This is a genomic window from Bradyrhizobium lablabi (assembly GCF_001440475.1).
GTDB lineage: Bacteria > Pseudomonadota > Alphaproteobacteria > Rhizobiales > Xanthobacteraceae > Bradyrhizobium > Bradyrhizobium lablabi.
The window spans coordinates 1-54,545 of record NZ_LLYB01000065.1 but is presented as its reverse complement, the minus strand read 5'-3'; the positions used below and the strand labels follow the sequence as shown (position 1 = coordinate 54,545).

General features: G+C 64.1%; 61 protein-coding genes (1 of these 61 running past the window's edge). 23 read left to right on the top strand and 38 right to left on the bottom strand.

The window, feature by feature from the left end; genetic code table 11:
- The 4 genes from CQ14_RS15215 to CQ14_RS15200 form a co-directional block, all read right to left on the bottom strand.
- Positions 1-622, bottom strand: partial view of a DsbA family protein gene (locus CQ14_RS15215; RefSeq protein ID WP_057858684.1) — the 5' portion only. The gene continues 47 nt to the left of window position 1, outside the view; the window shows 622 of its 669 coding nt (coding positions 1-622); it begins with the start codon at positions 620-622; its stop codon lies beyond the left edge, outside the window.
- A gap of 31 nt (positions 623-653) precedes the next feature.
- Positions 654-1,439 (bottom strand): sulfite exporter TauE/SafE family protein, encoded by a 786-nt coding sequence (locus tag CQ14_RS15210; protein ID WP_057858794.1) that lies wholly within the window; start codon positions 1,437-1,439, stop codon positions 654-656.
- Positions 1,440-1,529: 90 nt separating this feature from the next.
- Positions 1,530-2,006, bottom strand: a complete 477-nt coding sequence (locus CQ14_RS15205; RefSeq protein ID WP_057858683.1) for a PaaI family thioesterase — start codon at positions 2,004-2,006, stop codon at positions 1,530-1,532.
- Between the two features lie 3 nt (positions 2,007-2,009).
- Positions 2,010-2,435 carry an acyl-CoA thioesterase gene (locus CQ14_RS15200; RefSeq protein ID WP_057858682.1) on the bottom strand — a complete coding sequence of 142 codons (426 nt, stop codon included), beginning with the start codon at positions 2,433-2,435 and terminating at the stop codon, positions 2,010-2,012.
- Positions 2,436-2,534: 99 nt separating this feature from the next.
- Between CQ14_RS15200 and CQ14_RS15195 the strand changes: the two genes are divergently transcribed.
- Positions 2,535-3,116, top strand: coding sequence for a TetR/AcrR family transcriptional regulator (locus CQ14_RS15195; protein ID WP_057858681.1), 582 nt, complete (start codon positions 2,535-2,537; stop codon positions 3,114-3,116).
- A 36-nt stretch (positions 3,117-3,152) separates the two neighbouring features.
- Here the strand turns inward: CQ14_RS15195 and CQ14_RS15190 are convergent, their stop codons facing one another.
- Positions 3,153-3,641, bottom strand: coding sequence for a hypothetical protein (locus tag CQ14_RS15190; RefSeq protein ID WP_057858680.1), 489 nt, complete (start codon positions 3,639-3,641; stop codon positions 3,153-3,155).
- A gap of 178 nt (positions 3,642-3,819) precedes the next feature.
- Between CQ14_RS15190 and CQ14_RS15185 the strand changes: the two genes are divergently transcribed.
- Both CQ14_RS15185 and CQ14_RS15180 read left to right on the top strand, forming a co-directional pair.
- Positions 3,820-4,086 carry a PsiF family protein gene (locus CQ14_RS15185; protein ID WP_057858679.1) on the top strand — a complete coding sequence of 89 codons (267 nt, stop codon included), beginning with the start codon at positions 3,820-3,822 and terminating at the stop codon, positions 4,084-4,086.
- A 101-nt stretch (positions 4,087-4,187) separates the two neighbouring features.
- Entirely contained in the window at positions 4,188-5,276 is a 1,089-nt protein-coding gene (locus CQ14_RS15180) for an AbrB family transcriptional regulator (protein ID WP_430650179.1), read from the top strand.
- A gap of 39 nt (positions 5,277-5,315) precedes the next feature.
- Here CQ14_RS15180 and CQ14_RS15175 read toward each other — a convergent pair whose 3' ends face one another.
- Genes CQ14_RS15175 through CQ14_RS15165 form a run of 3 tightly spaced genes read right to left on the bottom strand, consistent with a single transcriptional unit; the run spans position 5,316 to position 8,166 of the window.
- On the bottom strand, positions 5,316-6,131 hold the full coding sequence (locus CQ14_RS15175; RefSeq protein ID WP_057858677.1) for an ABC transporter permease: 816 nt from the start codon (positions 6,129-6,131) through the stop codon (positions 5,316-5,318).
- The gene (locus CQ14_RS15170; protein ID WP_057858676.1) at positions 6,131-7,045 is read right to left on the bottom strand and encodes an ABC transporter permease; all 915 of its coding nucleotides are present in this window, start codon (positions 7,043-7,045) and stop codon (positions 6,131-6,133) included. Before CQ14_RS15170 ends, CQ14_RS15175 begins: the two co-directional genes overlap by 1 nt.
- On the bottom strand, positions 7,042-8,166 hold the full coding sequence (locus CQ14_RS15165; RefSeq protein WP_057858793.1) for an ABC transporter ATP-binding protein: 1,125 nt from the start codon (positions 8,164-8,166) through the stop codon (positions 7,042-7,044). Before CQ14_RS15165 ends, CQ14_RS15170 begins: the two co-directional genes overlap by 4 nt.
- Positions 8,167-8,394: 228 nt before the next feature.
- Here CQ14_RS15165 and CQ14_RS15160 point away from each other — a divergent pair, with 228 nt between their 5' ends.
- Both CQ14_RS15160 and CQ14_RS15155 read left to right on the top strand, forming a co-directional pair.
- The gene (locus CQ14_RS15160) at positions 8,395-8,895 is read left to right on the top strand and encodes a GlcG/HbpS family heme-binding protein (protein ID WP_057858675.1); all 501 of its coding nucleotides are present in this window, start codon (positions 8,395-8,397) and stop codon (positions 8,893-8,895) included.
- 38 nt (positions 8,896-8,933) lie between these two features.
- Positions 8,934-10,244, top strand: a complete 1,311-nt coding sequence (locus CQ14_RS15155) for a tetratricopeptide repeat protein (protein ID WP_063800359.1) — start codon at positions 8,934-8,936, stop codon at positions 10,242-10,244.
- Between the two features lie 14 nt (positions 10,245-10,258).
- On the opposite strand, the gene CQ14_RS15150 is transcribed toward CQ14_RS15155, so the two are convergent.
- The 4 genes from CQ14_RS15150 to CQ14_RS15135 all read right to left on the bottom strand — a co-directional run bounded on the left by CQ14_RS15150 (position 10,259) and on the right by CQ14_RS15135 (position 17,589).
- Complete coding sequence (locus CQ14_RS15150) at positions 10,259-11,275, bottom strand: adenylate/guanylate cyclase domain-containing protein (RefSeq protein WP_057858674.1); 1,017 nt, start codon at positions 11,273-11,275, stop codon at positions 10,259-10,261.
- Entirely contained in the window at positions 11,260-12,744 is a 1,485-nt protein-coding gene (locus CQ14_RS15145; protein WP_057858673.1) for a glycerol-3-phosphate dehydrogenase, read from the bottom strand. The genes CQ14_RS15150 and CQ14_RS15145 overlap by 16 nt, the downstream gene beginning before the upstream one ends.
- A 211-nt stretch (positions 12,745-12,955) precedes the next feature.
- On the bottom strand, positions 12,956-14,482 hold the full coding sequence (locus CQ14_RS15140; protein ID WP_057858672.1) for an ABC-F family ATP-binding cassette domain-containing protein: 1,527 nt from the start codon (positions 14,480-14,482) through the stop codon (positions 12,956-12,958).
- A 401-nt stretch (positions 14,483-14,883) separates the two neighbouring features.
- Positions 14,884-17,589, bottom strand: coding sequence for a sensor domain-containing protein (locus tag CQ14_RS15135; protein WP_057858671.1), 2,706 nt, complete (start codon positions 17,587-17,589; stop codon positions 14,884-14,886).
- A 257-nt stretch (positions 17,590-17,846) separates the two neighbouring features.
- Between CQ14_RS15135 and CQ14_RS15130 the strand changes: the two genes are divergently transcribed.
- Positions 17,847-18,950, top strand: a complete 1,104-nt coding sequence (locus tag CQ14_RS15130; RefSeq protein ID WP_057858670.1) for an NAD(P)/FAD-dependent oxidoreductase — start codon at positions 17,847-17,849, stop codon at positions 18,948-18,950.
- Between the two features lie 85 nt (positions 18,951-19,035).
- Here the strand turns inward: CQ14_RS15130 and CQ14_RS15125 are convergent, their stop codons facing one another.
- Positions 19,036-19,221, bottom strand: a complete 186-nt coding sequence (locus CQ14_RS15125) for a YdcH family protein (protein WP_057858669.1) — start codon at positions 19,219-19,221, stop codon at positions 19,036-19,038.
- Between the two features lie 239 nt (positions 19,222-19,460).
- Between CQ14_RS15125 and CQ14_RS15120 the strand changes: the two genes are divergently transcribed.
- The 3 genes from CQ14_RS15120 to CQ14_RS15110 all read left to right on the top strand — a co-directional run bounded on the left by CQ14_RS15120 (position 19,461) and on the right by CQ14_RS15110 (position 20,367).
- Positions 19,461-19,667, top strand: a complete 207-nt coding sequence (locus tag CQ14_RS15120) for a YdcH family protein (protein ID WP_027538800.1) — start codon at positions 19,461-19,463, stop codon at positions 19,665-19,667.
- A 212-nt stretch (positions 19,668-19,879) separates the two neighbouring features.
- Positions 19,880-20,092 carry a hypothetical protein gene (locus CQ14_RS15115; RefSeq protein WP_057838466.1) on the top strand — a complete coding sequence of 71 codons (213 nt, stop codon included), beginning with the start codon at positions 19,880-19,882 and terminating at the stop codon, positions 20,090-20,092.
- A 23-nt stretch (positions 20,093-20,115) separates the two neighbouring features.
- Positions 20,116-20,367, top strand: coding sequence for a hypothetical protein (locus CQ14_RS15110; protein WP_057858668.1), 252 nt, complete (start codon positions 20,116-20,118; stop codon positions 20,365-20,367).
- Between the two features lie 30 nt (positions 20,368-20,397).
- Here the strand turns inward: CQ14_RS15110 and CQ14_RS15105 are convergent, their stop codons facing one another.
- Positions 20,398-20,823, bottom strand: coding sequence for a GNAT family N-acetyltransferase (locus CQ14_RS15105; RefSeq protein ID WP_199805534.1), 426 nt, complete (start codon positions 20,821-20,823; stop codon positions 20,398-20,400).
- Between the two features lie 63 nt (positions 20,824-20,886).
- Positions 20,887-21,567: a GGDEF domain-containing protein gene (locus tag CQ14_RS15100; protein WP_057858666.1), complete on the bottom strand. Its 681-nt coding sequence runs from the start codon at positions 21,565-21,567 to the stop codon at positions 20,887-20,889.
- A 151-nt stretch (positions 21,568-21,718) separates the two neighbouring features.
- On the opposite strand from CQ14_RS15100, the gene purE reads away from it, so the two are divergent.
- Positions 21,719-22,207, top strand: a complete 489-nt coding sequence (gene purE / locus CQ14_RS15095; protein ID WP_057858665.1) for a 5-(carboxyamino)imidazole ribonucleotide mutase — start codon at positions 21,719-21,721, stop codon at positions 22,205-22,207.
- Positions 22,204-23,307 carry a 5-(carboxyamino)imidazole ribonucleotide synthase gene (locus CQ14_RS15090; protein WP_057858664.1) on the top strand — a complete coding sequence of 368 codons (1,104 nt, stop codon included), beginning with the start codon at positions 22,204-22,206 and terminating at the stop codon, positions 23,305-23,307. The genes purE and CQ14_RS15090 overlap by 4 nt, the downstream gene beginning before the upstream one ends.
- 30 nt (positions 23,308-23,337) lie before the next feature.
- On the opposite strand, the gene aqpZ is transcribed toward CQ14_RS15090, so the two are convergent.
- The gene (gene aqpZ / locus CQ14_RS15085; protein ID WP_057858663.1) at positions 23,338-24,060 is read right to left on the bottom strand and encodes an aquaporin Z; all 723 of its coding nucleotides are present in this window, start codon (positions 24,058-24,060) and stop codon (positions 23,338-23,340) included.
- A gap of 255 nt (positions 24,061-24,315) precedes the next feature.
- Between aqpZ and rpsU the strand changes: the two genes are divergently transcribed.
- Both rpsU and CQ14_RS15075 read left to right on the top strand, forming a co-directional pair.
- A complete protein-coding gene (gene rpsU, locus CQ14_RS15080) occupies positions 24,316-24,621 on the top strand; it encodes a 30S ribosomal protein S21 (RefSeq protein ID WP_057838472.1) in 306 nt (101 codons plus the stop codon).
- A gap of 251 nt (positions 24,622-24,872) precedes the next feature.
- Positions 24,873-25,517: a tetratricopeptide repeat protein gene (locus CQ14_RS15075; protein ID WP_082649883.1), complete on the top strand. Its 645-nt coding sequence runs from the start codon at positions 24,873-24,875 to the stop codon at positions 25,515-25,517.
- 113 nt (positions 25,518-25,630) lie between these two features.
- Here CQ14_RS15075 and CQ14_RS15070 read toward each other — a convergent pair whose 3' ends face one another.
- The 14 genes from CQ14_RS15070 to CQ14_RS15005 all read right to left on the bottom strand — a co-directional run bounded on the left by CQ14_RS15070 (position 25,631) and on the right by CQ14_RS15005 (position 36,554).
- Positions 25,631-26,659, bottom strand: a complete 1,029-nt coding sequence (locus tag CQ14_RS15070) for a hypothetical protein (protein WP_057858662.1) — start codon at positions 26,657-26,659, stop codon at positions 25,631-25,633.
- A 197-nt stretch (positions 26,660-26,856) separates the two neighbouring features.
- Positions 26,857-27,141, bottom strand: a complete 285-nt coding sequence (locus CQ14_RS15065; RefSeq protein WP_057858661.1) for a cupin domain-containing protein — start codon at positions 27,139-27,141, stop codon at positions 26,857-26,859.
- Positions 27,142-27,155: 14 nt separating this feature from the next.
- Positions 27,156-28,256, bottom strand: a complete 1,101-nt coding sequence (locus CQ14_RS15060) for a calcium:cation antiporter (protein ID WP_057858660.1) — start codon at positions 28,254-28,256, stop codon at positions 27,156-27,158.
- Between the two features lie 4 nt (positions 28,257-28,260).
- On the bottom strand, positions 28,261-29,115 hold the full coding sequence (locus CQ14_RS15055; protein ID WP_057858659.1) for an alpha/beta hydrolase: 855 nt from the start codon (positions 29,113-29,115) through the stop codon (positions 28,261-28,263).
- Between the two features lie 18 nt (positions 29,116-29,133).
- Positions 29,134-30,531, bottom strand: a complete 1,398-nt coding sequence (locus tag CQ14_RS15050; RefSeq protein WP_057858658.1) for an NAD(P)(+) transhydrogenase (Re/Si-specific) subunit beta — start codon at positions 30,529-30,531, stop codon at positions 29,134-29,136.
- Positions 30,532-30,596: 65 nt separating this feature from the next.
- A complete protein-coding gene (locus tag CQ14_RS15045; RefSeq protein ID WP_057858657.1) occupies positions 30,597-30,914 on the bottom strand; it encodes a proton-translocating transhydrogenase family protein in 318 nt (105 codons plus the stop codon).
- Between the two features lie 11 nt (positions 30,915-30,925).
- The gene (locus CQ14_RS15040) at positions 30,926-32,053 is read right to left on the bottom strand and encodes a Re/Si-specific NAD(P)(+) transhydrogenase subunit alpha (RefSeq protein WP_057858791.1); all 1,128 of its coding nucleotides are present in this window, start codon (positions 32,051-32,053) and stop codon (positions 30,926-30,928) included.
- Between the two features lie 135 nt (positions 32,054-32,188).
- Positions 32,189-32,341, bottom strand: a complete 153-nt coding sequence (locus CQ14_RS15035) for an aa3-type cytochrome c oxidase subunit IV (protein ID WP_057858656.1) — start codon at positions 32,339-32,341, stop codon at positions 32,189-32,191.
- Positions 32,342-32,424: 83 nt separating this feature from the next.
- Entirely contained in the window at positions 32,425-32,811 is a 387-nt protein-coding gene (locus CQ14_RS15030) for a type II toxin-antitoxin system death-on-curing family toxin (RefSeq protein ID WP_057858655.1), read from the bottom strand.
- Positions 32,808-33,068, bottom strand: coding sequence for an AbrB/MazE/SpoVT family DNA-binding domain-containing protein (locus CQ14_RS15025; protein WP_057858654.1), 261 nt, complete (start codon positions 33,066-33,068; stop codon positions 32,808-32,810). Before CQ14_RS15025 ends, CQ14_RS15030 begins: the two co-directional genes overlap by 4 nt.
- 119 nt (positions 33,069-33,187) lie before the next feature.
- Positions 33,188-33,775 carry a dioxygenase family protein gene (locus CQ14_RS15020; protein ID WP_057858653.1) on the bottom strand — a complete coding sequence of 196 codons (588 nt, stop codon included), beginning with the start codon at positions 33,773-33,775 and terminating at the stop codon, positions 33,188-33,190.
- A gap of 100 nt (positions 33,776-33,875) precedes the next feature.
- The gene (locus CQ14_RS15015) at positions 33,876-35,738 is read right to left on the bottom strand and encodes a M3 family oligoendopeptidase (protein WP_057858652.1); all 1,863 of its coding nucleotides are present in this window, start codon (positions 35,736-35,738) and stop codon (positions 33,876-33,878) included.
- A 43-nt stretch (positions 35,739-35,781) separates the two neighbouring features.
- Positions 35,782-36,225 (bottom strand): hypothetical protein, encoded by a 444-nt coding sequence (locus tag CQ14_RS15010; protein WP_057858651.1) that lies wholly within the window; start codon positions 36,223-36,225, stop codon positions 35,782-35,784.
- Positions 36,222-36,554 carry a helix-turn-helix domain-containing protein gene (locus CQ14_RS15005; protein WP_063800358.1) on the bottom strand — a complete coding sequence of 111 codons (333 nt, stop codon included), beginning with the start codon at positions 36,552-36,554 and terminating at the stop codon, positions 36,222-36,224. The genes CQ14_RS15010 and CQ14_RS15005 overlap by 4 nt, the downstream gene beginning before the upstream one ends.
- Positions 36,555-36,632: 78 nt before the next feature.
- Here CQ14_RS15005 and CQ14_RS15000 point away from each other — a divergent pair, with 78 nt between their 5' ends.
- From CQ14_RS15000 to mepK, 6 genes are all read left to right on the top strand, one after another.
- A complete protein-coding gene (locus CQ14_RS15000) occupies positions 36,633-36,974 on the top strand; it encodes a hypothetical protein (protein WP_057858650.1) in 342 nt (113 codons plus the stop codon).
- A gap of 120 nt (positions 36,975-37,094) precedes the next feature.
- Positions 37,095-37,739, top strand: a complete 645-nt coding sequence (locus tag CQ14_RS14995; RefSeq protein ID WP_057858649.1) for a TerC family protein — start codon at positions 37,095-37,097, stop codon at positions 37,737-37,739.
- A 102-nt stretch (positions 37,740-37,841) separates the two neighbouring features.
- Entirely contained in the window at positions 37,842-39,341 is a 1,500-nt protein-coding gene (locus tag CQ14_RS14990; protein WP_057858648.1) for a sigma-54-dependent transcriptional regulator, read from the top strand.
- 230 nt (positions 39,342-39,571) lie between these two features.
- Positions 39,572-39,703, top strand: a complete 132-nt coding sequence (locus CQ14_RS47615; protein WP_283807229.1) for a hypothetical protein — start codon at positions 39,572-39,574, stop codon at positions 39,701-39,703.
- 2 nt (positions 39,704-39,705) lie between these two features.
- Positions 39,706-41,814 (top strand): L,D-transpeptidase family protein, encoded by a 2,109-nt coding sequence (locus tag CQ14_RS14985; RefSeq protein ID WP_057858789.1) that lies wholly within the window; start codon positions 39,706-39,708, stop codon positions 41,812-41,814.
- Positions 41,815-42,082: 268 nt separating this feature from the next.
- Positions 42,083-43,717, top strand: a complete 1,635-nt coding sequence (mepK, locus tag CQ14_RS14980; RefSeq protein ID WP_245320359.1) for a peptidoglycan L,D-endopeptidase MepK — start codon at positions 42,083-42,085, stop codon at positions 43,715-43,717.
- A gap of 169 nt (positions 43,718-43,886) precedes the next feature.
- Here mepK and CQ14_RS14975 read toward each other — a convergent pair whose 3' ends face one another.
- Together CQ14_RS14975 and CQ14_RS14970 are read right to left on the bottom strand one after the other, a co-directional pair.
- Positions 43,887-44,159 carry a DUF2312 domain-containing protein gene (locus CQ14_RS14975; protein ID WP_057847308.1) on the bottom strand — a complete coding sequence of 91 codons (273 nt, stop codon included), beginning with the start codon at positions 44,157-44,159 and terminating at the stop codon, positions 43,887-43,889.
- A gap of 254 nt (positions 44,160-44,413) precedes the next feature.
- Positions 44,414-44,716, bottom strand: coding sequence for a DUF1244 domain-containing protein (locus tag CQ14_RS14970; protein WP_057858646.1), 303 nt, complete (start codon positions 44,714-44,716; stop codon positions 44,414-44,416).
- A gap of 205 nt (positions 44,717-44,921) precedes the next feature.
- Here CQ14_RS14970 and CQ14_RS14965 point away from each other — a divergent pair, with 205 nt between their 5' ends.
- Positions 44,922-45,503 carry a DUF1036 domain-containing protein gene (locus CQ14_RS14965; protein WP_057858645.1) on the top strand — a complete coding sequence of 194 codons (582 nt, stop codon included), beginning with the start codon at positions 44,922-44,924 and terminating at the stop codon, positions 45,501-45,503.
- Positions 45,500-46,936, top strand: coding sequence for a pyruvate kinase (gene pyk, locus CQ14_RS14960; protein ID WP_057858644.1), 1,437 nt, complete (start codon positions 45,500-45,502; stop codon positions 46,934-46,936). The genes CQ14_RS14965 and pyk overlap by 4 nt, the downstream gene beginning before the upstream one ends.
- 50 nt (positions 46,937-46,986) lie before the next feature.
- Here the strand turns inward: pyk and CQ14_RS14955 are convergent, their stop codons facing one another.
- Entirely contained in the window at positions 46,987-47,412 is a 426-nt protein-coding gene (locus CQ14_RS14955) for an OsmC family protein (protein ID WP_057858643.1), read from the bottom strand.
- Between the two features lie 88 nt (positions 47,413-47,500).
- Entirely contained in the window at positions 47,501-48,175 is a 675-nt protein-coding gene (locus CQ14_RS14950) for a TetR/AcrR family transcriptional regulator (protein WP_057858642.1), read from the bottom strand.
- A gap of 342 nt (positions 48,176-48,517) precedes the next feature.
- Between CQ14_RS14950 and CQ14_RS14945 the strand changes: the two genes are divergently transcribed.
- Complete coding sequence (locus CQ14_RS14945) at positions 48,518-49,327, top strand: sialate O-acetylesterase (protein WP_057858641.1); 810 nt, start codon at positions 48,518-48,520, stop codon at positions 49,325-49,327.
- A gap of 24 nt (positions 49,328-49,351) precedes the next feature.
- On the opposite strand, the gene CQ14_RS14940 is transcribed toward CQ14_RS14945, so the two are convergent.
- The gene (locus tag CQ14_RS14940) at positions 49,352-50,575 is read right to left on the bottom strand and encodes a glycosyltransferase family 87 protein (RefSeq protein WP_057858640.1); all 1,224 of its coding nucleotides are present in this window, start codon (positions 50,573-50,575) and stop codon (positions 49,352-49,354) included.
- Between the two features lie 313 nt (positions 50,576-50,888).
- On the opposite strand from CQ14_RS14940, the gene CQ14_RS14935 reads away from it, so the two are divergent.
- Positions 50,889-51,086, top strand: a complete 198-nt coding sequence (locus tag CQ14_RS14935; RefSeq protein WP_057858639.1) for a hypothetical protein — start codon at positions 50,889-50,891, stop codon at positions 51,084-51,086.
- 83 nt (positions 51,087-51,169) lie between these two features.
- Here the strand turns inward: CQ14_RS14935 and CQ14_RS14930 are convergent, their stop codons facing one another.
- The 3 genes from CQ14_RS14930 to tilS all read right to left on the bottom strand — a co-directional run.
- Entirely contained in the window at positions 51,170-51,589 is a 420-nt protein-coding gene (locus CQ14_RS14930) for a DUF3052 family protein (protein ID WP_057858638.1), read from the bottom strand.
- Between the two features lie 11 nt (positions 51,590-51,600).
- On the bottom strand, positions 51,601-53,523 hold the full coding sequence (ftsH, locus tag CQ14_RS14925; RefSeq protein ID WP_057858637.1) for an ATP-dependent zinc metalloprotease FtsH: 1,923 nt from the start codon (positions 53,521-53,523) through the stop codon (positions 51,601-51,603).
- Positions 53,524-53,788: 265 nt separating this feature from the next.
- Positions 53,789-54,545, bottom strand: a 757-nt coding sequence (gene tilS, locus CQ14_RS14920; RefSeq protein ID WP_057858636.1) for a tRNA lysidine(34) synthetase TilS, incomplete at its 5' end; no start/stop codon positions are given.

Sequence of the window (54,545 nt, the reverse complement as noted above, 5' to 3'; positions counted from 1 at the left end):
ATTCCGCCATGGTCAGGATGCCCGGCACGCGGAACTTGCCGACGATGAAGGACGGCGTCCCCTTGAATCCGAACGCCAAGGCCTGATCGTGGTTGCGGGTGAGAACGGTGTCGATCGCCTTGGCGTTGGCCGTGGCGTCGCGGTTGAGGCGGTCCATGTCGATGCCGGCACCCGCCAGCAATTCGCGGATGCGCGGTTCGGTCAATTTCGAGCTGACGCCGATCATCGCCTCATGCGCAGCCATGTACTTGCCCTGATACTTCGCGGCCAGCGCCATGCGCGCCCCGAACTTCGAGACCTCGCCGAGGATCGGCCAGTCCTTCAGCACCAGGCGCACCTTGCCGTCGTCCTGCACCACCTGCTGGATCTCGGGCGCGATCTTGCGGCAATACGGACAGTTGTAATCGAACCATTCGACGATATTGATGTCGCCGTCGGGATTGCCGGTCGCGGGCACCTCGGGGTCGCGCAGCACCAGCGCTTCGTTCAACACATCGTCCACGCGCTGCGCAGAGGCCGGTCGCGACGTGGCGCCCAGCAACGCGGCACCGCCGAGCAAGCCGAGAGCTTCGCGCCGCGTAGGCTGCAGGATGATCCCGGCCGGATTGTTCGATCGCTTCATCTTTGGTCTCGCGAAGGGCTGCATTTCCTGTCTACGGCTGAAACAGGGACATGTTACGCGCCAGCATATAGAGCGCCACGGCAATAATGACCACGGCGAACACGATATTGAGCGCGCCGCGCCGCTCGGCGAGATGCCGCGCCGAACGCGTGCCGGCCAAGCCGCCGGCGATGCCACCTGCCACGAACAGGCCGGCCAGCGCCCATGACACCAGCCCGGACCAGGCATAGCTGGCCGCCGTGGTCAGGCCGAACGCGGTGACCGCGACCAGCGAGGAGGACACCGCGTTCAGGATCGGCATGCCGGTCGCCAGCATCAGGGCCGGCACGATCAGGAAGCCGCCGCCGATGCCGAAGAAGCCCGACACCGTCCCGGTCGTGAGGCCCAGGCTGACGATGGCGGGGATGTTCGACATCGAGATCTTGACATCAGGCAGGCCGGTGCGTGAGCGCGTCTTCAGCATCAGAAGCGCGATGACGATCATGACCAGCGCGAACAGCGCCAATAGCCGTTGACCATCCACCATCTTGCCGAGGATCGATCCGCCGAAGGCGCCGACCATGCCGGCGGCGGCAAAGATCAGCGCGCAGGACCAGATCACGGTGCCGCCGCGCGCATGGTTGGAGAGGTTGACCGCGGCGTTGGCGGCGACCGCGATTGCGCTGGTGCCGATCGCGACATGGGGCTCCGCCACGCCGACCAGATAGACCATCAGCGGCACTGCCAGGATCGAGCCGCCGCCGCCGACCAGGCCAAGCGAAAACCCGACCAGCATCCCCGACGCCAGTCCCAGCACGCCCTGCGCGGTGGAGATGATCAAGTTGAAAGACTCTGTTGCACGCCGCGACCATAGAAGGATTTTTCACATCCTGCTATGCCGTTAGCATAAGTATGCACTGCAGCAGGGTCAGGCCGGTGCGAGCGCCTTGTCCGCGGCGGCCCCCTCGCGCGGCAGCAGCGCCATCAGCGTGCCGCTCATGGTCGCAATCAGCGTCTCGACCCCGTCATGCGCGGCATAGGCGCGGGCTTCGCACACGGTCAGCGTACGGCCGGGCTTGACGACGGTGGCGCGGAAGATGAACCGCTCGCCGCGCGCGGGCGCCAGGAGGTTGGTCTTGAATTCCACGGTGAGAATCCCCGCGCCCGCCGGCATCAGCGTGAACGCGGCAATGCCGCAGGCATTGTCGAGCGCCGCCGTGATGATGCCGGCATGAATGAAGCCATGCTGCTGGGTTAGTTCGTCCCGATAGCTCATCGCGAGATCGACCTCGCCGGGCTCCAGCCGGGCGATCGAAATGCCGAGCGTCTTCATCGCGCGCTGCTGGTTGAACGTATCGGTCGCAATCTCGCGAAATTGCGGATTTTTCGGCAGGAAGCGCGTCACGGGTCAGGCCATCGCCGGTTCGAGATGCCTGGTCGCGGCGTCGCGGATCGCGGGCGCGAAGGCGGTCGACTTGCGCGCCTGCCGGTCCATGTGGACGCCGACGAATTCGCAGCTCGCGGCGATCTCACCGGTTTCGGCGTTGCGCATCTCGTGGACGAAGCGGATCGACTTGTCGCGGATTTCCACGAGCCGGCTTTTGACCTCGACGATGTCGCCGGCCAGGAGTTCACGCTTGTAGGTGACGGTCTGCTGCACGGCGGCCATGCCGCGGCCGGACGTGCGCAGATAGGACGGGGTCAGGCCGAGCCTGGCGAATAGGTTCCAGTTCGCCTCGTCGAACTTGCCGACATACCACATGATGTTCATGTGCCCGACATGATCGCATTGCCAGGGATAGACCGTGCCGCGATAGGTCGCGTCCGTCTCCATCGTTTGCTCCGCCTTTTTGCTGATGTTGATACGGTAGCGTATCAGGCCGCCTCTGGGTTAGCAATACGGCACCGTATCAACAATCGGTGAGAGCGGACCATGAGCGACGCCAAGGCAGACACCCGGACCGGCGAGGTAAGGAGCGAGCGCTGGATCGAGGCCGGCCTTGAGGAAATCGCCCGGGCCGGTGTCGAAGGGGTGCGGGTCGAGGTGCTGGCCAAGAACCTCGGCGTAACCAAGGGCGGCTTCTATCGCCGCTTCCGCGACCGCGCGGCGCTGCTGGAAGCCATGTTGCAGCACTGGAGCGCGGGCCGTATCGCCGCGATCGAAAAACACACCAGCCTCGACGGCACGAGCGCGCGCGAGCGGCTGAAGGCGCTGACCGCGCGCTATTCCGAGCACATCAATACCGAAGGCATGGCGGTCGAACTGGCGATCCGGCAATGGGCGCGGTCCGACGAACTTGCGGCCAACGTGGCTGCCCACGTCGATGCCGCGCGGCTGAAGAATGTCGGGCAGCTCTTTCGCGCGACGGGCTTACCGCCCGAGGAAGCCGACGCGCGGGCGTTCATGTTCTACTGCTTCATATTCGGCCAGGGCCTGCTGTTTCTCGAACGCGGCCAGCGCAAACGCGCGCAACTGGTGGCGAAGTCCGCCGAAACATTGCTCCGCGACCTGTAGGCGCGGCCGAAACATCCGGCCGCGCCCGGTGGAGCGTCAGGCCGCGCCCTTCAGCTTCTTGGAGCATTCGCTGTAATAACCGCCGCCCTTCTGGATCCACTTCAGCCCGCCATTGGCATTGGTCGCCTTGTTGGCGTTGTACTGATCCACGCAAGTGTGCATGCGGGCCTTGCCAGCAGTCTCCTTGGAGTATTTCGGATCGACCGCGCTCGGATAGACCGCGGGGCCCGACGGAGTGGCAGGCGCCGCGGCCTCCTTGGCGGCTTCCTTCTTGGATTCTTTCTTGGCGGTTTCCTTTGGCGCGGCAGCGGGCGCCGCTGCCGCCGGAGCGGCCGCAGCATCGGCGCCGCATTGCGCCTTGCGGAAGTCATTCCACTTCTGGTCGCCGAGCGTGCCGGCGGCTTTCGCTGCCTGGTATTTGGCGCTGCATTCCTGCGCCGTTAGGGCGTTCGCCTGCGTCGTCATCACCAACGCGGCCATACCCGATACTGCAATCGCACCTAGTATTCTTGCTTGAATAGTCATCCCTGGTCTCCTTGGGGATAGTCATCTGCGGCTACCATCCTACCGCAACCAAAGCTTGCGACAACGCGAACAGGCCGCGCCTGAGCAAAATTTCGTGACGAGCGATTCCGCTTCGTTCACCCGCGGTTCAGCATCAGAGCACGACGCTTGCGCCCTTGTTTTCAAGCCGAGGTGCCTCATGACGAAGATGTCCTCCCTTGCCACCGCGGTCGCCGTGGCTTCCCTTCTGTTGATGGGCGCCGCGACCGCGCAAACCACGGCTCCCGCCAAGACCGATGCCACCAAGGCCGAAACCAAGGCACCGGCTGAGAAGAAGGCGGAGAAACCGCGGACCGCTGCCTCGCTCGAATGTTCGAAGGAAGCCGACGCCAAGGGACTTCACGGCAAGGAACGCAGGAAATTCCGCTCGGAATGCAAGCGAGCCGCGGCTGGAAAGGCGAAGTGATCGCCTTTCCTGTCGAAGAGGTCGTCCACCAACATTGCCCGCGCATTGCTGCAATCGCGTGACGCATTTGTACGACGGTGACGGATTTGCCATAAGGCGGCGTGACCATGATCCCCGCCTCGATTTCCGCCGCCATTGCTGATCGCGCCAAGATTCTGGGCACCCTGGAGGCACTCGTCCTCGGTGCTGCCGGTGGCGCGCTGTTTCTGTGGTTCAACCTGCCGGGCGGACTGATCTCCGGCGCGATGTTTGCCGTCGGCATCGCCGCTCTCGCAGGCCGGCCGGTGACCATGCCGCCGATCCTGACCCAGACCGTGCTCGTGCTGCTCGGTATCACGCTGGGCTCGCTGGTGTCGCGGCAATTGATCCAGCACATGAGCGCCTATCCCCTGACCATCGGCCTGCTGGCGCTGGCGACGTTCTGCTCGACCTTCGGCTCCAGCTTCTATCTGCAGCGCATCCACGGCTGGGACCAGACTTCGGCGCTGCTGGCGGGGAGCCCCGGCGCGCTGTCGCAGATCACCATGCTGGCCGCCGAGAAAGGCGCCGATGTCGCCGCGATCGCCGTGGTGCAGACCATCCGCGTGATCATCCTGACCGCGGCGCTGCCGCTGCTGCTGGCAATGACCGGCGTGGCGCCGAGCGCGCCCATGGAGCTGATCAGTACCGGCGTCGCCTCGCCGCTCGAACTCGCGGTGCTGGCGACGGCTGCCGTCGCCGTCGCGCTGCTGCTTCGGCTCGCCAAATTCCCGGCAAGCTGGATGTTCGGCGCAATGATTGCCTCGGCCATGCTGCACGGCACCGGCCTGATCGAGGGCGGCCTGCCGACCTGGATGCGCGGCGTGGCGCTGGTCGGCATCGGCGCCGTGATCGGCACGCGCTTTGCGCGGATCAGCAAGAAGACGCTCGTCAGCCACATCAATGCCGGGCTGGGCTCGTTCGCGGTTGCCATCGTCATTTCAGCCGTTTTCATCACGGTGATCGTGCTGACCACCCATGTGCGCTTCGCCGACGTCGTGGTGGCGTTTGCGCCGGGCGCGATGGACGCCATGCTGGCGCTAGCGCTCACGCTGCATATCGACCCGATCTTCGTCGGCGCCCATCATCTGTCGCGCTTCGTGTTCGTCTCGATCACGACGCCGGGCATCGTGCATCTGTTCGGACGGCCGCAGGAGGATGTGGACGATTGAGCAGACAGGTCCGGTGGTCTCGTCCCCGTAAGGACGAGATCAAAGCGGCGCCGCGCTCTCGCCCTGCGTGCTCGACAGCTTCGAGGCGAGCGAAGCGATCACGATCAGCACGGCGATCAGCGCGATCACCATGGTGCAGATCGCATTGATCTCGGGCTTCACGCCGAGCCGCACCTCGGAATAGATCCGGATCGGCAGCGTCGCCGAGCCGGGACCGGTCGTAAAACTCGCGATCACGACGTCGTCGAGCGACAGCGTGAAGGCCAGCATCCAGCCCGCCGCAATCGCGGGAACGATGAGCGGCAGCGTCACGCGAATGAATGCCTGCACCGGATTGCAGCCGAGATCCATCGCGGCCTCTTCCAGGCTGCGGTCGAGCGAGGCAAGGCGCGACTGCACCACCACGGTGACGAAGCACATCGTCAGCGTGGTGTGGGCGATCGTCACCGTCCAGAATCCGCGCTCGGCATTCAGCGCCACGAATAATAGCAGCAGGGACAACCCCGAAATCACCTCGGGCATCACCAGCGGCGCATAGAGCATGCCGGAAAACAGCGCCCGGCCCCTGAAGCGCTCGCCGCGCGCCAGGCCGACGGCTGCCAGCGTGCCGAGCAGGGTCGCTATCGTGGCCGATACAGCAGCAACGCGCAGGCTCATCCAGGCGGCATCCAGCATGGCGCGGTCGTTGAAGAACTCAAAGTACCAGCGCAGCGACCAGCCACCCCACACCGTCACCAGCCGCGAGGCGTTGAACGAATAGATGACGAGAATGACGATCGGCAGGTACAGGAACGCCAGCCCCAGCGCCAGCGAGGTGACGTTGAATGCCGACATCCGGTTGACCTGCCGGGCCATCACTTCGCACTCTCCAGCGTCCGGCGCTGCAGCCGGTCGTACAGCACCAATGGCGGCACCAGCAGAACCAGCAATGCGACCGCGGCGGCGGCGGCGACCGGCCAATCCTTGTTGGTGAAGAATTCCAGCCACAGCGTCTGGCCGATCATCATCGAGCCGGAGCCGGCCAAAAGGTCCGGAATCACGAACTCGCCGAGGATCGGGATGAAGCAGAGCAGCGCGCCGGCGCCGACGCCGGGCAACGACAGCGGAAATGTCACCAGCCAGAACGCCCGCCGTGGCGAGGCGCCAAGATCGGCGGCCGCTTCCAGCAGCGAGGCGTCCAGCTTGGAGAGCGTCGCATAGAGCGGCAGGATCATGAACGGCAGATAGGAATAGACGATGCCGATATACATTGCGGTGTCGGTCGACAGCCATACCACCGGCGTGGAGACGACGTGCAATGCGAGCAGCACTTTATTGAGCAGGCCGTCATGCTGCAGGATGTTGATCCAGGCATAGATGCGGATCAGGAACGAGGTCCAGAACGGCACGATCACCAGCATCATCGCGATCGGCTGCCAGCGCTGCGGCAGCCGCGCCATGCCGTAGGCGACGGGGTAGCCGATCAAGAGCAGCATCAATGTCGAGATCACGGCGACCACGACGCTTCGCAGATAAGAGCTGATGTAGAGACTGTCCGAAGCCAGCAGCCCGAAATTATCCAGCGACAACTGCGAGAAGGCCGCAGTGATCGCGGCCCATCCTTCGGCAAAATCGAACACCGGCAGGTAAGGCGGTTGCGCGATCGCCGTCTGCGACAGGCTGATCTTCAGCACGAAGCCGAACGGCACCAGGAAGAACAGCACCATCCAGAGATAAGGCGCGATGGCGGCATACCGCGCCGGCTGTGCAAAGATGCGGCGTGTGCTCATCGTTCCAGCACCACGCAATCGTCGGGCGTGAACCACGCCACCACGCGCTGGCCGGCGTCGTAGGTATCGGTATCGAACCGGGCGGTATTGGCCACCGACGAGCGCACCACCGCGCCGGAATCGAGCTTGACCTTGTAGACCGTCGAGCCGCCGAGATAGCTGACGTCGGCGACGACGCCTTCGAGCCGGTTGATCGCCTGCGAACCGGCTGCATCCGGCGCCGGACCACGGCGCGACATCTTCACCTTCTCGGGGCGGATAGCGACCGAGACGACGGTCCTGGTGACGGGCTCACGCGGCTCGGAAACCACAATGGCTCCGCCGTCGCGGGTCGCGATCGTCAGGCGACGATGGTCGCGCGATGTTACGTCGCCGTTGAACAGGTTGACGTCGCCGACGAACTCGGCGACCCAGCGCGAGGCTGGCGCCTCGTAGAGGTCGCGCGGGGTTGCGACCTGTTGCAGCCGGCCGGCATCCATCACGCCGATCCGGTTTGCCATCGTCATCGCCTCTTCCTGATCGTGGGTGACGACGATGAAGGTCATGCCGAGCCGGCGCTGCAGCTCCATCAATTCCAGTTGTGTGCTCTCGCGCAGCTTCTTGTCGAGCGCCGCCAGGGGTTCATCGAGCAGGAGAACCTTGGGCCGCCGCGCCAGCGAACGCGCCAGCGCCACGCGCTGCTTCTGGCCGCCGGAGAGCTGATCGGGTTTTCGCTTCTCCATGCCGTCGAGCTTGACCAGCGCGACCATCTCGGCAACGCGGGTATCGATGGCGGCGCGGGCCATCCCGGCGCGCTTCAGGCCGAACGCGATATTGTCCCGCACCGAAAGATGCGGAAACAACGCGTAGTTCTGGAACATCATGTTGACGGGCCGCTCATGCGGCAGCACCGGCGCGATGTCGCGGCCGCCGAGCAGGATGCGGCCCTCGTCAGGCGTCTCGAAGCCGGCGAGCATCCGAAGCAGCGTGGTCTTGCCGCAGCCGCTCGGGCCCAACAGCGCAAAGAACTCGCCGGTCCTGATGTCGAGCGAGAGCCCGTCCACCGCGGGGAAAGTGCCGAACTTCTTGGAGACCCCCTCGATACGGAGCAGCGGCATATCGTCGGCCGACCGCGCGGGCATGGCCTGCGCTACGGCCGAATCGATTTTCGCCGTGTCGATCTCGGGCGATTCCCCGGTCTTGCCATTTGCCTGCGCCGTCATGGCCGCACGCTAGCGACGGATCGCTATCCGCTCAACCGGCCTGGAACAGGCAGCCACAATATTCTGGCTGCGGGTCCCGTCTCTGGTAAGGTCGTAGCTCGCGGAAAGCCGGCCGCCGCGCGTGTATGAAGGATCGGGAGCGACTTGATGACCGTTCGGAATCTTCTGGCTGCGACGGCAATTTCTTCCCTGCTCGCCAGCGCAGCCGCCGCACAGGAAGCCATCGTGACCTACAAGTCTCTGAGCCCCGAACTGGCGCTCGACCTGGCGCGCGCGACGCTGGCGGATTGCAGAAAGCGCGGCTTTCAGGTGACGGTCGCCGTCGTCGACCGCTTCGGCGTCACGCAGGTCTTGCTGCGCGACCGTTTCGCGGGCCCACACACCGTATCGACCGCTTCGGGCAAGGCATGGACCGCGGCCAGTTTTCGGACCAGCACGACCGAACTCAATGCCATCAGCCAGCCCGGGATGATGCAGGCCGGAATCCGTAACCTGCCGGGTGCCGTCATCGTCGGCGGCGGTGTGACGGTGGAAGCGGCAGGCTCGCTGCTGGGTGCTGTTGGCGTTTCCGGAGCTCCCGGTGGCGACGCGGACGAGGCCTGCGCCAAGGCAGGTATCGACGCCGTCCGCGACAAGCTCGATTTCTAAGCCTGACGATGCCATCGCGTGCCCCAAGGACAAAAACAATGAACCGCGACAGATATGACCTCCCGCTGACGACCAACTCCGAACGCGCCGCGGCGCATTACCGCGACGGCGTCGACTGCATGCTGTCGGCCTGGCACGGCGCCGAGGACGCCTTCGACAAGGCCATCGCGGAAGATCCGACCTTTGCGCTCGCGCATATCGGAAGGGCGCGACTGCATCAGCTCAACATGGAGGGCGGCAAGGCGCGCGCTGTCGCCGCGCAGGCCCGTGAACTGGCCGCAGCCGCCAGCCCACGCGAAAAAAGCCATGTCGAGATCATGGCCGCCGTGATCGAGAGCAAGCCGAAACTGGCCGTGACCGGCGCCGAGGCGCATCTCGATGAATATCCGCGCGACGCGCAGGTGCTGTCGATCCTGCTCGGCGCGTTCGGTCTCTACGCGTTCTCGGGCCGTCCCGACCACGATGCGGCAAAACTCGCGATCTGCGAACGTCACGCGCGGCATTATGGCGAAGACTGGTGGTTCGTCTCCTATCTCGGCTGGTCGCATACCGAGGCAGGAAATCTCTCCACCGGGCGGGAGCTATCCGAACGCGCGATGGGGTTGCGCGCGGCCAATGCCAATGCCGCGCATGGCCTGTCGCACGCCATGTTCGAGCAGGGCGACATGGCAACGGGCCGCCAGTTTCTGTCGCAGTGGATGCCCGCGCATGATCGCCGGAGTTTTCTGCACGGGCATCTGGCCTGGCATGTCGCACTGACCCTGCTCGACGCCGGCGATCTCGACGGCGCGCTTGATATCTACGAGCAGCATATCAAGCCGGCGGGCCGCCCCTACCCGCCGCTGAACATCTTCACCGATGGCGCCTCGCTGCTGTGGCGGCTTGCGCTGGCCGGCCAGACCGGGCTGGAGCCGCATTGGCGCGATGTCGCCGCCTACGGCGAAAAATACTTTCCGCAGGCGGGCGCGCATTTTGCCGATGTGCATTTTGCGCTGGCCACCGCGATGACCGGCGGCGATGCGCTGGAAACGCGACTGGCGCAACTCGAAGCGCGCGCCGCCGACGGCAAGCTGCTGCCGGGCCGCGCCGCCATCGAGCTCTGCCGCGGTATCCGGGCATTTGCGGGTGGCGATCATGCGGAGGCGATCCGCCTGCTCGAGCCGGCAATTGCCGAGCTTGCGCGGATCGGCGGCAGCCACGCCCAGCGCGAATTGTGGGAGGACACGCTGATCGTCGCGTATATCCGCGCAGGTCACGGCGACAAGGCCGCCGGAATCATCTCGAGCCGGCTCGACCGCAGGCCTTCGCCACGCGACGAGGCCTGGGCGCGCGCGGCGCAGCGAAACTAGGCTCGCCGCTGCAATCAGACACGGCGCTCCACGGCGAAAACCTCAATAGCTGCCGTCCGGCCCCGCAAGCGAACCTCTCCGAGCGCTTCGACGGCGAAGGCTGGCTTGAGCTTCATGTGATGCAGCAAATCGGCCGAGACCAGCAAATTCCGGCCGGCCTCCTTGCAGTGCTCCTGCAGCCGCGCCGTCACGTTCACGGTATCGCCGAAATAGGCGAGCTGACGGCGCGAGCTGCCGCACTCGCTGATCGCCACCTGACCGGCATGCAGGCCGGCGCGGAAGCTCGGCACCATGCCGAATTCCTGCCGGTAAGACTCCGCCTTCTCCGCGATGCAGTCGGCAATGGCGAAGAAGCAGTCGATGCAGCGCCCGGCCGACATCCTGCCGTCGAGCGGCCAGGTCACGATGACCTCATCGCCGACATAGGCATGGACCTCGCCGCCATGCGCGACGATCGCATCGTCGATGTCGAAGAAGAAGCGGGTAAGCAGGCCTTGTACGCGCAACTCTCCCATCTCCTCGGCGAGCGAGGTCGAGCCGGCAAGGTCGAGGAACATCAGCACGCGTGCTTCCCGTACCGGGGTCCGGTAGCGCCCGAGCGCCACGTTGAACAGCACGCGGCTGCCGACCAGCCGTGTCAGTTCGTAGACGGCGTGGCCGCACAACGAGGCGAGAAACCCCAGCGCAACGATCCGGGGGAAAGCGTCAAACAACCAGTGGGCCTCGATCCGATGCCAATAAAGAAGCGACTCCAAGATCAGAACGGTTGATGCAACGACGACGGCCATGGTTGCGGACCGCACCGCCAGATCCGCCAGCAGCGGCCACCTGGATACCCATTCGCTCCGGCGCGAGGTGAAGTAGAGATGAACGCCCCAGGCCGCGAGCGCCATACCCATGCCGTGAAGACCGCTGCGAAGATAATTCAAGGGCGAGGCTTCGATCGCGAGATCCACGAAATGGCGATAGCCCATTCCCAAAAGCAGGCCGCCCAAGGCAATCACGATCGTCGGATTTATCGCGCGCCGCATGTGAGTTCCGGTGCTGCAGTCGCCATGAACGCTGCGAGGGCGTCGCGATCCTCAGGCTCCATGGCGAGGCCAAGCTTCGTGCGCCGCCACAGGATATCGTCCGGAAAACGCGCCCATTCCTTATTCATGAGATAGTGCACTTCAGCGCCCGTCAACTCCGGTCCGAAGGCCGGGCCGAGTTCGCTGCGCGCTTTGGCCTCGCCGAGGATCTCCCTGGCGTTGGTTCCATAGGCAGCAACCAGCCGCCTCGCCTGCTCCTCGCCGAGAAACCGCCAGCGGTCGCGGACGTCCTCGACCTCGTTGTCGAAGCGGTCCCAGGCAAAATCGCCGCCGGGCAGCGGCGCCTTGGCGGTCCAGCGCGCCGACATCGGATAGAACGGCGTGAGTTCCGAGACCGCCCGCTCGGCGCGCAGCCGCGAGGTGGTGACGTCGCCGCCGAACACCGTGAGCAGCGGCGCCTTGCCCCGCCCGTGGTCGAGCGTGATCGCCCCGTCGCGCCCGCTCGCGGCTGGCAGCACCATGTTGGCGCCGGAAAGCGTGCGCACCACGTCGACCGTCTCGATCCGCTCGCGGAAATAGCGGTTCGCCGCGTCGCAGAGATGGGCGACGTCATTAGCCGCCATCGCGACGATGGCGGGATCACCCTTGAAGGCATGGCTGACGGTGCCGATCAGGGTGAAATCGCGCTCATAGGGACTGGCGAAAATCAGCCGCCCATCGCTGTTCTGGAACACATAGATGTTGTCGCTGTCGAACAGGCGGCGGACGATGATCTGGTCCATCTGCACGGCGGCGAGCTTCGGCGGCGGCACGCGCAACACCGTCTCGGCAACGGACGGCGTCCAGGCGCCGGTGGCGTTCGCGACCGCCCTTGCCGTGACCACCTGGCGAAACCCACGATCGATCGTCACCAGCCGCCATTCCCTGCCGCGTTCGGCCCGGCTGCAGCGCGCGCCGGTGCGAATCACCGCGCCGCGTGCCGCGGCATCGACGGCGGTGAGAACCACCAGGCGCGAATCGTCCACGATGCAGTCGGAATATTCAAAGGCGGTGCCGAACGGCCGCTTCAGCGCGTTGCCGACCGGATGATGCGTGACGTCGATGGTCGCCGAGGCCGGCAGGCCGCTGCGCGAGGCCAGCCGGTCATACAGCAGCAGCCATGAGCGCAACTGCCAGTCCGGACGCTCGTCGGAATGGGCGGGGATGGCAAAGCGCATCGGGCGCACCAGATGCGGCGCGATCCTGAGCCAGGTGTCGCGCTCGCCGAGCGCGGAACGGACGCGCAGGAAATGCCGGCGCTCCAGCCCCGCCAGATCGCCATGGATCAGCCGCGGCGAGGCCGACGAGGCGCCCGCGCCGAGATCGCCCTGCTCCAGCAGAATGACGCGCAAGCCACGGCCGACGGCGTCGCGCGCGATGCTGACGCCGTTCAACCCGCCGCCAATGATCGCGAGATCGTAGTCCGCCATACGCAAGCGCTACTGGAGAGAATCTGATTTCACTACACTAGGGCATGATGGCCAAAAGTGGATGTCACTCCTGGAAATCATGTCGGGGGATGAAACATGCGGCCGCCGCAGTCGAGCCTTTTCCGTTCCGATGGAATCGGAACGGGGCTCTAATTTTTGTTTTGACGCGTTTTCTTGACGCGAACCGGTCTCCACTTCGCTGGAAAACGCTTTACCCGGTTGCGCCGATCGATGCGAAGAAGCGCTCCGGTCCTTCCAGTTCCACCAGCTTCCTTTTTTCGATCAGCCAGAACCGGTTTCCCACCGCTCGCACGAAGGTGCGATCGTGTGACACCAAGAGGCAGCTTGCCTGGTGCTCCAGCAATTCGTCTTCCAGCGCCTCCTGCCCCTCGATATCGAGGTGATTGGTCGGCTCATCGAGCAGATAGAAGTTTGGCTGGGCAAGCAGCAGCATCAGCATGCCGAGGCGCGCCTTCTGTCCGCCGGAAAGGCGGCCGATCGGACGGCCCTGCATCGCAACCGAAAGGCCTGCACCGGCGAGCCATGCACGCGCACGCTGATCGCCTACCTCGAACCGGTTGACGATCGCGTCCATCGGCGTGTCGGTATCGGCAAGACCGGCAAGATCCTGTTCGCAACAGCCGAGAGCAAGCGACTGCGTGACCTTGATGCCGGCCTGCGTGGCTGCCGGATTTTCGATCGCCCGCCGCAGCATCGCCACGAGCCGGGTCTTGCCTGCCCCGTTCGGCCCCAGCAGCACGATCCGGTCCCCCTTGCAGATGAACTGCTTGCCGGTCCTGAACAGCAGGCTGCCGTCCGGGGCAGCGACGGCGGCATCATCAAGCGCAATCAGAACCTTGGCATGCGTTCCGCGGTTGGCCAGCTTGATCGTTCCTGCGGATCGCTCCAGATGCGCAGGTCTTGCCGCATCTTCCAGCTTCTCGGCCCGCTGCTTCAGTTGCCTGGTCTTTTGCAGCAGAAGGTCGCTGCCGGAATTGATCCCGATATTGTTCAGCTTTGCCGCGTTCTGGCGAAGCTGCTGGGCCGCCTTCAGGTCGCGCCGGTAGCGCCGTTCATCGGATGCATCCACCTCGCTGAGCGCGGCGCGCGCCGGCGTATAGGGCAACGAAAATATCTGTGACTGCTCGGGCCGCAAGAATACCGTGCGGTTCGTGGTTGCGTCGAGAAAGGCCCGGTCATGGCTCGATATCACGACCGGCATATCGCGCGGCAGCGCGTTCAACCAACCTTCAAGCTGACCAATCCGGGCGAGGTCCAGGTGGTTGGTCGGCTCGTCGAGCAGCAGCACGTCAGCCTCGGTCACCACGACGCGGGCAAGCATGGCAACCCGCTGCCAGCCGCCACTCAGTTGCTTCAGCGGTCGCTGCCGCAGCGCCTCGGGCACATCAAGCGATTCCAGCGCGACGTCGACTTTCCAGCCGTCGCTTGCCCGTCGTTCGGCGGGTAGCGCCTCGAGCACCGCCGCATCAAGCGGCGTATCCATCAGCGCCATTGGCACGTCCTGCTCGACATAGCCGATGGTCAGCCCGCGTGATCGGGTGATCTCGCCGTCGCCCGGCGCCATCAGGCCGGCAATGCAGCGCAGCAGCGTGGATTTGCCGCGTCCGTTGGCGGCGACGAGCCCGATACGGTCACCGGCATTGACGACGAGGTTCAGTCGGGAAAACAGCGGAGCGTTCAGCGTCACGCCGAGATTGCGGATAGTGATAAGGGTCATGATCGTTCCCTGGTCTTGCCGGCGACCACGACGTCCGGGGCATGCAGCCATCATCGGACGTGGTGTCGGAGCGCGGCGAGCTACGGAAAATGCAGGCGCGAACGATCAGACGTTCGACGCCGCATTGCCACGAGGGGCAGACCAGGAAGAGATTTACGAAAAAGCCTCTGGTCAGCCCTGCAAACGCATTTGCAGGGCGTTGACGGGGCCACGCTGGCGATAGTGGTGGAAAAATGTCGTCACCGCGCAGCCCTCCTTTCTCGATCAGGTAGGCCGCTAAACTAACCGGGGCTGCCATGGAAGGCAAGAAGGCCTGGTCGAGCTCACATTCGAACAGCCCGCGAGGTCACGCGGCCGTTGGCATCATGGTGGTGAGCACAGGGTGACAGAGATTAGAGAAATCAGGCGCTGGCGAGCTTGCGCTCGGTCTCGACGTCGTTGGCGGCGCTGCGGCCGACCAGCGCGGCGTAGTGCCCGATCGGTTGGGGCTTGCCGAGCAAAAAGCCCTGCACGGCGTCGCAGCCTTCGTCGGCGAGGAAGCTGAGCTGCTCCTGGGTCTCCACGCCTTCGGCGACGATCGACATTTCGAGGCCGTGGCCGAGGTCGATGACGGCGCGAACGATCGCGGCCGATTGCGGATTGCGCCCGAGATTCATGACAAAGGCGCGGTCGATCTTGATCTTGTCGAACGGGAACGCCTGCAGATAGCTCAGCGAGGAATAGCCGGAGCCGAAATCGTCCATCGAGATCCGCACACCGAGCGACTTCAGCCGCCTCAACAGGGCGAGACCGCGGTCGAAATCCTCGATCAGCACGCCTTCGGTGATTTCGAGTTCGAGCCGGTCGGGCGCCAGACCCGTCTCGAGCAGGATCGAATGCACCAGGCTGACGACGTCGCCATGCATGAACTGCGCCGGCGACAGGTTGACGGCGATCTGCATCGGCACCGGCCAGGAGGCCGCCTCGCGGCAGGCTTCGCGCAGGATCCAGACGCCCATCTCGACGATCAGGCCGCTTTCTTCGGCGAGCGGAATGAATTCGCCGGGCGACACAAAACCGCGCACCGGATGGATCCAACGCGCCAGCGCCTCGAAACCGATGACCTTGCTGGCGCCGATTGTGGGGCCCGCCGCGGCCTGCGGCTGGTAATACAGCGACAATTCGCCGTTCCGGATCGCCATCGAGAGGTCCTGGTGCAGCACGCGACGGTCGCGGATCTGCTGGTCCATCTCCGGCTCGAAGACGCTGATCGAGCCGCGCGACTTCTGCTTGGCGCGGAACAGCGCCGCGCCGGAATTGGCCAGCAGCGAAGCTGCGTCAGAACCGTTATGCGGAAATACCGAGATGCCGGTCGTGACACCGGTTCGCACCGACTTGCCGTCGATCACGAACTCGTCCGACAGCGTTTGCGCGAGTTTTTCGGCGAGCGCCTTGCCCGCTTCCGGCTGCTTGCCGTCAATGATCAGGCCGAACTCGTCGCCGGACAGCCGGGCGACCACGCCGCCGCGGGCGCAGGCCTGGATGCGGCCGGCGACCTCGATCAGGAGCTTGTCGCCCATGGCGTGGCCGAACACGTCGTTGATTTCCTTCAATCCGTCGAGGTCGACGCACAAGACCGCGAATTCCTCGTCGGTGCCGGCGCAAGCCTCGATCATCTGCGCCAGCGCCTGCAGGAAGGCGGCGCGGTTCGGCAGGTCCGTCAGGCCGTCATGATAGGCCATGTGCGCCATCCGCGACTCGGTCTGGCGGCGGTCGGTGACGTCCTCATGGGTCTTGATCAGATATTGCGGCTCGCCGGCCTCGTCGAGCACGGTCATGCGGCGGGTCAGGAACAGCCGCAAGCCATCCTTGGTGGAGATCGGGTGCTCTTCGGTGAGCAGGCCGCGCTTCTTAATCGCGGCCTCGTCACGCGCAATGATCAGCTTGGCCTCGCGCGGATTGAAGATATCGGCGGCGGTAAGGCCGGTAGCGTCCTCGCGGCGGCGATTGAGAATGGTCTCGGCGCTGCGGTTGGCGAGCAGATAACGCCCGTCGCTGACGCGCTCGACGATCAGCGACACCGGGATGTTGTCGACCACCAGCTCGAGGAATTTCTTGGTGTTTTCGAGTTCGCGCGACAGCGACCGCCGGTCGGTGACGTCGTCGAACAGCGTGATCAGGAATTCCGGCTTGTTGTTCTCGTTGCGTGCGACCACGCGGTTGGAAGAGAGAACGCGTTCGTCGTCGCCGCGTTCGACGACGTATTCGCTGCGATGGTAACCTTCCGGCGCTGTCAACGCCGCCTGGTCTGCCGCCTCAATGCTCTTCGCGGTTTCGGGCCGGAAGATCTCATCGGCGCGCTTGCCGACGACGTGATCGCGGGAGAAGCGCGAAAAGCGCTCGAACGCGCGGTTGGCGAAGATATAGCGGCCGTCCTCGATGTTCTTGGCGGCGACACAGACCGGAACGTTGTCGAGCACCGATTCCAGGAACTTGGTGGTCGATGCCAGTTTGCGCGAGAGCTGGCGCTGCTCGGTGCAATCTTCATGCGTTCCGATCGTCCCGCCGTTGGGCAGGCGGAAGATCTTCGACAGCACCGATCGCCCGTCCGGCAGTTCGGTGACGACGCCTTCGGGGCGGCGGGCAAGCTTGCTGAATTCCTCGACGGTGAGACTGAGCAGCCCCCGCGCACGGCGCACTTCGAGCAGTTCGCGGCCGGTCATGCGGCTCGAAATCTCGGCGCGGCTGAGCCCGTACATTTCGAGAAAGCGGTCGTTAACGAAGACCACGCGGTTTTGCGCGTTGGTCATCATCACGCCCTGGTTGAGATTGTTGAGCGCCGAGCTGATGAAGGCGCTGCGCTGCATTTGCGCGCTCTTGGCACCGCGCAACGCCGCCAAAATCCAGATGCCGATCGCAGCCAGGAAGGACACGACGACGATTCCGCCGATCAGGAACTCCCACACCCGGTTGGGATCGAATTCGCCGATATAGCTCGCCGGCGCAAAGCCCGCGGACGGCCCGGCGCCCCACGCCATTCCGCACGGCATGGCGGTGGCGAGCAGACAGACGAGGGCCTGCGCCGGAATCGAATTCTTCCGTCCTGCCTGCCAGTTCCTGTCAGCCATTACCGCCCCGAGGTTTGCGGGCGGAGTGTCTGGCTTGACGGGTTTGGATCGGGTAAACGCCTACCCACTCAATTCTAAAATGTGACCCAAATTACGGCAATTGGCCTGACATGATTAATGCTTTACTAACGGGACTGCGTTGGCGGCGTATGTCGAGACAAACCAACGGGTTGTTCGACGGCTTCGGCGAACGAAGCTGTCATCACCGGGCGTGGCAAGCGCCGATTCCTGCGCCAGTTTTCCGGGCCTGAAGCAGCATGGACAAGGTCGATTGCGTCGTCATCGGAGCGGGGGTCGTCGGGCTCGCGATCGCGCGACGCCTGGCCCAGGCGGGCCGTGAAGTGATCGTGCTCGAAGCCGCCGAGGGTATCGGTACCATCACCTCCTCGCGCAACAGCGAGGTGATCCATGCCGGCATCTATTATCGCGCCGGCAGCCTGATGGCGCAGATGTGCGTCAGCGGCAAGCACGCGCTGTACCGGTATTGCCAGGACCACGGCATCCCGCACCGCAATTGCGGCAAGCTGATCGTGGCGACGACGCCGAAGGAAACCGAAAAGCTGCAATCGATCCGCTCGCATGCGCAAGCCAATGGCGTCGACGACATGCAGTTGCTGACGGGCGCAGCGGCGCGCGAACTGGAGCCGGCGCTGAATTGCGATGCGGCCCTGCTCTCGCCCTCTACCGGCATCATCGACAGCCACGCCTACATGCTGGCGCTGCGGGGCGATGCGGAAGCAGCCGGCGCGGCCTATGCGTTTCACACCCCGCTGCTGCACGCCCGGGCCAATGCCGGCCGCATCGAAATCGAAGCCGGTGGCGATGCACCGATGACGCTGGCGTGCAACCTGCTGATCAATTCGGCGGGCTTGAGCGCGCCCGCTGTCGCGCGCAGCATCGAGGGCATGCCGATCGAAATGATTCCCTGCGCCTATCTGGCCAAGGGCAATTATTTCAGCTGCAGCGCGCGGGCCCCGTTTTCACGGCTGATCTATCCGGTGCCGGAGCCCGGCGGATTAGGCGTGCACCTCACCCTCGACATGGCCGGACAGGCCCGGTTCGGCCCCGACGTCGAATGGGTCGAGAGCATCGACTATGCGGTGGACCCTGCCCGCGCCGAGCGATTCTATCCCGCGATCCGGCGCTACTGGCCGACGCTGCCGGACGGCGCGCTGATGCCGAGCTATTCCGGAATCCGGCCGAAGATCGTGCCGCCGGCCGTCGCCACGCAGGATTTTCTGATCCAGGGCCCCGCCGATCATGGCGTGGCCGGATTGATCAACCTGTTCGGTATCGAATCGCCCGGACTGACGTCGTCGCTCGCGATCGCCGATCATGTCGGCACGCTGGCCGAACGCTGAACGGGACCGCGCAAGCCAACATCAATCCGATGAGCGCTTTTGCGCCCATCGGCTGCGTGGCGTTTCGATTACTCTGTGGGACTGGTTAGTGGAGGGTTTCGTCGGCGGTTTGCTTCAACCGCTCGATCTGGTCCTTGACCATTAGCTTGCGGCGCTTCAACTCGACAATTTGCAGGTCGTCTGTGGAAAGGTGCACGAGCGCTTCGTGCAATTCGTTCTCGAGGATCTTGTGTTTACGTTCAAGTTCAACAAGATGCGCCTGTAGAGCCATACGAAATCTCCTCGGTGGGTGAAACCTCAGATTCGATCCGGACGGCGAAGTGTACACCAGCCTTGGAATCTGTCGATGGGTATCCAGAATCGGGCCTCCTCATATTTTCGGATTTATCTGTAACCAATCGTGACTATGGAACCGGGCAGCTTGCGGAGAGGCCGCGCAGCGACGATATTCACCGCCAGCCTTCGAAGAATCCGTTCGCAACCTGATCGCGCTTTCAGCTAACGTACACCATGACCGACGAAGATGAGCGCGAGCTCGAAAACGAGCTCGCCCGCCTGCAGCAGGAGCATCGCGATCTCGATGCAGCGATCGACGCGCTGCATCAGTCGCCGGCACCGGACTTGTTACGGCTGCAGCGGCTGAAGAAGCGCAAACTGCAATTGCGCGACCGCATCGCCTTCATCGAAGACCAGATCACGCCTGACATCATCGCCTGATCGTTGTGCTTGCCTGGTTCGGCAAGCTCGGCGCGTGAAGCCATCGGCGTTTCGGCAGGCCCTTTTCCCCGACATCCACACACGCCGCGGTGTTGCGACGAGCCTGCGGTGCCCGACCGGAAAAAACAGACCTCCCGGTCGGTGGATGAGACTTGACTCGATGAGAACAAAAAGAGAACATGCCTTCCTGCCGCCAGCCTCGGGAGCCTGCCATGTCCGCCCCATCGCCCCTTTCCGACAATAGCCGTTATGAGCAGGCCTGCGACCAGGCCATCGCGATGTGCGACGGCAATCTGCGCTCGACCATCAAGGCCCTGATCATGGCGAACGAGTATCTGGAAATCGAGCTGGAGGAATTGCAGGCGGCCATCGCCGCCGGCTGCGTGCCGGCGAGAGCCTCCCGTGTGGAGAGCGACGCCGCCTGATCATTCAAACCCGGAGCAAGACCATGGCCGATGTCACCTATTACGTCGCAATGCCATTCCTGCATGACGATAGCGGCTCGCCGGTGGCGGGCGCCGCGGAAGAATGCCAGAGCCCGACCACCGCGTTGCGGCGCGCCGAGATGATGTCGCGGATGGCCGGCAGCATCGGTGCCGTCGCCTTCAGCCGCAGCGGCGACCCAATGCTCGGCGAATTCGGCGACGCGAAACTGCTGCACAAGTTCGGCAACGTGCCGGACGATCTCAGCGAGCTGTAACTGATCGTATTTGGCCTGGTTTGCGCATCTCTATCCCGGAGCGGGAGCCGAGGCGTAGTGCATGCCCATGCCGAACGGGCCATTCGGGCAGCGCACGAAACCAAAGCGCTCGTAGAACGTCTCGCGACCGTTCAAGGCAACGAGGGTGATGGACGCACCAGGCTTGGCGCTTCGATCGAAATATTCAGTGACAAGCCGCATCAGCGTGTCGCCGTGCCCGCCACCACGATACTTGGGATCGACGATCAGGTCCGCGAGGAAAAAGTACAGGACGCCATCACCCATCACGCGGGCTAGTCCGATCAAACGATCGTCGTCACGCAAGCAGGTCGTGAATGACGCCGCCTGCATTGTCTTGATCGCGGTTTCCTCGTCAATTGCGCCCCAGCCCATTCGCGCGCGCAGATCGATGTATTCCGCGGATGTCGGCAAACGCTCGGAAACTGCAATCACCATCATCGCGCTCCGTTGCTGCGCAACGCATGTTCGCGCAATCCAACGCCTGAGCGCGGCGCGATTTCAGCGCTCGTGCCGCCGCAGCGCCTTGCGCACATACATGGCGCTGTCGGCCGCTTCCAGGGCGCGGCTCACTTCGGAATGGGTATCGAGAACGGAGACGCCTGCGGAAGCGCCCGCGGTGATGGTGCGGCCATCGAACACGAAGGTGAGGCGATCGATCGCTTCCTCCAGCGCGGCCGCCTTGGCCTTCGCGTCGGTCTCGCTGAGATTCCAGAGCAGCAGTGCAAACTCGTCGCCGCCGAGCCGGCCAACCACGTCGGAAGCGCGCACCTGCGCCAGCAACGCCGCGACAATGGCCTTGAGCACCTGGTCGCCGGCGGCATGTCCGAAGGCGTCGTTGATCGGCTTCAAGCGATCGACGTCGAGCACGACAAGGGCGCCGGAGGCGCGATAGCGTTTGATGTAGGCGATCGCGCGATTGAGCTCGCGCTCGAAACCGCGCCGGTTCGGAATTCCCAGCAGGAAGTCGGTATCGGCAGAGGCCTGAAGTTGCTCGATCTGCGCCTGCGTCTGGGCCAGCTCGGCCTTGAGCCGGCGAATCGTTGCCTTGGTGCCGTTGGATACCGCCGGCGGCCGGGACCCCTGTCCGGACGCCCGCCGGGGCGCGATTTTCCGCCCGGAAGCCGCGCTTTTGGGGCGTTTTCGAGCCCTCGAGGCGGTCGACCTGGTTTTCTTCTTCATGGCCTTCCCTGTGCAGGCACGCTTATGAAGGCTTGCCGGGATTCACCAAGACAGGATAGTCCATTCCTGATCCCTTGCCACGCCTTGGATGAGCCCCTGGCCGACCCTATAATCGGCCTATGTTTCTGGATTCCCGAACAGAATTGACGAGATGACCGCACCGATCGCCATCATTATGGGCAGCCAGTCCGACTGGGAGACCATGCGCCACGCCGCCGAGACCTTGGCTGCACTCGGAGTCGACTGCGAAAAACGCATCGTTTCGGCCCACCGGACCCCCGACCGGCTGTTTGCCTTCGCCAAGGGCGCCAAGGCCGCCGGCTTCAAGGTCATCATTGCCGGCGCCGGCGGCGCCGCGCATCTGCCCGGCATGGCGGCGGCGCTGACCGAACTGCCCGTCTTCGGCGTTCCCGTCGAATCCAAGGCCCTGTCCGGGGTCGATTCGCTCTACTCGATCGTGCAGATGCCGGCCGGCGTTCCCGTCGGCACGCTGGCGATCGGCAAGGCCGGCGCCATCAACGCCGCCCTGCTTGCGGCCGCTGTGCTCGCACTCAATGACGCACCGCTCGCAGGCCGGCTCGCAGCCTGGCGCCAGCAGCAGACCGATGCGGTCAAGGAGCGTCCGGAGGGATCGGCGTGACCGCTTCAGGCAAGGGGAAGCTGAAGCCGGGCGATACCATCGGAATTCTCGGCGGCGGACAATTGGGCCGGATGCTGGCTATGGCGGCGGCGCGCCTTGGCCTCAAATGCCAGGTGTTTTCGCCGGACCCGGACTCGCCCGCCTTCGACGTGGTGCTGAACGCAACCTGCGCCGAATATGCCGACGTCGAGGCGCTCGAGCTGTTCGCCAACGATGTCGACGTCATCACCTATGAATTCGAGAACGTGCCGGCCGCCACCGCCATGGTGCTGGATGCGCGGCGTCCGGTATTGCCGGCGCAGAAGATCCTCGAGACCACGCAGGACCGGCTGATCGAAAAGGATTTCGTCAAGCGGCTCGGCATCGGCACCGCTGACTATGCCGACGTGTCGTCGGTGGAGACCCTGCAGAGCGCCATTGGGCGCATCGGCCTTCCCGCCGTGATCAAGACCCGCCGCTTCGGTTACGACGGCAAGGGCCAGGCGATCATTCGCGAGGGCGATGATCCGGCTCAGGTCTGGGAAGACCTCGGCACCAAATCCGCGATCCTCGAAGCCTTCGTTCCCTACGAGCGCGAGGTCTCGGTGATCGCCGCGCGCGGGGCCGACGGCACGGTCGAATGTTACGACGTCACCGAAAACGAGCACCGCGACCACATCCTGAAATTCTCGCGCGTTCCGGCGGCGATTTCGGATGAGCTGGGGGCACAGGCGCGCGCGGTCGCCGAGAAGATCGCCCATGCGCTCGACTATGTCGGCGTGCTCGCGGTCGAGCTGTTCGTCGTTGCCGGAAACGGCGGACCGCACGTGCTGGTCAACGAGATCGCGCCACGGGTGCATAATTCCGGGCACTGGACGCTGGATGGCGCCTCGGTCTCCCAGTTCGAGCAGCACATCCGCGCCATCGCCGGCTGGCCGCTCGCCAAGCCGGTCCGTCACGGCGCGGTCGTCATGACCAACCTGATCGGCGACGATATCCTCGACTACGAGCAGTGGCTGACGGTTCCCGGCGCCACCGTGCACCTCTACGGCAAGGGCCCGCCGCGGCCGGGCCGCAAGATGGGCCATGTCACCGAAGTGGTCCCGGCGAGCAACAAATAGCGCGGTGAGCTCGCCGGGCTCGGTCGCAGATCAGGCCGTCCTTACGCCTTCGACGATGCCGACAGGCTCCTCGCTGAGCCAGCGATAGAGCACGCCGCCGAGCGCACCGCCGATCAGCGGCGCTACCCAGAACATCCAGAGCTGCGCCAGCGCCCAGCCGCCGACGAACAGCGCGGGGCCTGTGCTGCGCGCCGGATTCACCGACGTATTGGTGACGGGAATGCTGACGAGATGGATCATCACCAGCGCGAGGCCAATCGCCAGCGGCGCAAAGCCGGCGGGCGCCTTGCCGTGGGTGGCACCCATGATGATGAACAGGAACATCATGGTCATCACCACCTCGGTGATGAAGCAAGCCACCATGCCGTACTGGCCGGGCGAATGCGCGTCATAGCCGTTGGAGGCAAAGCCCTTGGCCAGATCGAAGCCGGGCGCACCGCTTGCGATCACATAGAGCACGCCTGCGGCAACGATCGCGCCAATCACCTGCGCGATCACATAAGGCAGGATCTGACCGGTCGGAAAGCGGCCGCCAGCAGCGAGGCCGATCGTCACGGCGGGATTGAGATGGCAGCCGGAAACGTGGCCGATCGCATAGGCCATGGTCACCACGCTCAGCCCGAACGCCAAGGATACGCCGACCAGGCCGATACCGACCTCCGGAAAGCCGGCCGCAATGACCGCACTGCCGCATCCCGCAAAAGTGAGCCAAAACGTGCCGATCGCTTCAGCGGTATATTTTTTTGTATTCATAACTCGCCTCCCGCGTGTTTTGCGTTCCCGGATGCTAGGGAGGGCCCGTGAGGGGCTCGTTATCTGCGGAAACCGGGACCGTATTGGCCGAATCCCGCCGATTTTCGTGGCATTCCCGGGCCCAAAACCGCCTTCTCCGGTGGACATTGGCGGTTTTGTCTGCTACATGCCCGCGCTCAGGGTTGAGGACCAGGCCTTTCGCCGGCCCTTCACTTTACCAGAATTCCTATCCGATCAATTGAAAGAGGATGCCGCGTGCAGGTTCTCGTTCGCGATAACAATGTCGATCAAGCCCTCAAGGCGCTGAAGAAGAAGATGCAGCGTGAGGGTATTTTCCGCGAGATGAAGCTCCGCGGACACTACGAAAAGCCCTCCGAGAAGAAGGCCCGCGAAAAGGCCGAAGCCGTGCGCCGCGCGCGCAAGCTGGCCCGCAAGAAGCTGCAGCGCGAAGGCCTGCTGCCGATGAAGCCGAAGCCGGTGTTCGGCGCCGGTCCCGGCGGCGACCGTGGTGGCGCTGGCGGCCGCGGTGGCCCGGGCGCAGGTCCACGCGGACCGCGCTGAGCGCGTCTCTAAGAGATCTAAATTGAAGACGCGGACCTCGGGTCCGCGTTTTTGTTTTTGAGCGCAGGCGATCCGACCGGAATACGTCGTGCGCGACCACTCCCCGATCTCGTGCATCACTTGCACGGTGCCGCGATCCGGAAAAACGTTGGACGGCAATCGCCCGGCCGCGTTGCGGCTATTTTGGTCGATGCATTTTGCGTTCCGGCGGGTTACGAATTACTGCATCGAATCCGAAAGTCTTCCACTGCATGGCCGTTACGGATTGCAATGCCTGTTCCCGCGCCTCGCGCCTGACGGCCGCATCTGTCGCGCTGCTCGCAACCGTTGTTGCGCTTCCCCTCTGCGGCTGTTCGTTCGACCTGGGATCATGGGGACCGGATAAGGAAAAGCCGCAGGTCCTCGAACAGAAGCCGACCGGCACGATCAGCGGACAAAGCGTCAGCGATGCGCAAGGCCACGCTGCACGCGGCCAGGCGCTCGCCAAAGCCGGCAAGACCGAAGAGGCGCTCGCGGAATTCGACCGCGCGCTCGCACTCGATCCCTACAATGTGCCGGCCCTGTATGGCCGCGGCCTGATCTATCAGGGCGAGAAGCAGCATGAGCAGGCGATCGCGGATTTCACTGCAGCCAATGGCCTGACGCCGCAAAGGGTCGAGCCGCTGCTGGCGCGTGCCACCAGCTACCTCGCCATCGACAAGGCCAAGGAAGCCGCTTCCGATCTCGACGAAGCCGTGCAGACCGATCCCAACAGCGCGCAAGCCTGGTCCGCCCGTGGCGTCACCTATGAGCGGCTCGGCGACAAGGCCAAGGCGTTCGCATCCTACGGCCGTGCGCTCGCGCTCCGGCCCAAGGATGAAGCCGCGCGAAGCGGGCTGGCGCGCACCGGCGGCTAGCTCTGCCGGATTGACATCTCGCTGCAGTCTGGCCCGGCGCACTTGCGCGCGCAAAACAAAAAGCCCCCGGATCAAATCCGAGGGCTTGCATCGCTGAAACGCGATGGGTTGGGCTACCTCGGCAGCACCGAGTGGAAGATCGACTTGGCGGTCGACAGCGCATCCTCTGCAGCCGCCGTTGCGCGTTCGCGTACGGAGGGTTCTGCGACTTCGGCTCGCAGATCGAGCGGACGCGAGACGGGAATATCGGCCGGCGGGGTCGGGCGGTTCGGGTCGACGGCCTCGGCATAAGGCGGACGCGGCTGCGACGAGCGCTGAGCAGACGAAGCCTGACCATAGGGTTCGCCGGCAGGCGGGCCCGAGACCATGATCGGCGGCGGCAGCGGACGAAGCGCGGGCGGATTCGCGGTGGCAGGCGCGTTCGTGACCGCGGGCGCAGCCGCGACCTTCGGCGCCTCGGGGGTGCGGGCAGGCTCGGCAACGCGCGGTGAGGTTTCGCCGTTGGCGCGCAGGCGCTCGATCGCGGCGCGCGCCAGATCATTGGCATCGCGGCGTTCCTCCGGCGCAGCCGAAGTCTCGACCGGGGCGGTCTGGGCAGCAGGAGGGGCCGGGGCAGCCGCCGCAACCGGAGCCGGCGAGGCATTCGCAGGCTGGATCGGCGATGGCAGCACGACCCTGATCTTTTCCTTTTCACGCGGCGGCGCAGCGTGACGGCGATCGGCGTCAGCAGCGCTTTCGGCCGATTTCACGTCGGACTTGTTCGCGTCAGACTTGTTCGTATCGGACTTATTCGAGTCAGCTTTGGCCTCAGCCTTTTCGTCGGCCTTCTGGGCCTTTTCGGCCACCGCCGGCCGTTCGGCAGCGGTCTTCTCCATGACGGCCTTCTCGGAGATGCCGCGCGCCTTGACGCCTGCGGCCGGCAGATTGCTGGCCGTGCTCTCGGCCGGCTTGGCATCAGATTTTGGATCGGATTTAGCTTCGGCCTTGCCGTCCCCCTTGGGGGTGGCGGGCGATACCGCCGCAGAGGGAGGAGCGTCCGCGGGCTTGCTCACGATGTAGTGGTTGACGATGTACGCCCCGATGACGGTGGCAGCCACCGAGGGGAAGATGTCCACCGCAAATTTCTTGAGGTAATTCAGCATTCAGACCACTCCCCGCGGGTATCTCAATTGCCGGAACTTTGAGGCACATTCAGGGATCAACTGCGACAGATCGGTGGCAACTCAGCAGTTCCTGTGCAGGTCGGGTGGAACCGGCTTGCGTCTGCCCCTTCTCCAGGCCGCAGCGCAGCATACGACGTCCCTGCCCGGTCACGCAAACCTGGACCTGAGGTGGAGGGTCAGGGCTTCAGTTCGACCTCCAGAAACACGATCTCGTTTGCGGTCTCGTTCAGCACGTCGTGCTGGACGCCGGCTTTCCGGAAATAGGATTTTCCGGCCCCGAGCTGCGCCTTGGTGCGCTCGCCGTTCGGCGCGACGATGGTCATCTCGCCCGAGGTTACCGGCACGATCACGTAGTCCATCTCGTGGGTATGATGGCCGGTGGCGCTGCCCGGCGCCAGCCGCCATTCGGTGACGCGGACCTCGGGGGTATCGACCTGAACGTCGGATTTGGCGGCAAGCATTTGTTTTTCTCCGATTACGGCACGAACACCATGAACAGGAATACGGCAAACACCACCATATGTACCAGCCCGAACAGGATGTTGGTCCGGCCGGTGCCAAAGGTGAGCATGCTGATGACGAAAGTCAGCATCAGCAGCACCATCTCCTGGGTGTTGAGCCCGAGGACCAGCGGCGGCTTGTCGAACACGTAGGCGGCAACCGCGACGGCCGGGATCGTCAGCCCGATGGTGGCGAGCGAGGAGCCGAGCGCGAGATTGATGCTCTTTTGCAGGTAGTTCTTGCGCGCGGCGCCAATGGCCGCGACGCTTTCCGGCAACAGGACCAGCACCGCCACCAGCACGCCGGCAAAGGCCGGCGGCGCGCCGATCATCGCGGTCACGACGTCAACCACCAGCGAGAATTTCTTCGCCAGCAGCACCACTGCCAGCAGCGACACCAGAAGCAAGGCTACGCTCAGCGCGAGCATCCGGTTCGACAGCGGCGCTTCGCCATGTGCCGCATCGCTACCGCTGCCGACGAAATAATCGCTGTGCAGGATGGTCTGGGTATAGAGGAACACGCCGTAGAGGACGAGCGTGACGACGCTGACGAACCCGAGCTGCGCCGCCGAATAGACCGGGCCCGGCGTGGTCAGCGTGTAGTTCGGCAGCACCAGCGTTATCGTCGCCAGCACGAACAGCACGCTGAGGTAAAGGTTGGCGCCGGAAACCTGGAAATCCTGCTCGCGATAGCGCAGCCCGCCGATGAAGATGCAGAGGCCGACCAGCCCATTGCATACGATCATCACGACCGCAAACACAGTGTCGCGCGCCAAGGCCGGCACTGGTTTCACGCCGAGCATGATGGTCGAGATCAGCGCGACCTCGATGATGGTGACCGCTAACGTCAGCAGCAACGTGCCGTAGGGCTCGCCTACCCGCTCGGCGATCACCTCGGCATGGTGCACAGCCGCGAATACGGTGCCGAACAGGATCGCGAGCAGAACGGCCGCGAACAACAGCCCACCGGCCGACGGCGTGAACTCCAACCCGAGACCGGTGGCGACGGCAAACAGCAGCACCGCCAGCGCAGGAAATATCCAGGCCGATCGCGGCATCGGTCCGTGTGCGCTCATGCGATCAAGTTCCCAACCGGTTCGGAGACGGAAGATACGTCCGTCCCTGCATCGCCCCCTTCGCAAGGTTGATGAAATTCCGCGCGATTTCAATCGCACCGAAATTGTCCAGATCGTTATGACCGCCGCGGGCAAGGCGGACGAACCGTTTCGGCTCGTTCGCCAGCGCAAACAGCCGCTCGCCAAACACAACGGGTATCGTGGGATCGAGCGCACCATGCATCACGAGCAGCGGAACCCTGATCCGGGGAATGCGCTGGTCGGAGTGGAACCGATCCCGCATCAATAGCCGTACCGGCGCAAACCAGAACGCCGAGGCGGCGACGTCCGCGATGGACGTATAGGGGGCCTCCAGAATCAACTTTCCGACCGGCTGTTCGGCCGCCACCGCGACGGCGACGCCGGTGCCGAGAGAAAATCCCCAAGCCACGATTCTGTCCGTGCTGTATCGCGTCGCCGCGAAGGCATAGGCAACCGCGGCATCCAGCAGCAATCCCTGCTCGCTCGGTTTTCCGCTGGAGCCGGCATAGCCGCGATAGGACAGCGCGACGATCCCGATCCCGTCGGCAATCAGGCCGCGAAAGCGACCGAAGAAACCGGCGAGATAATCGCCATTGCCGTGGAAATAGAGGACGACCGGACGTCCGGGCTTCGCCGGTACATGCCAGAGGATGACCCTCTCACCATCAGCCGTGGCCAGGGCATGTTCTTCAGCTTCGGGAAAGCCCGCCGCCGCGGGCGCCGTGCGCGCGCTCGTCGGGGCGGGATACAGGACGGCGCGCTGCGCAAAGAACAGCGCAAGCAGAACAGAGACATAACCCGCCGAAACGATAATCAGCAGCCATTTCAGCGCGGTCATGAATTTCCTTCGATCGCGTTACATCCCCTTGACGATATTCTCGGTGACCTTCTTGGCGTCACCAAGGAGCATCATGGTGTTGTCGCGATAGAATAGCGGATTGTCGATGCCGGCATAACCCGACGCCAGCGAGCGCTTGATGAACATCACCGTGCCGGCCTTCCAGACCTGAAGCACCGGCATGCCGTAGATCGGCGAGGTCTTGTCTTCCTCGGCGGCCGGATTGGTGACGTCGTTGGCGCCGATCACGAAGGCGATGTCGGCCTGGGCGAATTCGGAATTGATGTCCTCGAGCTCGAACACCTCGTCATAGGGCACGTTGGCTTCGGCGAGCAGCACGTTCATGTGGCCGGGCATGCGGCCCGCGACCGGGTGAATCGCGTACTTCACCTCGACGCCTTCCTTCTTCAGGAGGTCGGCCATTTCACGCAGCGCGTGCTGCGCCTGCGCCACCGCCATGCCGTAGCCGGGGACGATGATGACCTTCGAGGCGTTCTTCATGATGAAGGCGGCATCGTCGGCCGAGCCGAGCTTTGCCGGCTTCTGTTCGCCGGAACCGCCGCTCGCTGCCGCGGTCTCGCCGCCGAAGCCGCCAAGGATGACCGAGATGAACGAGCGGTTCATCGCGTGGCACATGATGTAGGACAGGATCGCGCCCGAGGAGCCGACCAGCGCACCGGTGATGATCAGCGCAGAGTTGCCGAGCGTGAAGCCGATGCCGGCCGCGGCCCAGCCCGAATAGGAGTTCAGCATCGAGATCACGACCGGCATGTCGGCGCCGCCGATCGGGATGATGATGAGGACGCCGAGCACCAGCGCGATGATGGTGATCAGCCAGAAGTCGATCGCGCTGCCGGTCATGACCAGGCGCACGATGAAGACCACGAGGGCGATACCGAGACCGATATTGATGAGGTGGCGCGCCGGCAGAATGATCGGCGCGCCACTCATGCGGGCCGAAAGCTTGAGGAACGCGATCACCGAGCCGGTGAAGGTCAGCGCGCCGATGGCGACGCCGAGCGACATTTCGACGAGGCTCTGCTTATGGATGTTGCCGGGCGTCCCGATGTCGAAGGCTTCCGGCGCATAGAAGGCGCCGGCGGCGACCAGCACCGCGGCCATACCGACCAGCGAGTGGAAGGCCGCGACCAGTTCCGGCATCGAGGTCATCGGCACGCGGCGGGCGATCACTGCGCCGATGGCGGCACCGATCGCGATGCCGACGATGACGAGGATCCAGGCGAAAGCGTCAGCCGGCGGATGATTGGCGAGCGTGGTGGCGACTGCGATCGCCATGCCGATCATGCCGAACAGATTGCCCTGGCGAGACGACGCCGGGCTCGACAGGCCACGCAGCGACAGGATGAATAGTACACCCGCCACCAGATAGAGAAGTGCAGAGAGATTGGCGCTCATCTCAGGTCCCCATTATATGCCTTCGACACCCCGAGGTGCTTGCCGCTCACGCTTCAGTTTCAGTCTCACTTGGCCTTCTTCTTGTACATCGCCAGCATGCGCTGGGTGACAAGGAAGCCGCCGAAGATGTTGATGCAGGCGAAGACCAGCGCCACGAAGCCGAAGCCGCGCGCCCAACCGCTGCCGCTGGAAACATTGGCGACGCCGCCCGCGAGCAGCGCGCCGACCACGATCACCGAGGAGATGGCGTTGGTCACCGACATCAGCGGCGTGTGCAGCGCAGGGGTCACCGACCAGACCACGAAATAGCCGACGAAGACGGCGAGAACGAAAATCGAAAGCCGGAATACGAAGGGGTCGACGACTTGGGCAGCATGCTCCATGGCTTCTCTCCTTAGGCCTTCGGCTGGAAGTTCGGATGGATGACGGCGCCGTCCTTGGTCAGCGCGGTGGCCTTCACCAGTTCGTCGTCCCAATTGACCGCAAGCGCCTTGTTGGCCTTGTCGACCAGCGTCTCGATGAAGGAAAACAGGTTGCGGGCGTAGAGGCCGGAGGCCGATTGCGCCACGCGGCCGGCGACATTGGTGTAGCCGACGATCTTGATGCCATCGACGTCGACGACCTCGCCCGCCTTGGCACCTTCGACATTGCCGCCACGCTCGACGGCGAGATCGACCAGCACCGAGCCCGGCTTCATCGACTTCACCATCTCGGCGCTGACGAGCTTTGGCGCCGGCCGGCCCGGGATCAGCGCCGTCGTGATGACGATGTCCTGCTTCTTGAGGTGCTCGGCGGTGAGTGCGGCCTGCTTGGCCTGATACTCTTTCGACATTTCCTTGGCGTAGCCGCCGGCGGTCTGGGCGTTCTTGAATTCCTCGTCCTCGACCGCGAGGAATTTGGCGCCGAGCGATTCGACCTGCTCTTTCGTGGCCGGCCGCACGTCGGTCGCGGTGACGACGGCGCCGAGACGGCGTGCGGTCGCGATCGCCTGCAGGCCGGCAACGCCGACGCCCATCACGAACACCTTCGCCGCCGGAACGGTGCCGGCCGCGGTCATCATCATCGGAAACGCGCGGCCAAAGGACTCGGCCGCCTCGATCACCGCGCGATAGCCGGCGAGGTTCGCCTGGCTCGACAGCACGTCCATCACCTGCGCGCGGGTGATGCGCGGCATCAATTCCATCGCAAATGCCGCGACGCCGGCGTCCGCGATCGTCTTCAGCGCCGCTTCATTGCCGTAAGGATCCATGATCGCGATCACCAGCGCGCCGCGCTTGTACTGCGCGAGTTCTGAGGCCTCGGGCCGCTTCACCTTGATGATGATGTCGGCGTCCTTCAGCGCGTCCGCGCTGACGGTGGCTCCAACCGCAGTGAATTCGGAATCCGGCAGGCCCGACTTGATGCCCGCGCCCGGCTCGATCGCGACTTCGGCGCCGAGCGCCTTGAATTTCTTGACGGTGTCCGGGGAAGCGGCAACCCGCGGTTCGGACGGATCGATTTCCTTGGCAACGGCAATCTTCATGAGCCCTCCCGGCGGCGCGGCAAGCGCGCACGCAAGCAAACTAGCGTCTTTTTCGCTTAGTTGGATACCGGTTTCGCGACCGGCATGCGTGCAATTTTTTTACCGCCGGCGTGGGCGGGTGCAGGCAGCGATGCGTCAGGTCAGGAAATAGCCCATCAGGGCGACGATGATCACGACGGCGGCGGTGCCGTATTTGACCAGCATGATGAAACCTTCATAGGTCTGCTCATGGGCCACGTAGTCGTTGCCGTCAGCGGTCGTGTAGGCCACTTCGTTATGGTCTGCCATCGGTATCCCCAGTGAAAATCCGTGTTTCTCGCGTGCAATTACCGCAAAGCGTTTGGGAGGGCAACGGCCCCCTGCCTATCGGGTCATTCGGAAGGCCAATTATCCCGGATCCAGCGGGTCAGGCTCTCCTCGCTGACCTCGCCCGCGGCGAGGGAGAGGATGATGGCGGTGGCGTGCGCCGGATCGGGCGCAAAGGGTATGTCGTTGACGCGCAAGAAGACCATCATGGCGTGGAACGCGATCCGCTTGTTGCCGTCGACGAAAGCGTGGTTACGGGCGAGACCGAAGGCATAGGCCGCAGCAAGTGCGGCCATATCCGTCGTCCCGTAATTCCATTGGTTGACAGGCCGCAATACCGCAGACTCAAGAAGGCCGTGATCCCGAATGCCTTCCGGTCCGCCGAATATCGCCAGTTGCTCGGCATGCATGTCGATGACTTCATCGACATCGAGCCGAATTGGCTCACTCATTTTGCAAGCGCAGCAAACGTATCGCGATATTCGTGCATGACCTGGCGGGCTATTTCCATGGTCCGCGCGTGCTTGGGGTTGAAGGGCGAAAGCCGCAGGCTGCCATCCGGCTGCTCGACCGGATAGAACTTGTCCCCCTCCTTGAGATTGAGCCGCGCAAGAAGCTCCTTCGGCAGGATCACACCGACCGAATTGCCAATCTTCCGGATTTGAAGGGCGGTCTCCTCCAGCTTGTATTCGCGGGAGGCCCCTTCCATTCCGCGGGGGGTTTTGGTCATGGCATTAGCTCCGTTATACAACCTGTATAACACACCTGATGCCTTGGTTCAACAAATGTTTTACGCCTAGCCCATCCGGGAACATCTTCCGAAGCGGCCTACCCCACGACGAAATCGAAACGCCCGGCGAGCCAGCCCGCGTTCTTGGCCGTGCGCACCAGCAATTCCTTGCGAAACAGGCCGTCGGAGCGGTTCTGTTGCTCACCGGGGAAATAAAGCTGGGTGGTCAGCACGCGGCCGCCATGCGGCTGCACCTTCACATGGATATGGCGCGTACGTCCGGGGTAAATGCCGGGCACGATGCTGCGCAACCGGTAGCGCCCTTCCGCGTCGGTGAACTGATGGCCGCGCAGGCGGAAACCGGAATTGTCGTAGCGGCCCTTGTCGTCGGCCTGCCAGAAATCGAGCAAGGCACCGGCGACCGGTTTGCAGGCGCGGGTAAGAACGAAGCCGACCAGTTCGATCGGCTGCCCGGCCATGCCTTCCTCAAACAGCTCGAAGCGCTCGGGCGACGACGGCTTGAAATACGGCCCCTCGGTCTGCGCCAGGGTTGCGGCGTCGCCGTCATGGCATGCGGGCGTGGGAGCAAGCGGGGCTTGAGCCAAGGCAGCGTCGATGGAGAGCAGTGAGCCGGCTGCGAAGACGCCCGCTCCAAGCACTGTGCGCCGCGTCGGGGTGTCGATCATGGGGCCCTCCCCTCCTGTCGCCACCACCATGATAGGCGACGGCGGCTGAAATTGTGTCCGCGCCCATCACAAGTTCGTTTCGTGCCCGCGGGCGAACCCGTCAGTCCATCGCTTCGAGTTCGTCGATCATGCCTGCGATCACCGACAGCCCGCCGTCCCAGAATTTGGGATCCTTGGCGTCGAGTCCGAACGGCTTCAGCAGTTCGGAATAATGCTTGGTGCCGCCGGCCGCGAGCATGGCGAGATAGCGCTCGGCAAAGCCCTCGGCGGCGTTCTCGTAGACCGCATAGAGCGAGTTCACCAGGCAATCGCCGAACGCATAGGCGTAGACGTAGAACGGCGAATGGATGAAGTGCGGGATGTACATCCAGAAGTTTTCGTAGCCAGGACGGATGTCGATGGCCGGCCCGAGGCTTTCGGTTTGCACGCTGAGCCAGATCTGGCCGATGCGCTCGGCGGTCAGTTCGCCGTCCTTGCGCTCGGTATGCACGGCGCGCTCGAACGAATAGAACGCGATCTGCCGCACCACGGTGTTGATCATGTCCTCGACCTTGCCGGCCAACAGCGCCTGGCGCTGCTTGACGTTGCTGGTCTGCGACAGCAGGCGCTTGAAGGTCAGCATCTCGCCGAACACGCTCGCGGTCTCGGCCAACGTCAGCGGCGTCGGCGCCATCAGCGCGCCGTTCTTCGCCGCCAGCACCTGATGCACGCCATGGCCCAGCTCGTGCGCCAGCGTCATCACGTCGCGCGGCTTGCCCTGGTAGTTCATCAGCACATAGGGATGCGCCGAGGGCGTGGTCGGGTGCGAGAACGCGCCCGGCGCCTTGCCCGGCCGCACCGGCGCATCGATCCAGCGATCGGTGAAGAAGCGTTCGGCGATCGCGGCCATTTCGGCGGAGAAGCCGCGATACGCCGTCAGCACCATCTTCTGCGCGTCGGGCCAGGCGATGGTGCCGGTCGCCGCAAACGGCAGCGGCGCGTTGCGATCCCAGTGTGCGAGCTTCTTCTTTTTGAACCAGCCGGCTTTCAGATTGTAGTAGCGGTGCGACAGCCGCGGATACGCCGCGCGCACCGAAGCGACCAGGGCATCGACGACGTCGCGCTCGACGCGGTTATTCAGGTGGCGCGAATCCGCGACATCCTTGAAGCCGCGCCAGCGGTCGGAAATTTCCTTGTCCTTGGCGAGCGTGTTGGTAATGAGCGCAAAGGTGCGCTCATTGTCCTTGAAGGTCTTGGCCAGCGCCTGACCCGCAGCCTTGCGCTTTTCCGGCGCGCGGTCCTGCAACAGATTGAGCGTCGGCTCGATCGCGAGCTCCTTGGCCCCGACCTTGAAGCGCAGGCCGGAGATGGTCTGGTCGAACAGCCGGTTCCAGGCGGCATAGCCGCTCTGGGATTTTTCATGAAACAGCTGCTCGACACGATCCTCTAACTGATACGGCTTGTCCTTGCGCAGATCCTCGATCCAGGGACGGTAGTGGCCGAGCTCCGGCGTCTGCATCGCGCGCTCGATCGCGGCATCGTCGACGCGGTTGAGTTCAAGCGCGAAGAACAGCAAATGCAGCGAGGCCGCGGTCAGCCGCTCGGAGACATCGCCATAAAATTTGGAGATCGCGGGATCGACGCTGTCGCCGGCATGGACGAGGCCGGCATAGGAGCCGAGCCGCCCGGCAAGATCGTCGATCGCCTCATAGCGCCTGACGGCCGCAGCGAGCCAGCTTCCGCCGTCATCCCTGGCGACGCCTTCCGCCAGCTTGCCTTTGTAATCCCCCTCGAACGCAACGCAGTCCGCATCCATCTTCTGCAGATCGCGCGCGATTTCAGGCGCGTCGATGCCGGAATAAAGGTCGGCGAGGTTCCACTCCGGCAATTTGCCAGTTTTGGATTTGGCCGCACTTGCCCTGCCGCCCTTGGCGGGCTTGCGGGACGTTTTGACAGCTCGGGATGTCGCAGATTTTGCGCTCATGACACTTTCAAAATTGGGAGGTGATCAGGAAATGGGCAGGAGATCAGGCGAACGCCGCGAGCTGTGGGACGAACTGGACGAACAGTTCTTCACCTTCGACGAGCCACGGCTCGGCCTTTTCGTGGAACGCGCTGCGAACCGCACACCACAATGTGATCGCGCGGACCATGATCCACGATGTCGACGGGACGGCGGCCTTGGCGTGCAGGGCAACAAGATCGAGGTTTCGATGCTCGAACAGCAGCCGGCCGAGTCCGTCTTCCAGGATGTAGCGGCCGCCGATTCGAGAAACGCACAATTCACAGGCCTGATCCGGCAGCGAGCCCAGCAGATAAAACTGGACGTCGCCCTTTTCCGTCGTGCCGATTTCCCATTCGCGTCCGGTGCCCGGCGCGGTCGCGGCGCTCAGTGCGGCCAGGATGGTGCTCAGTTCCCTTTCGCTCCACTCGCCGGTGTTCTGTTTGCGCTCGAACGCAACGACGCTCATTTGTTCTCCGCTCCGAACAGCAGCCGATGTAATTCCGGCTCGTAGTACATTAACAAATGCCTAGCGAAGGCCGACTGTTCAATACCCAATTCGCTGGCCCATGCCCCCATGATTTCGGTTGGAACACGGCTGAAGCCGTTCTCCACCTGTGAAATGAAAGTGTAATACTTCAGGCCAAGGCGTGCAGCGAGATCCGCCTGCGACAATTCGGCATCCGCCCGTCGCTGCTTGAGCCAATCCCCGGCTAGTTTCCGCAATTGCCTTGCTTCCGGCACAGCCTTGCCGGCAGCCCGTTCAGCGAAAACGTCTTGATGTTTTCCTCGTTTCATGTTTACTAAACTATCTAAACTGAATGACGGGATGGGTGATGTTCCCTACCACAATCTCAGTTCACGAATAAGAATCAGATGGCATTCTTGGACCGCAGTCAGATTGTTGAGACGCCTTCCCGGCCCCCTGTGGCCCGCGGCAAGGAGTTGTTTGCCGGCATCCTGATCGTGGCGCTGGTTGCGACCGTGGGAATCCGGAACGTGGTGCCGGCAGATGCGCTCGCGCCCGCGATCGTCACCCTGCTCTTTGCGGTTGCGGCATTGACGGCCGGATTTGCGCTGCTCTGCCGGCACGACCGCTTCCGCATCATGTGGTTCGACCTCGCGGGAAGCCTGACGTTCATCGGCGTCGTCCTCTCCATTCTGATCGAGCCCGATCAGATGGTCAGGCTCTTCGCCCTCTCGGATCAACCTGAATAACGGAAACGCATTTGTGCGCAGTCTGACTGCGTCTTTCTTCTACGCACATCCAAGCCCGGGCCCCTCTGGCAGTTCAGTCGAACTGCGATGTCGGATTGGACTTTCAACGGAGTGGCCCGGATGCTGGAACTAATCTCCTCACAATCCCTGACGGCACTTTTCCAGGTCGTGATGATCGACCTGGTGCTCGCCGGCGACAATGCGATCGTCATCGGCCTTGCAGCCGCAGGCCTGCCAGAAGGGCAGCGCAAGAAGGCAATTCTCATCGGCATCGCGGCCGCCACGATCCTGCGCATCGGCTTTGCCTCGATCACGGTCCAGCTCTTGCAGATCATCGGACTGTTGCTTGCCGGCGGCGTTCTGCTGCTCTGGGTGTGCTGGAAGATGTGGCGCGAGTTGCACACCTCGCATCATCACGAACCCAAAATGCAGAGCCTCTCGGCGGCAAGCGCGATCGATGCGTCAGCCGCGGCGCGTCATCAGAAAACGCTTGGCCAGGCCGTGTGGCAGATCACGATCGCGGACGTCTCGATGTCGCTCGACAACGTGCTCGCCGTCGCGGGCGCCGCGCGCGAGCACCCGATGATCCTGATCTTCGGGTTGGCGCTTTCCATCGCCCTGATGGGGCTCGCCGCCAACTTCATCGCGCGGCTTCTGGAAAAGCACCGCTGGATCGCCTATGTCGGCCTCGCCATCATCCTCTATGTGGCTCTGGACATGTGCTATCGCGGCGCGCTTGAGGTGTGGCCACACCTCAACCTCTAGGTTCCTCCACAACATCGCCGTTCTTCAACGATTAAGAGGGCGTTAATCGGCATCGGCGAAAGTGCCCCGATTCGATACATTGTGTAGCGTGCGGGGAGAGCCATGGCTGCCACCATTTTGATTGCCGATGACGACGCCGTGCAGCGCCGTTTGGTTGAGAACATGGTGCAGAAGTGCGGCTATGAGGCCCTCGTCGCCGATAGCGGCGATGCAGCCGTCGCGCTGCTGACCGCGCCGGATGCGCAGGCGATCGATGCGGTGGTGCTCGACCTCGTGATGCCCGGCCTCGACGGCCTCGGCGTGCTTTCAAAAATGCGTGAAGCCGGCCTGAGCATCCCCGTCATCGTGCAGACCGCCCATGGCGGCATCGACAATGTGGTTTCGGCGATGCGCGCCGGCGCGCAGGATTTCGTGGTCAAGCCGGCGAGCTTCGAACGGCTGCAGGTGTCGCTGCGCAATGCGCTCAACACCTCGGCGCTCAAGGGCGAGTTGCAACGCATCCGCCACAGCCGCGAAGGCCGGCTGACGTTTGCCGACATCATCACCCGCAGCGAAACCATGGCGGCCGTGCTGCGCACCGCGCAGAAGGCGGCGGCCTCGAGCATTCCGGTGCTGGTCGAGGGCGAGTCCGGCGTCGGCAAGGAATTGTTCGCCCGCGCCATCCATGGCTCCGGCGAACGCAAGTCAAAACCCTTCGTCGCGGTCAATTGCGGTGCCATCCCCGACAATCTCGTGGAATCGATCCTGTTCGGTCACGAGAAGGGCGCCTTCACCGGCGCCACCGAACGCCACATGGGCAAGTTCGTCGAAGCTTCCGGCGGCACGCTGTTTCTCGACGAGGTCGGCGAGTTGCCGCTGGCGGCGCAGGTAAAACTGCTGCGCGCGCTGCAGGAGGGCACCGTCGAGGCGGTCGGCGGCCGCAAGCCGGTGAAGGTCGACGTCCGCATCATTTCCGCAACCAACCGCAAGCTGCTCGACCTCGTGAAGAGCGGCGCGTTCCGCGAAGACCTGTTCTACCGGCTGCACGTGCTGCCGCTGACGATCCCGCCGTTACGGATGCGGCGCGAAGACATTCCGCATCTGTTGCGGCATTTCCTGGCGCGCTTTGCCGCCGAGGAAAACCGCACCATCACCGGCATCAGCGGCGAGGCCGTTGCCCATCTCGCCCAGCTCGATTGGCCGGGCAATATCCGCCAGCTCGAGAACACGGTCTATCGCGCTGTCGTCATGAGTGAGAGCGACCAGCTCGGCCTGTCCGATTTCCCGCAGACCGTCGGTCACGCCGTTCCGGACGGCCAGTTCGCGCACAGCGAACCCTTGATCGTCGCGCCGTCAGCGGCACCGTCCCTGGTATCGGGTAGCGAAATACCCATGGCTCCGCTCGCCACTGCCGGCAGCCTCTCGATGCTGACCTCAGCCGGCGAGGTGCGGCCGCTGGAGGACATGGAGAACGAGATCATCCGTTTCGCGATCTCGCATTATCGCGGCCAGATGTCGGAGGTCGCGCGCCGGCTCAAGATCGGCCGCTCCACGCTCTACCGCAAGCTCGATGAGGCCGCGGCCAACGACCCGGCCGAAGGCGGCGCGCAGGACGCCAACTGAGACGCAAATTCAGGCGAACGGCACCTCGCGGGATTATGGCGTCCGCGTGGCAAAGATCGTGGCAAACCAACGACATCACATACTCGGAAGCTTTTGAACCGTGGCTTGCCGGTGACAGACAAAGGGCGGGTGGCGTGGCAAAAAACACGCGACCCGAAATTTCAACGGGTAGTTTGAGGTCAGTTTGTCGTGAGTTGTCCCGCATGGCGCTGGCTGCATGAGTGGGGCACATGTATCGTCTGCGTTTGAATCAAATGCGTGCAGGCGTACGAAAACCGATCGAAGCCGGCGCTTCCCGCGCAAGCTATGACGATGCCAACGAACTGTTCCATGCCGGGGCAGTTTCGCCCAAGGGGGTGTGACGATGCGTGACTGTTCGACGAATCGTGCAGGATTTGACCGCGTGCTGATGGCCGTCGCGGCAACCTTCCTCACGGTGTCTGCGACCTCAGCCCTGGCGGGTCAGTCGACCACGCCACGTGCCAGCGCCGCCGAGCTCGCCATCGACGCAGCAGTTCCGCGCCCCGAACCCGCGAACGTTCCGCCTCCGACCATCGGCGATTTCAAGGTGGACTCCACCGCCTCGGTGCCTGATGCAGCCAAGGCCGTCGACAAGCCAGCTGAGACCAAACCGGCCGAAACCGTTACCGCGCCTGCTGCCAAGCCCGACGACGCGACCGTCACGCCTCCGGCTGCGACGGCCACCGCGCCCGCCGCCGAACCTGCCAAGGAGCCGGTGAAGGTCAGCACCGTCGCACCGGCCGACCAGCCGGTTGCCGAGCGGCTGCGCGACATGATCGGCACCAAATCGCTGCGCTATTTCGATCGCAAGAACGAGCGCGCCGCCGTCGAGAAATTCTACACCGCGCGTGACTATGCGCCGCAATGGACGCAAGCCGGCAAATTGACCGACAGCGGCAAGGGCGTGATCGCCCGCCTGAAGGACGCCGCCTCCGAGGGCCTCAATCCGGCCGACTATCCGGTGCCGGATTTTGCCTCCGCCGCCGCTTCGCCGGACCAACTCGCCGAAGCCGAACTGAAGCTGACCGCGAGCATGCTCGACTATGCGCGACAGGCCCAGAGCGGCCGGATGCACTGGTCGCAGGTCTCCGCCGACATCCAATATCCCGAGCACCCGACCGATCCGGCCGAAGTGCTCGCCAATATCTCGACCGCCAAGGATGCTTCCGCCGCGCTCGACGGCTACAACCCGCCGCACAAGCTCTACAAGGAGCTGAAGGCCAAGCTCGCCGAGCTGCGCGGCCAGGGCGACGGACCGATGGCGCAGATCGCCGAAGGTCCGGCGCTGGCGTTCAAGGCCGCCACCAAGAAGCAGGGTGAAGTCGCGCCGGAAGATTCGCGCGTGCCGCAACTGCGCGCCAAGCTCGGCGTCGAGAACCACGACGACGCGCGTTACGACGCCAAGGTCGCCGCCGCCGTGCGCAAATTCCAGGAGAGCGCCGATCTCAAGCCGACCGGCGTGCTCGACGACCGCACGGTGAAGGCTCTCAACAGCCCGAAGCGTGACCGGCAGATCGATACGGTCCTGGTCAACATGGAGCGCTGGCGCTGGCTGCCGCGCCAGCTCGGCGCGAGTTCGCTCGGCAACGCCTATGTCATTCTCAACGTGCCCGACTTCACGCTCAAGGTGATGCAGAACGGTCACCAGGTCTGGAACACCCGCGTGGTGACCGGAAAGCCGGGCAAGCACGCCACACCGATGCTGACGGAAACGATGAAGTTCATCACCGTCAACCCGACCTGGAACGTGCCGCCGTCGATCATCTACAACGAATATCTGCCGGCCCTGCAGCAGGATCCGACCGTGCTGCAGCGCATGGGCCTGAGGCTCGAGCGTAACCGCGACGGCAGCATCCACATTTCGCAGCCGCCGGGCGAAGCCAACGCGCTTGGCCGCGTCCGCTTCAACTTCCCGAACAAGTTCCTGGTCTATCAGCACGACACCCCGGACAAGCATCTGTTCGCGAAGGAAGAACGCGCCTTCAGCCACGGCTGCATGCGGGTGCAGAATCCGGATCAATACGCCGCGACCCTGCTCAACATCACGATGCCGAACGAGCGCTACACGCCGGAGAGGATCCGCGGCATGTACGGCCGCAGCGAGATCGACCTGAAATTCCCGACACCGATCCCGGTCAACATCACCTACCAGACCGCGTTCGTGGACGACGCCGGCAAGCTGCAGATCCGCAAGGACATCTACGGCCGCGACTCCGTGATGATCGCCTTGCTCAAGAACAGCCGCAGCAAGGACCTCGAGGCGCTGGTCGCCCATGCGCAGCCGAGCTACACGCGCCCGTCCGGCTCGAGCCTGCCGGCCGGCGTCAACTTCGCCAGCGACAACACCTATTCCTCCGGCCCCTCGTTCTTCGAGCGCCTGTTTGGCGGTCCGTCGCCCGTGACGCCGCCGGCGCCGGTCGGCCGGCGGCCGCAGCCGCGGTTCACCCGGTAATCCGGAGGACTACGGTCTACGGCAAGAATCTATTAATGAAATCAACAACCTCTCCTTTGCGGAGAGGTTGTTTACGTTAACCATTATCCCTGCCGTAGCGGGTGCCCGGCACTTTTTCGCCATAGTCCACGCGTTAGGTTAAAGCTTGCTTGGGGGCAGGTCGGTAAACCTCGGTTTAACCCTCCTGCTTTAAGAAAGCGTTCACCGTCTTTTGCCGGGGGTCTGCAAAAGAAAACCGTGAACGCTCGTCGACTGGGTGGGCTTATACGTGCTGGCTGGTTTCGCGCGCCAATTCAATCCGCTGTCTTCGAAAGCCGGATATCGGATCGGCCTGACCTCGCTGTTGCTCCTGGCGGGCGCCGGCACGGTGCATGACGCGACGGCGCTGAACGAGACCCGCACCCTCTCCTTCCACCACACCCATTCCGGCGAAGACCTCACCGTCACCTTCAAGCGCGACGGCCGCTACGACGAAGACGCGCTGAAAAAGCTCAATCATTTCCTCCGCGACTGGCGCAGCCAGGACTCCACCACGATGGATCGGCACCTGTTCGACATCGTCTGGGAAGTCTACCGCGACGTCGACGGCAAGCAGCCGATCCAGATCATCTCCGCCTACCGCTCCCCCGCCACCAACGCCATGCTCCGCCGCCGCTCTTCCGGCGTGGCCCGCTTCAGCCAGCACATGCTCGGCCATGCGATGGACTTCTTCATTCCGGGCGTGTCGCTCGAGCAGGTCCGCGCCGCCGGGCTCCGCCTGCAGCGTGGCGGCGTCGGCTTCTACCCGACCTCGGGATCGCCGTTCGTCCATCTCGACACCGGCAGCATCCGTCACTGGCCACGCATGACCCACGATCAGCTGGCCAAGGTCTTCCCGGATGGGCGCACCGTCCACCAGTCTTCCAGCGGTCCGATGAAGGGCTATGAGCTGGCCCGCGCCGACATCGAGCGACGCGGCAATGGCGACAATGCCGCAACCGTCAAGATGCCTAACCTGTTCGCATCGCTGTTCAAGGGCGGCAAGTCGACGGAAGAGGATGACGAGGGCGCAAACGCTCCCGTCAAGAACGAGAAGCCCGCACCGGCCAGTGTGGCTGCTGTGAAATCCGCCGACCCGATCCCGACCCCACGAGCCAAGCCGGTCGGCGCAACCATCCAGCTTGCCGCGGCTGACGCGCAGATCGTAGCGGCGCCCAAGGCCAGAACTGAGTCCAAGCCCGAGGCGAAGCAGGCCGCGGCGGTTTCCGCCGAGACAAGCGAGCCGAAGCCGCAGACGCCGGCCGATATCATCAATTCCCGCGGCTTCTGGGACGACGTGCCGAAGGCGGCGAATCAGGCGACCCCCGCACAGGTCGCCGCCCTCCGCGCCCGCCAGGCCCTCGCCACTGCCACCGACCCGCAACCGACCGCCAGCGTCAACGAGAGCTTCAACAGGGCGATGGCCTATGCGCCGGCCGCTGCTTCGCCGGTCGACCGCGCCAACATCGTCGCGGCCTCCGCGCCAGTGCCGCGCAGCAGCGTGCGTCCGGTACGCAGCGCTGGTGCTGCATCGACCGAAATCAACACCGTGGTCGCCAAGGGACCACAGGGGGCACCGCAGGGCGCTCAGGGTCAGGACACCGTGGTCGCCACCTCGACCCGCCTCGCCGCCGCGAAGGGCAACGATATCTGGATGCGGGTCATGATGCTGGCGCCGAGCGCAAGCAGCGCGATGTCGACGACGGTGCTCGGCGACACCGAAATGACCCAGATGCGCAGCCATTTCGTCAAGCCGCGCGCTGCGATCGCCATGACCTTCTCGGATGACCCGATGATGGGCATGACCTGCGACCGCTTCACGGGATCGGCGACCACGCAACTGCCGACGCAGTCATTCGTGGTGCGCACCGCCGCGCTGCGCTAGGCCTCGCGCCGCACCGCTTTTACAAAGCTCGATGTCGTCCTCGCCAACGCGAGGACCCATAGCCACAAATGCGAGTTGCTGTGCCGTAGGCCGTAGCCCGAATGGAGCCATCGGGCGCGCACTCGCGCGACCTGTTGGCTCCATCCGGGCTACGTGCGAGGCGTTCGCCTCACAGCATCCCAAGCGCCTGCATGTAGGTTTCCAGAATGGTTTCCTGCTCGGCGCGCTCGTTGGCGTCCTGCTTGCGCATCCGCACGATGGTGCGCAACGCCTTGGTGTCGAAGCCGTTGCCCTTGGCTTCGGCATAGACGTCGCGGATGTCGTCGGAGATCGTCTTCTTTTCCTCTTCCAGACGCTCGATGCGCTCGATGATGGCCTTGAGCTGGTCTTTGGCGAATCGTGTCGCGGGCTCGTCCTGGACGGCGGCGGCGGAGGTGGCCATCGGGTACTCCTGAATGGAACTGACGGGTAAAGGTGAAAAATCAAGCGCCGCACGCGTTACCGCGCGGCGCTTTTGCGCGGATGACCCTCAAGATCGGGGGGCCTTGCGTCAAGGCAGCATCGCGCTCATCCACAGCGCGCCCACAGGAAGGTAAGAAGCGTGGCCCGGGGTGAGCGAACGTGACATCCGGGACGCCTTGAGCACCGCCCCCGGATATCGCTGCGCTCATCCGGGCTACGAGGCGGATCGATGCCTCAATGCCCGGGATGCACCTTCTTCATCGCCGCCAACTGCTCCGGCGTGGCCGTGCCCTGATATTTCGCCTTCCACTCCTCATAGGGCATGCCGTAGACCGCCTCGCGGCTCTCGTCCTTGCTGACGGCGACCCCCTTGGCGTCGGCCTCTTCCTTCATCCAGTTGGACAGGCAGTTGCGGCAGAAGCCGGCCAGATTCATCAAATCGATATTCTGGACGTCGGTGCGGCCGCGCAGGTGGCTGACCAGGCGCCTGAAAACGGCGGCTTCCAGTTCCGTTCTGGTTTTGTCGTCGATCGTCATGGCCTTGGGCTCCCGCGTCACATCTGCCGAGCATATTGATATCAGGTAGGATTTGTCACAGATTCTGCCACATCTGCGGGCAAAATTGCCCAACCTTACCGGGGGAGTCCCGGTTTTCCCGTAGCGCGGGAAAGCCGTTCTCCGGTCGTTGACAGGTCCCGCCGGGTCACGCGAAATCTTCAATGATTTGATATAGCTTCCCTGCATGACCGCAAAAGATCCCCGCTGCTTGTCCCCCCTCTCCGCTCGCGTGACCGTTGCCCTGGCGCCGGTGCTTGCATTGGCGGCGACATGCCTGTGGAGCAGTCCGGCGGCGGCCGATTTCCGGCTCTGCAACAATACTTCCAGCCGGGTCGGCATCGCGCTGGGCTACAAGGATGCCGAGGGTTGGACCACCGAAGGCTGGTGGAACGTATCATCGCGCAGTTGCGAGACGCTGCTGCGCGGAACTCTTGTCGCGCGTTACTATTACATCTACGCGCTCGACTATGACCGCGGCGGCGAATGGTCGGGACAGGCCTTCATGTGTTCGCGAGACAAGGAATTCACCATCAAGGGTACCGAGAATTGCCTGGCGCGCGGCTACGACCGCACCGGGTTCTTCGAGGTCGACACAGGCGAACAGCGAGCGTGGACAGTGCAACTGACCGAAGCCAACGAGCAGCCCGCGCAGCGCGTGCCGGGCATTCCAGGCACGATGGGACCGGGCGGCCCCGGCGGGGTTCCCGGCCTGCCGAACCAGCCGGGCGGACCGGGTCTGCCGCCAGCTCCGGCGCCCAAGCAATGAGACGGCTTCGTCGCATCAAGATCCTCGCGACCCTCGGCCCGGCATCATCAGACAGCGCGATGATCCGGAAGCTGTTCGAGGCCGGCGCGGACCTATTCCGCATCAACATGAGCCACACGCCGCATGACAAGATGCGCGAGCTGGTCACGACCATCCGCAATGTCGAATCGAGCTACGGCCGCCCGATCGGCATCCTCGTCGATCTGCAGGGACCGAAGCTGCGCCTTGGCGCATTCGCCGAAGGTTCGACCCAGCTCAAGAACGGCCAGAGCTTCGTGCTCGATTCCGACAAGGCACCGGGCGACAACAACCGCGTGCAGCTGCCGCATCCGGAAATCCTCGCAGCGCTTCGGCCGGGCCATGCGCTGCTGCTCGACGACGGCAAGGTGCGCCTGATCGCCGAGGAAACCTCGCCAGAGCGCGCGGTGACGCGGGTCGTGATCGGCGGCAAGATGTCGGATCGCAAGGGCGTCAGCCTGCCCGATACCGACCTGCCGGTGTCGGCGATGACGCCGAAGGACCGCGCCGATCTCGAAGCGGCGCTGGTGACCGGGGTCGACTGGATCGCGCTTTCCTTCGTGCAGCGCGCCGAGGACGTCCAAGAAGCCAAGCGCATGATCCGCGGCCGCGCCGCCGTGATGGCCAAGATCGAAAAGCCGCAGGCGATCGACCGCCTCGCCGAGATCATCGATGCGTCCGACGCGCTGATGGTGGCGCGCGGCGACCTCGGCGTCGAGCTGCCGCTGGAGCGGGTGCCGAGCCTGCAGAAGCAGATGACGCGGATGGCGCGCCGCGCCGGCAAGCCGGTGGTGATCGCGACCCAGATGCTGGAATCGATGATCCAGGCGCCGGTGCCGACGCGCGCGGAAGTCTCCGACGTCGCGACCGCCGTCTATGAAGGCGCCGACGCCATCATGCTGTCGGCCGAATCAGCCGCCGGCAAATTCCCGGTCGAAGCGGTCTCGACCATGAACCGCATCGGCGAAGAGGTGGAGCGCGACCCGACCTATCGCTCGGTTCTCACGGCGCAGCGCCTGCAGCCGGAGAACACGGTCGGCGACGCCATTGCCGACGCCGCTCGGCAGATCGCCGAGACGCTGGAATTGTCGGCGATCATCTGCTGGACTTCTTCAGGCTCCACCGGCATCCGCGTGGCACGCGAGCGGCCGAAGCCGCCGGTGGTCGCGATCACGCCGAATCTCGCGACGGGCCGCAAATTGTCGGTCGTCTGGGGCGTGCACTGCGTGGTGGCCGAAGACGCCCACGACCAGGACGACATGGTCGATCGCGCCGGCTCGATCGCCTTTCGAGACGGTTTTGCCAAGGCCGGCCAGCGCGTCATCATCGTCGCCGGCGTGCCACTCGGCATTCCCGGCACCACCAACATGGTGCGCATCGCCAATGTCGAGCCGGAGGGCGAGACGAAGAAGTGATGGCTCTGTCATTCCGGGGCGCGAAGCGAACCCGGAATGACGCGAAAGAACTACACCAGCTTCGCGTCGAGCGTGATGTTCGTATTGAGCAGCTTCGACACCGGACAGCCGGCTTTGGCCTTGCCCGCCAGCTCCTGGAATTTCGCATCATCGGCGCCGGGGATTTTCGCATTCAGCGTCAGATGAATTGAGGTGATGGCAAAACCGTCGCCCTGCTTTTCCAGCGTGACGTCGGCCCTGGTTTCCATCTGCTCGGCGGTCAGCTTGGCTTCGCCGAGAATCAGCGACAGCGCCATGGTGAAGCAGGCGGCATGCGCCGCGCCGATCAATTCTTCCGGATTGGAGCCGGCTTTGCCCTCGAAGCGGCTGGCGAAGCCGTAGGGATAATCGTTCAGTGCGCCGCTTTTCGTCGAGATCGCACCCTTGCCGTCCTTGATGCCACCCTGCCACTTGGCGGACCCTGATGTCGTCGTCATCGCATGCTCCTGTCACGGGTTTAACCGTCGATAAGCCGCAGCGTGGCAAATGGTTGCGACAGTGGCGTGTCGCCGACGGGAGAGCGTCTTACGCCCCGACCAGCGCTTTCGCCGGCAGCACCGCCTGCACCACGAGGCCACGGGCGCGGGCATCCATCACGCCGACGGCACGCAGCGCCAATAGCGTGACCGTTTGCACGGCGTCGCGCAGCTTCGCCGGATCATCGAGGTTCTCCGGCGCCAGCGGACCAACCAGCGATTCATGCAACGCGCCGAGCAGCGCGGTCGCGGCCAACGCGGTATCCTGCGCCGGCAGGTGACCGGCGCGCACCGCGGCGTCGATTCGGGCGGCAATCTCGCCGGATATTTCGCGGCGGCTGGCAAGGCGCGACACCGAGACGTCGACATCGACCGGCTCGGCGAGAATGCCCCAGGCGAGCTTGCGCTGCGACAGCACCTGCACGGCGACCGTGGTGACAGCGGCGGCGAGCGCCGAGGACGGTCCCGGCGCTGCATCCGCCGCACGGCGGATCGCCGCCAATCCGTCGCGCGAGACCTCGGCGATCAGTTCGGAAATCAGCTCGGCCTTGGAGGGGAAGTAGCGGTAGACGGTGCCAGCCGCGACATTGGCGCGGACCGCAACCGGGGCAATCTGCACCGCCGCCATGCCGCCTTCGGCCGCGGCATCCCGCGCCGCCGCCAGGATAGCGCTGCGCCGGGCCGCCAGCCGTTTCACGACCTGATGGGTTCGCCGATAGACCATGGCGCGCTTTCCGTCCCCCGCGCGCCCTAGAGCCCCAGGGAGCCTGCCAGAACGCGCGCACCTTCAATGTCTTGAGCGATAAGCTCCGTCATCGCTTTGAAGAAGTGAACAACTATTCACGCCTGATGACAAGCTGGTTTTGCAACACGGATGCCGGTGGGGCTTTCCACCTTTAACAAGCTCTCAACGCGGCCCGATTAACATGGGCCGAATTGGGCAGCCTCAGATTGCCGTCCCGCGCACTTCACGCTGGGGCAAGCGGTGAATTTTCGTCCGAAGCGCGCCATCTGGCAGCAAGCGGCGCACGCAGGCCCGCGCTGAACTATCCTGGAGAACCTTCCCTTGTTGCGCCTTGTCGCGTTCCTGGCTGGTGGCCTGTTGATCGGCGCGATCGCCGGCAAGCTCTGGACGTGGGACCCGCGCCAGGTCGATTGGACTGCGGTCGCGCCGCCGGCACGCATCGAACGGCCGTGCCTTCCCGTATACGGAAGAACCGCCGTCATCGTCGTGCACGGCCAGAGCAACGCAGGCAACTTTGGAAGCGCCCGGCACACGGCCCGAGACGGCGTCGATAATTTTGATCCCGTGACCGGCAAATGCTTCGCGGCGGCCGACCCCTTGCTCGGTACCGATGGCATGGGCGGGAGCTTTGCAACGCGTCTCGGCGACATCCTGATCGAGGCCAGACGTTACGACCGCGTGATCCTCGTGCCGCTCGCCATCGGCGGCGCCTCGCTTTTCTTTCTGAACAACGAGGGCGCCCTGGTGGTCACCAACGGCATCGCGAAGCTGAAGGCCGCAGGACTGACGCCGACGCACATTCTGTTTCAGCAGGGCGAGAGGGACGCGCTGGAGACGACGTCGGCTGAACAATATGCTTCGCTGTTGCATCAACTCGTGAAGCGATTTCGCGACGCCGGTATCGATGCGCCCTTCTATCTGTCACGCAGCACAAAATGCGACTATGCCAGGCCGACAAACATAGCGGCGGTACGCGCCGGCCAATTGGCCGCGGTCGATGAAGCGCTGGACGTCCGCCAGGGGCCCGACACCGACACGATCGGAAATGAAGGCCGCAGCTCCGACGGTTGCCATATGAACGAAATCGGCACGCTCGCGAATGCAGCCCTGTGGGCGGCGTTCATCAAATAGCGGCAGGCGATCCGAAGCCCGCTATCAGGCACGTATGGCGGCAAGCGCTGGCACCGGCTCGTGCCGCCACCATGATCCGGCACGGCGCAGAACCAGCACTGCCACGACCAGCGTGGCGCCAAGGCCCGTCGGTATGCCGCTGAACATGTAGCATACGAGGAGCGCGACGACGACGCCGAGCGCCGGAAGCTCGTAAGAACGAAAGCCGGTCTTCAATCCGATGCGGACCAGGAAGGCGACCGGGATCGCCAGCACCATCATGTCGTACATGAAGAGATAGGGCGTGGTCAGCAGCGTTCCGGCGCCAAGCGCCGCGGCCTTCAACGTGTAGGGCACGCGGCTTCGCCATACCAGCGCCACCACCACGGCGACGGAAGCGGTGAGAACCCATTGGAATGCCCAGCCGAGCGGCTCGCTGCCGCCGAAATAGCGCACCATCGAGAAGATGCTTTGCATCTTCCACCAGGGAGCCTTGCCTTCGGTCAGGAAGGCTTGCGAGAATTTCGGCATCCAGTGGAAGAATGCCAGCCAGCTTTCGAAGCCGAAGGCAAGTAGGGAAGCGAAGGCCACCACGAGCGCCGTTACGGCAGCGCTGATGAACACGCGCCAATGCCCGGCCGCGATCAGTGCAATCGGAAACAGCAGCCCGTATTGCGGCTTGTACGTCAAAAGCCCGAGGCAGATGCCTGCCAGCACCGGCCGTGCCGGGATCAGATAGAGCGTGCCGCCGATCAGCGCCGCGGTGAGGAAGCCGTTCTGCCCGACCAGCGCATTGATGAACGCCATCGGAATGGCGAACGCGAGCAGATAGCCGAAGCTGCGGCCGACGATCGCGCGTATCGCGACCAGAAAGGGCACAAAACTGACCACGACCCAGCCGATGAACGCGACCTGATAGGGAAGCTGCGCCAGCACGGATGCGACGAACAGGAATGGCGGCGGATAGTGCCAGGCGAAATAGCCGACAAAATCCTTGCCGAGTTTTGCGACCTCGACCTGCTTCTGGATGTCCCAGTCATAGGCCTGTGCCGGGAGACCATCGAGCACCAGGCGGCCGGCAGCCCAGACGTTGATGAAATCGGTCGGAATGCCGAGGCCGTTCGTATCGTAAACCCACCACCGTGAGAGATACGCCGCCCCGCACAGGGTCAGATTCGCAACCGCCAGCACCAGGCAGACCCTGACGAGCCACGCGGGAATTGCGGTTTGCTCCGGTGCGGGCCTGAGTGCGGAAACAGAGGCGGTCATGCGCGGTCCTTGCCTGGCGCGCGCTGTCCGAGAGCGCACGTCCCCAAGCAATAGGCCGGACTGAATTGAGGAAATCTTAAGGTTTGGCGCGGTGACGACGGTTTTCGTCGTTGTCCCTGCGAAAGCAGGGACCCATAACCACCGATGCCGGCCGTGGAGGACAGGCGTCTCCCTTTGTGCCTTATTGATCGATCACGCGGTATGGGTCCCCGCGCCCGTGCGCAATTGCGCACCAGGCGGGGACAATGAGTGGATTCCTACTCCCAGCTCAGCGTACCTTCTGCGCGCTCTGATGAGATCGAAGGAGACCACCATGCGCTTCTGGATTGAATGTACGAAGTTCGAGACGGGGCAGCCCATTCACATCAACATCGCGCTGGTCGGCAGCATGTCGCGCGATGGCGAGCGCACCGTGCTCGCCTTTGTCGGCGGCGACGGACAGACGATCGAGGTGACTGAGACGCCGGAGCAGCTTCTCGAAAGGCATTTCGGAGCGATGGGAAAGGCGTGACAGTTACGCACGTTTCGTGCCTTCGCTCTTCGAGCTACGGCGGACAGCCGGCTACGCCAACCCTACGAACCACAGACCATAGATTACTTCGACCGCTTGGATCGCTGATCCCTAGGGATCACGAATTTCAATCCGGACCAGGTCTCGTCGATTGCACAAACCTTGATATCGACGAGCCCGAGCGGCAGCGCGGTATCGCGAATGACGTTCTCGGTCAGGTCGGTCGCAACGCCGGAGGCCTTCTTCGGCCACGACACCCAGATCATGCCGTCGGGTTCAATCGCTGCGCGATAGCTGCGCAGTTTTGCGGTGAGCCCCTTCGCCTCGGTCGCAAACAGATGCACCATGTCGAGCGGCGCCTTGAGCCGCGGCCTGATCGTCACATCGCCGGGCAATTCGCCGACGACATCGTCATAGGCGCGCGACAGCCCGGCGGTGAAAATACAAAAGCCCGGCTTGAGGCCGAGCTTTTGCACAACGGATTTGCCGGAATAGCCGGCCACGTCGCTATGTCTTACGCCTGCGGCTGCGGCTCCAGACCCGGGTCCGGATCGGGACGCGGGCGCGGCTTGCCGGCAGGCGGCACGGCGGAAGCACGCGGGGTGCTCGGCTCCAGCACCGACTCGCGGTTGGGCTTCTTGCCCTTCAAGAGGTCGATGATCTCGTCGCCGCTCAGCGTCTCGAACTCGAGCAGGCCCTTGGCGAGCGTCTCGAGATCTTCGCGCTTCTCGGTGAGGATCTTGGTGGCCTCGTTGTAGCCTTCCTCGACCAGCCGCTTGATCTCCTTGTCGATCTTCTGGACGGTCGCTTCCGACGCGTTCTGCGTGCGCGAAACCGACATGCCCAGGAACACCTCGTCCTGGTTCTCGCCATAGGACACGGTGCCGAGCTCTTCCGACAGGCCCCAGCGCGTCACCATCATGCGCGCCAGGCGAGTCGCCTGCTCGATATCGGAGGCAGCGCCCGAGGTGACCTTCTCGCGGCCGAAGATCAGCTCTTCCGCGACGCGGCCGCCCATCATGATGGCAAGCCGCGAGGTCATCTGCTCAAGCGACATCGACAGCTTGTCGCGTTCGGGGAGCTGCATCACCATGCCGAGCGCACGGCCGCGCGGAATGATCGTGGCCTTGTGGATCGGATCGGTGGCGACGACGTTCAGGCCGACGATGGCGTGGCCGCCCTCGTGATAGGCCGTCAAGAGCTTCTCTTCCTCGGTCATGACGAGCGACTTGCGCTCGGCACCCATCATCACCTTGTCTTTGGCTTCCTCGAACTCGGCCTGCGTCACCATGCGCTTGTTGCGGCGGGCGGCGGTCAGCGCTGCCTCGTTGACGAGGTTCATCAGGTCGGCGCCGGAGAAACCCGGGGTGCCGCGCGCGATGGTCTTGAGGTTGATATCCGGCGCCAGCGGCACCTTGCGAACGTGAACCTTGAGGATCTGCTCGCGGCCGACGACATCCGGATTCGGCACCACGACCTGACGGTCGAAGCGGCCGGGACGCAGCAGCGCGGGATCGAGCACGTCGGGACGGTTGGTGGCCGCGATCAGGATCACGCCTTCATTGGCTTCGAAGCCGTCCATCTCGACCAGCAACTGGTTGAGCGTCTGTTCGCGCTCGTCATTGCCGCCGCCGAGACCGGCGCCACGATGACGGCCGACCGCGTCGATTTCGTCGATGAAGATGATGCAGGGCGCGTTCTTCTTGGCCTGCTCGAACATGTCGCGGACGCGCGAAGCGCCGACGCCGACGAACATTTCGACGAAGTCAGAACCGGAAATGGTGAAGAATGGCACGTTGGCTTCGCCCGCGACCGCACGCGCGATCAGCGTCTTGCCGGTGCCGGGAGGGCCGACCAGCAGCACGCCGCGCGGAATCCGTCCGCCGAGGCGCTGGAATTTGCCGGGATCGCGGAGGAACTCGACGATCTCCTGCAGGTCCTGCTTGGCCTCGTCGACGCCGGCGACGTCCTCGAAGGTGACGCGGCCATGGGCCTCCGTCAGCATCTTGGCGCGCGACTTGCCGAAGCCCATCGCCTTGCCGGCGCCGCCCTGCATCTGCCGCGACAGGAAGATCCACACGCCGATCAGCGCGATGAAGGGCAGCCAGGAGACGAGCAGCGACACGAACCACGGCACGTTGTCGCCGGGCGGCTTGGCAGTGATCTGGACCTTGGCGTCATAGAGACGCTTCACCAGCGTCGGATCGCTGGGCGCATAGGTCTGGAAGCTGGAGCCATTGGTGAAGGTGCCGTGAATGTCCGGCCCCTGGATCACGACGTCGCGGACACGGTTCGCGTCGACCTCGCTCAAGAGCTGCGAGAACGAGATGTCCTGCGAGGAAGTGCGCTGACCCGGATTCTGAAAAAGCGTGAACAATGCCAATAGCAGCAAGACAATGATGACCCAGAGGGCGAAGTTGCGCAGATTGGCGTTCATTGATCTTCCTTCGTGGTCGCGCGGATCGCGGCCCTATGTCCTTGGCAGTAACCTTGAGTATTCCTTGGGTAGTGAGGCGAGAATCCCCGGTCCACTGCACCCAATTTAGGTGGCGCCCGGGTCAATGCCAAGGGAACCACTCAGGACTATTTAACGCATCTTAACGCGATTCCCGGTCAAAAAATGACGCGAAAAGCAGGGTTTTTCCGGGGTGGTTAAGGCTCTTCGTCCTGATATCACGGATATTCCCATATGGGGAAGTTTCTCAGGCTCGGCTACCCCGGCGCGGCGGCGCCGGATTAACATGAATTCGGCCTTCGATCAGGCTGATTGCCGCCCCGGCAAGCGTCTGTTTCAGCCTCGTCTGCCTCGCGCCGTTCGCAATGGCGTTGTCCAATACCGCCAGCAGCGCCTCGAGCTTGCCGAGTTCCGCCGGCCCTTCGTGACCAGCGCGGTCGATGGCGCGCTTGAGCAGCCGAAGCCGGATCTCCTCGGGCAGACCGGCAAACGCGCCGGCATCGAATCCGAAACGCGCCGCATCATCGCGATCTCTCAACGCGAGATAGCGCTCGGCGCCGTCGGCCAGCACTTCGATCGCCGCATTCGCCCGTGCCAGTCTCGATGCCAGCCGCGCCAGGTTTCGGCTGTCACCGCCCTCCTCCGCCAGCACAGGCATCAACGCGCGCAGCCGCGGACGCGTGAAGCTCATGTCGCGATTGGTGGGATCGTCGGCAAAGGCGATCTTCGCCTTGTCCAGCGTCGCAACCAGGCGCGATTTCGGAACGTCGAGCAACGGCCGCGCCAGCCACACGCCCTCGCGTTCGCTCTCGCGCGCCATCGCCGCGAGGCCAGCGATGCCGCTGCCGCGCAGCATCCGCATCAACAGCGTCTCGGCCTGGTCGTCGCGGGTGTGCGCGGTGAGAATGCGCGTGGCGCCGCTTGCCCGAGCTGCTTTCGCCAGCAGGCGATATCGCGCCGCGCGGGCCGCGGCCGGCAGGCCGGCCTTCGGCTTGGGCCCGGTC

Excerpts from the sequence above, each read along its gene's own strand:
- CQ14_RS15200 (WP_057858682.1), bottom strand. The coding sequence starts at position 2,435 with ATGGAGACGGACGCGACCTATCGCGGCACGGTCTATCCCTGGCAATGC.
- CQ14_RS15195 (WP_057858681.1), top strand. The coding sequence starts at position 2,535 with ATGAGCGACGCCAAGGCAGACACCCGGACCGGCGAGGTAAGGAGCGAG.
- CQ14_RS15190 (WP_057858680.1), bottom strand. The coding sequence starts at position 3,641 with ATGACTATTCAAGCAAGAATACTAGGTGCGATTGCAGTATCGGGTATG.
- CQ14_RS15185 (WP_057858679.1), top strand. The coding sequence starts at position 3,820 with ATGACGAAGATGTCCTCCCTTGCCACCGCGGTCGCCGTGGCTTCCCTT.
- CQ14_RS15175 (WP_057858677.1), bottom strand. The coding sequence starts at position 6,131 with ATGGCCCGGCAGGTCAACCGGATGTCGGCATTCAACGTCACCTCGCTG.
- CQ14_RS15170 (WP_057858676.1), bottom strand. The coding sequence starts at position 7,045 with ATGAGCACACGCCGCATCTTTGCACAGCCGGCGCGGTATGCCGCCATC.
- CQ14_RS15165 (WP_057858793.1), bottom strand. The coding sequence starts at position 8,166 with ATGCCCGCGCGGTCGGCCGACGATATGCCGCTGCTCCGTATCGAGGGG.
- CQ14_RS15160 (WP_057858675.1), top strand. The coding sequence starts at position 8,395 with ATGACCGTTCGGAATCTTCTGGCTGCGACGGCAATTTCTTCCCTGCTC.
- CQ14_RS15155 (WP_063800359.1), top strand. The coding sequence starts at position 8,934 with ATGAACCGCGACAGATATGACCTCCCGCTGACGACCAACTCCGAACGC.
- CQ14_RS15150 (WP_057858674.1), bottom strand. The coding sequence starts at position 11,275 with ATGCGGCGCGCGATAAATCCGACGATCGTGATTGCCTTGGGCGGCCTG.
- CQ14_RS15145 (WP_057858673.1), bottom strand. The coding sequence starts at position 12,744 with ATGGCGGACTACGATCTCGCGATCATTGGCGGCGGGTTGAACGGCGTC.
- CQ14_RS15140 (WP_057858672.1), bottom strand. The coding sequence starts at position 14,482 with ATGACCCTTATCACTATCCGCAATCTCGGCGTGACGCTGAACGCTCCG.
- CQ14_RS15135 (WP_057858671.1), bottom strand. The coding sequence starts at position 17,589 with ATGGCTGACAGGAACTGGCAGGCAGGACGGAAGAATTCGATTCCGGCG.
- CQ14_RS15130 (WP_057858670.1), top strand. The coding sequence starts at position 17,847 with ATGGACAAGGTCGATTGCGTCGTCATCGGAGCGGGGGTCGTCGGGCTC.
- CQ14_RS15125 (WP_057858669.1), bottom strand. The coding sequence starts at position 19,221 with ATGGCTCTACAGGCGCATCTTGTTGAACTTGAACGTAAACACAAGATC.
- CQ14_RS15120 (WP_027538800.1), top strand. The coding sequence starts at position 19,461 with ATGACCGACGAAGATGAGCGCGAGCTCGAAAACGAGCTCGCCCGCCTG.
- CQ14_RS15115 (WP_057838466.1), top strand. The coding sequence starts at position 19,880 with ATGTCCGCCCCATCGCCCCTTTCCGACAATAGCCGTTATGAGCAGGCC.
- CQ14_RS15110 (WP_057858668.1), top strand. The coding sequence starts at position 20,116 with ATGGCCGATGTCACCTATTACGTCGCAATGCCATTCCTGCATGACGAT.
- CQ14_RS15105 (WP_199805534.1), bottom strand. The coding sequence starts at position 20,823 with ATGGTGATTGCAGTTTCCGAGCGTTTGCCGACATCCGCGGAATACATC.
- CQ14_RS15100 (WP_057858666.1), bottom strand. The coding sequence starts at position 21,567 with ATGAAGAAGAAAACCAGGTCGACCGCCTCGAGGGCTCGAAAACGCCCC.
- purE (WP_057858665.1), top strand. The coding sequence starts at position 21,719 with ATGACCGCACCGATCGCCATCATTATGGGCAGCCAGTCCGACTGGGAG.
- aqpZ (WP_057858663.1), bottom strand. The coding sequence starts at position 24,060 with ATGAATACAAAAAAATATACCGCTGAAGCGATCGGCACGTTTTGGCTC.
- CQ14_RS15075 (WP_082649883.1), top strand. The coding sequence starts at position 24,873 with ATGGCCGTTACGGATTGCAATGCCTGTTCCCGCGCCTCGCGCCTGACG.
- CQ14_RS15070 (WP_057858662.1), bottom strand. The coding sequence starts at position 26,659 with ATGCTGAATTACCTCAAGAAATTTGCGGTGGACATCTTCCCCTCGGTG.
- CQ14_RS15065 (WP_057858661.1), bottom strand. The coding sequence starts at position 27,141 with ATGCTTGCCGCCAAATCCGACGTTCAGGTCGATACCCCCGAGGTCCGC.
- CQ14_RS15060 (WP_057858660.1), bottom strand. The coding sequence starts at position 28,256 with ATGAGCGCACACGGACCGATGCCGCGATCGGCCTGGATATTTCCTGCG.
- CQ14_RS15055 (WP_057858659.1), bottom strand. The coding sequence starts at position 29,115 with ATGACCGCGCTGAAATGGCTGCTGATTATCGTTTCGGCGGGTTATGTC.
- CQ14_RS15050 (WP_057858658.1), bottom strand. The coding sequence starts at position 30,531 with ATGAGCGCCAATCTCTCTGCACTTCTCTATCTGGTGGCGGGTGTACTA.
- CQ14_RS15045 (WP_057858657.1), bottom strand. The coding sequence starts at position 30,914 with ATGGAGCATGCTGCCCAAGTCGTCGACCCCTTCGTATTCCGGCTTTCG.
- CQ14_RS15040 (WP_057858791.1), bottom strand. The coding sequence starts at position 32,053 with ATGAAGATTGCCGTTGCCAAGGAAATCGATCCGTCCGAACCGCGGGTT.
- CQ14_RS15035 (WP_057858656.1), bottom strand. The coding sequence starts at position 32,341 with ATGGCAGACCATAACGAAGTGGCCTACACGACCGCTGACGGCAACGAC.
- CQ14_RS15030 (WP_057858655.1), bottom strand. The coding sequence starts at position 32,811 with ATGAGTGAGCCAATTCGGCTCGATGTCGATGAAGTCATCGACATGCAT.
- CQ14_RS15025 (WP_057858654.1), bottom strand. The coding sequence starts at position 33,068 with ATGGAAGGGGCCTCCCGCGAATACAAGCTGGAGGAGACCGCCCTTCAA.
- CQ14_RS15020 (WP_057858653.1), bottom strand. The coding sequence starts at position 33,775 with ATGATCGACACCCCGACGCGGCGCACAGTGCTTGGAGCGGGCGTCTTC.
- CQ14_RS15015 (WP_057858652.1), bottom strand. The coding sequence starts at position 35,738 with ATGAGCGCAAAATCTGCGACATCCCGAGCTGTCAAAACGTCCCGCAAG.
- CQ14_RS15010 (WP_057858651.1), bottom strand. The coding sequence starts at position 36,225 with ATGAGCGTCGTTGCGTTCGAGCGCAAACAGAACACCGGCGAGTGGAGC.
- CQ14_RS15005 (WP_063800358.1), bottom strand. The coding sequence starts at position 36,554 with ATGAAACGAGGAAAACATCAAGACGTTTTCGCTGAACGGGCTGCCGGC.
- CQ14_RS15000 (WP_057858650.1), top strand. The coding sequence starts at position 36,633 with ATGGCATTCTTGGACCGCAGTCAGATTGTTGAGACGCCTTCCCGGCCC.
- CQ14_RS14995 (WP_057858649.1), top strand. The coding sequence starts at position 37,095 with ATGCTGGAACTAATCTCCTCACAATCCCTGACGGCACTTTTCCAGGTC.
- CQ14_RS14990 (WP_057858648.1), top strand. The coding sequence starts at position 37,842 with ATGGCTGCCACCATTTTGATTGCCGATGACGACGCCGTGCAGCGCCGT.
- CQ14_RS47615 (WP_283807229.1), top strand. The coding sequence starts at position 39,572 with ATGTATCGTCTGCGTTTGAATCAAATGCGTGCAGGCGTACGAAAACCG.
- CQ14_RS14985 (WP_057858789.1), top strand. The coding sequence starts at position 39,706 with ATGCGTGACTGTTCGACGAATCGTGCAGGATTTGACCGCGTGCTGATG.
- CQ14_RS14975 (WP_057847308.1), bottom strand. The coding sequence starts at position 44,159 with ATGGCCACCTCCGCCGCCGCCGTCCAGGACGAGCCCGCGACACGATTC.
- CQ14_RS14970 (WP_057858646.1), bottom strand. The coding sequence starts at position 44,716 with ATGACGATCGACGACAAAACCAGAACGGAACTGGAAGCCGCCGTTTTC.
- CQ14_RS14965 (WP_057858645.1), top strand. The coding sequence starts at position 44,922 with ATGACCGCAAAAGATCCCCGCTGCTTGTCCCCCCTCTCCGCTCGCGTG.
- pyk (WP_057858644.1), top strand. The coding sequence starts at position 45,500 with ATGAGACGGCTTCGTCGCATCAAGATCCTCGCGACCCTCGGCCCGGCA.
- CQ14_RS14955 (WP_057858643.1), bottom strand. The coding sequence starts at position 47,412 with ATGACGACGACATCAGGGTCCGCCAAGTGGCAGGGTGGCATCAAGGAC.
- CQ14_RS14950 (WP_057858642.1), bottom strand. The coding sequence starts at position 48,175 with ATGGTCTATCGGCGAACCCATCAGGTCGTGAAACGGCTGGCGGCCCGG.
- CQ14_RS14940 (WP_057858640.1), bottom strand. The coding sequence starts at position 50,575 with ATGACCGCCTCTGTTTCCGCACTCAGGCCCGCACCGGAGCAAACCGCA.
- CQ14_RS14935 (WP_057858639.1), top strand. The coding sequence starts at position 50,889 with ATGCGCTTCTGGATTGAATGTACGAAGTTCGAGACGGGGCAGCCCATT.
- ftsH (WP_057858637.1), bottom strand. The coding sequence starts at position 53,523 with ATGAACGCCAATCTGCGCAACTTCGCCCTCTGGGTCATCATTGTCTTG.